We start from the raw sequence: 57671 nt of genomic DNA on the forward strand, positions 1-57671 counted from the left end.
AGACGTTGAGGATTTGAAGACGATCGCGTTGACGATTGCCGGTCACATGGCCGTTCTTGGCGGCTTTTATCCGACGTTCGATGAGGCGTACGTCGACCTCGACAAACGGATTGCGGATGGTCACGCTCTCGAGGTATTCCGTCAGTTCGTCGAAGCACAAGGCGGAGACGCTTCGCTCGTCGACGATGTGACGAAATTGCCGCAAGCGAAGTTCGAGACGACGTTCGTCGCGAAGCGAGCAGGTTATGTCGAATCGATTATTGCCGATGAAGTCGGTGTCGCTGCAATGCTCCTCGGTGCGGGTCGTGCGACGAAAGACGATACGATCGACTTTGCGGCCGGCATTACGCTCGAGAAGAAAGTCGGTGACCGTGTCGAGGAAGGCGACGTCATCGCTGTCTTGCGCGCGAATATCGAAGACATGTCTTCGGCGCTCGAACGGATGGATCACGCTTACACGATCGGTGAGGCGAAGCCTGAGGCGCGTCCACTCATTCACGCGGTCATTCAGTAAGTCAGAACGCCTGTTTCCACAAAATAGTGGAGACAGGCGTCTTTTTTTGATAGAATGGGCAATGTGAGTGAAGATAACTATATGAACATAAAGGGGTTTTTGTACATGAAAAAAGGATCAATGAAACTTGAAAACGGTGAAATGATCGAGTTCGACTTGTTCCACGACGCAGCACCAATCACGGTTGAAAACTTCGAAAAACTTGCCAACAGTGGCTTTTACAATGGCTTGACGTTCCACCGTGTCATCCCGGGCTTCGTGAGCCAAGGCGGATGCCCACAAGGGACAGGTATGGGTGGCGCAGGCTACACGATTCCTTGCGAGACGTCGACGTCATTCCCGTACAAGCACGAGGCGGGTTCACTCTCGATGGCACACGCTGGGCGCAACACAGGTTCGTCACAGTTCTTTATCGTTCATGAGCCACAACCGCATTTGGACGGTGTGCACACGGTATTCGGGAAAGTCACGTCTGGCCTTGAGCATGCCGTCAAGCTCCGTCAAGGTACGAAGATGGCGGAAGTCAAGGTGTGGGACGAAAATTGATTTTTGCATGACCGTTATGGCACAATGAACCATGTCTCTCACGTGTTCACTTCGTGAAACTTGAATGACTAAAGGTGGTGAAACCAGCAATGCTGGTGAAATATAAACAATCGTACGAAAAGACAGCGATGGGCCTCTTGGCGTTCTCATGTAACGACAAATCTCCGCTCGCGCTGTTAGAGCTCGTCCGATCTTACGAAGAAGACCCTGCTCGTTTCTTATATCTATGGAAAGTCGGGGAAGACTTTGTCGGGATTATCGGGATGGAACAACAAGATACGACGATGCACATTTTGCATATCGCCTTGTCGCCATCGTTCCGGGGCGAGAAACGTTCTTATGAACTGCTCGACGAGACACGCAATTTATTGCCGCTTGACTTGACGCTAACGGGTCAAGGCAAGACAGGCGAACTGCTTGATAAATGGAATCAAGTGGCCATATAAAAAAGCTAGGCAACTTCCCTAGCTCATCGACTGCAGACCATGTTGTCTGCAGTTTTTTATGTCGTTTTTTTCGCCTTGTTACGTGCTTTGAGCGCCCGTAGTCGTTCTGCGACGACCGGGTTCCGATCACGATACATGTGTTTATGCACAAGTTCCTCAAACGAGAGGGTGGTTGGCTCGAACGCTTGTTTCAATCGTTCTGTACGTGCCCGGGTCGGTTCATCGAGCGGGAGTACGGTCGACAAGGGCCATACGTTTAAATCACGCTTGAACTGTGAGACGTCGACGCCGAGTGATTGGAGTTCCTCTGAAGCGAAATCGAGCTTCCGCTTCAACGCGGCGATACTCTTTTTAGCACCGATCTCATTGCCACGTCGTGCATGGTAATGGGCGACCGCATATTGGATGAGCACCGCATAGCCAAGAGACGCTCGATTTTCAGCTTGCCATGCTTCCTCGAGCACTTCATGGCATTCAAAATAATCGGCATGGCATTCGAATAAGAGCGTATACTGGGTAAAAGGGGTAGTCAAATCAAATTTCTCCTTTCGTGGTCGCAGTCCTATAAAACATGTTATACTAAAGCGCAAAAATGTAAAATGGCAGGTGTCTCTATGGAAGCGTATAACGTCAAAATTGATACGTTCGAAGGGCCGCTCGACTTGTTGCTCCATTTGATTGGGAAGATGGAGCTTGACATCGTCGATATTTCTGTTGCGGAAGTTACGGACCAGTATGTCGCCTTCATCCGTACAATGCAAAAGTTTGAACTCGATATCGCGAGCGAATATTTGGTTATGGCGGCGACGCTCCTCCAATTGAAGAGCAAGCAACTGTTGCCTCCTGTGCCCGTCGAAGAAGACGACATCCCTGACTTTTCGGATGAACCGACACGTGAAGGGTTGATTCGTCAATTGATTGAATATAAAGCCTATAAGGAAGCGGTCGTCTTCATGCGTGAACAGGAAGAGCAACGGCTTGAACTGTATAGCCGCCCTGGTGATGATTTATCCCGCTATATGGCGGAGCATGTCCAACCGTACGACGGACCGCTCAATTTCTCGGATTTGCTGCATGCCTATTCAAAGATGGTGGAGCGAAAACGTTGGAAAGAGCGGCGTAAAAAGACGATTACCCGTGAGACGCGTTCCCTTGAAGAACAGATGACGCGTCTACATGATCACGTCGCCTCGAAGCAGAAGACGTCCTTTTTCGCTTTCTTCGAGGAAACGCCAGATGTGTCTGACCTTGTCGTCACGTTTATGGCGCTTCTCGAACTGATTAAGTTACGCGTCGTGACGACTGCACAAGTCGAACGAGATATCGAAATCTCGTTCATCGAAACGTCAAAGGAAAGGGATGAAGCCGTTGCTGTCTTATGAAACTATCATTGAAAGTTTATTGTTCGTCGTCGGCGATGAAGGGATGGAAGTCCGCGCGCTCGCAGATACACTTGATATCTCTGAAGCTGCCGCACGCGAACAGCTCACAAAACTCGAGATGTCGTTCAAAGACTCGGGCCGTCCGTTCCAATTGATTGAGTCGGCCGGTGTGTATAAACTCGTCACGATTCCGGACGTATCGCCATATATTCAACGATACGTCGGAACGATGGCGGAACAAGCGCTATCTCGAGCAGCGATGGAGACGCTCGTCATCATCGCGTATAAACAACCGGTGACGCGGGCAGACATCGAGGAAGTGCGCGGTGTGAAAGTAGAGCGCGTCATTCATACGTTGCTCTCAAAGGGGCTCATCGAATCAGCTGGACGGACGAAGACGCTCGGACGGGCGAAACTTTACCGCACGACCGAGCATTTTCTTGACCACTTCGGGTTTAACTCGCTCGACGAGTTGCCACCATTAACATTTGAAGACGAGCTCTCGGACGAAGGCGATTTGTTCTTCGCTGAGCCGGCCCGTCATTCGCAAGACAGATTGGAGAAGGATTAATTCATGGAACGTTTACAAAAAGTAATTGCCCAAGCAGGGATCGCTTCACGACGAAAAGCAGAAGAAATGATTTTAGACGGACGGGTGCGTGTCAACGGCAAAGTTGTCCGCGAACTCGGTACGAAAGTCGGGCCGAAATCAGAAGTGGAAGTCGATGGCGTCAAAATCGAACAAGAAGAGCATGTCTATTATGTGCTCTATAAACCGAGCGGCTACGTGTCGACGGTTGATGACGATAAAGGACGTAAAGTCGTGACAGACCTCGTGCCACCTGGCGCCCGTGTCTTTCCGGTCGGTCGTCTCGACTACAATACGACCGGTTTGATTCTGATGACAAACGACGGCGAATTCTCGAACTTGATGACGCATCCAAAGTTCAAAATTCCAAAGCGTTATGTCGCAAAAGTGAAAAATATCCCGTCATACATCGCCATCAAAGAGCTCGAGTCGGGCGTCAAGCTTGACGACGGCTTTAAAACGGGTGGTGCGAAAGTTCGGATGAAGTCAGTCGATCATAAGAAAAACACGGCAATCGTCGAACTCGTCATCTCGGAAGGGCATAATCGCCAAGTACGTCGCATGTTCGAAGCGGTCGGTTCTGAAGTGATTAAACTAAAACGGGAACAGTTCGGTTTCTTGACGCTTGATGGGTTGACGACGGGCGAATGGCGCGAACTCTCGCGCAAAGAAGTGTCTAAACTTCGTGAGCTTGCGAACCCGACCGTGCCGACTGAAAAACGAGGCAAGAAAAAAAAGAAATGACAATAAAAAAATCGTCCTTTGTAGGATGATTTTTTTGATTGTGGATATTGTGTGACAAAACAATGAAAAAAGTCTGTTAATGTGCGTTTTTATTGTTTTTTCAGTACAATAGCAACTGAAGGAAGGTGTGATCAATCATGAAGAAAGAGAAGACGGGTGACCGCATGCAACAAGCGATGGCCCACAAGAAGAAACGGTCGTTCTGGCGACTCATGGTCATGACCATGGTGCTGTTCGCAGGTGCGGTCGTCGTCATGCAACTGATTGAACAAGCTGGAAACGACGGGCGGGTGGAAGCCGGAGATGCTGCTCCAAATTTCAAACTCGTGAGCCTCGATGGGGCGACGATGCTCGAACGTGAAAACTATGAAGGCAAAGGATTATTGTTAAACTTCTGGGGCACGTTCTGTGAGCCGTGTAAGAAAGAGATGCCAGTCGTCCAAGAAAACTACGCGACGCTACAAGACATGGGCGTCGATTTTTGGGCGGTGAACGTCGGCGAAACGCCACTACGCGTCGACAATTTTGTAAACGGTCTCGGCGTTGAGCTCGACTATCCGATTTTGATGGACACGCGAAGTGAAGTTGAAAAGGCGTACGGGATTTATAACTTACCGGTCACGTTCGTCATCGACGAGGATGGGAACGTGATTGAGAAATACGAAGGTGAACTCACAAAAGAGAAATTGATGGAGTTGGCCGAGAAGTCATTGTAAGGGAACGGGGGGCGCACACATGTTAGATATGAAATATGACGGCGCTGATTTGCGGTCAAAACGACGTCCGAGATCATGGGTTGACCGTGTCTGGAGCTTCTTTGCATCGGTAAAAGTCGGGCTCTGGTTGATCGCATTGATTATCGCCGGTTCTGCGGTCGGTACGATTTTCCCGCAGGAAATGTACATTCCGCAACAACTGCCGGCGAGCCAATATTATACGCAAGAGTACGGTTCGGCCGGGACACTCTACTACACGCTCGGCTTCCATAATCTTTATACGTCATGGTGGTACATCGGGCTCATCGTCATGTTGACGCTATCGCTCATCGTCGTATCGATCGATCGGTTCTTCCCGCTGTATAAGGCGTTGAAAAACCAGCCGGTCCGCCGCACCGATCGCTTCATGCGTGGGCAACGTTTAACGGGCGAGGGCAAAGGCTCAGACGAACAAATCGATGCGCTCGGCGAAGCGTTAAAAGCGAAACGCTATCAAGTGAAGCGTGACGGCGACGCGCTGCTCGCCGAGAAACATCGCTTCGGGCGCTGGGGTCCTTACGTCAACCACATCGGTCTCGTCATCTTCTTCGTCGGGGCGATGCTCCGCGTCTTCCCGGCCTTCTATACGGATACCCTCGAATGGGTGCGAGAAGGGGACACGGTCGCCCTCGAGGCGACAGAAGACGAGTATTACTTGCGTAACGACCAATTCATTCTCGAGATGTACGATCCTGAGAACAATGAGGAAGATGCCAAGTTCGCCGAGGCGATCGAGAAAGCGGGAGCGGTCCCGAAAAACTATGAGACCGAATTGACGCTCTTCAAGAAAACAGGGACGAACGATGACGGGTCACCTGTACTCGAAGAAGTAGAGGCCGGCTCGACGAAAGTGAACCATCCGTTCAAGTTTGATAAATATGAAGTGTATCAAGAACAATACTCGAGTCGCCCCGAGTTCTTATCGATGTCGTTTAGCATCGGTGACAAAGAGACGGGCGAACTGTACGGTCCGTTCACGGTCGATTTGGACAACCCAGAGACGACCTATGCGCTCGGAGAGGTGACGGTCTCGTTGAAAGACTTATACCCTGACTTTGAAGTGCGTAACGGTGTCCCGGATACGAAATCGCCTCGTGCGTTGAACCCGGCATTCTTCTTCACGGTCGACACACCCGAAGGCACGAGCGAGACGAACTTGATTGGGATCCGGATGAACGTGGCGGACGATGAGAATCGGTATGCCGTCCAATTCGCCGGCACCGAGATGGCGAGCACGAGCGGTCTTCGCGTGAAGAGTGACTCGACGTACCCGATTTTGATTCTCGGGGGAACGATTTTCATGATTGGGATTGTGATGGGCATGTATTGGCCACATCGCCGTGTGTGGGTCCGTCGTCACGGAGAGACGGACGTCCTCGTCGCGGGCTTCACGAACAAAAACCCGTCGTCGCTTCGCCGTGAAGTGTCGCCGCTTCTTGAGAAGGCAGGACTGCCGATTTGGGAAGACCAGGCGATGTTTGAAAAACAGAAAGACGCCAACTCAACAACTGAAAGAGGGGAATCTTAATGGAATGGATTCAATGGAGCAGTCGTCTGCTCCTCATCGCGTTCATTTTATATGCCATCGCGACCGTGTTGTTCACCATCGCGGTCAGCGGAATGCGCAGAGACCGTAACGTCAACCGCGTCCCATATGGCAAGATCGCGTTCATCTTGGCTGTGATCGGGTTTATCGCCCAAATCGGCTACTTTATTATGCGCTGGGCCGGTGTCGGCTACGCGCCGGTATCGAACTTGTACGAATATACGACGTTCTTTGGAATGATGATGGTGCTCGGATTCCTCGTCGTCTATGGGATTTATAAAAATGATGTGCTCGGCTTGTTCGCGATGCCGGTGGCGCTCCTCGTCATCGCTTTCGCGTCGATGTTCTCAAGCGACGTGGCTCCACTCATCCCGGCACTCAACAGTGTCTGGTTGAAGATTCACGTAACGACGGCCGCCCTTGGCCAGGGGATTCTCGCAATCAGTTTCGCGTCAGGACTCATCTTCTTGTTAAATGAGACATCGATGCGCGAACAGTCGAAGTCGCGCACGTGGCTCGAAGTGACGATGTTCGTCCTCATCTGTACGCTCGGCTTTATCCTCATTTCGATGCTCTTTAAAGGGATGGGTGCCGGTGGTGTCGTCGAGTTCACGAACGACCGTGGCGGTCAAGAGACGTATGAATACTTCATGCCAATCTTGTTCGCACCAGAAGGGGCACAACTCCTCTCTGGCGCGAGCGGCTTGTCACTCGAGCTTCCGAACTTTATCAACACGTTGAAGTTGAACACGCTCGTCTGGTCGGTCATCGCTGGACTCGTGCTTTACGTCTTGCTTCGTTTCGTCATTCTTCGCAAACGGATTGCTGAGGCGTTGCAACCGCTCGCGAAGAAAGTCAGCCTCGACCTCGCTGATGAGATCAGCTATCGGTCGGTCGCGATCGGACTTCCTGTCTTCATCCTCGGTGGCCTCATCTTCGCCATGATTTGGGCACAGATTGCATGGAACCGATTCTGGGGCTGGGACCCGAAAGAAGTGTGGGCCCTCATTACGATGCTCATCTATATCTATTATCTCCATATGCGAATTCAGCGCGGATGGACTGGAACGAAAGCAGCTTGGTTGTGTGTGGGCGGTTTCGCTGTCATCATGTTCAACCTCGTCTTCGTCAACCTCGTCATCGCAGGATTGCATTCTTATGCATAATGAAAGAAGTCACTTCGGTGGCTTCTTTTTTCGTAAGGGCATACAACTCACCGTTGTGAAGCCAAATAATAGAGTGGTATAGTTATGAAAGAGAGCGGAATGTTCACAATTGTGCAACAAGCGCTACATCTTGCAATGGATCTCTAGGAGGTTTTAGTGGATGGCTGATAAAACGAGAATTCTTGTGGTCGACGATGAAGAAAGAATTCGTCGCCTGTTAAAAATGTATCTTGAGCGTGAACAGTACGTCATTGAAGAAGCCACGAACGGAGAAGAGGCGCTTCAGCTCGCACTCGAACGCGACTATGACGTCATCTTACTCGATTTGATGATGCCGAAGATGGACGGGGTCGAGGTGTGTACGGAACTCCGCAAGTCAAAAGCGACGCCGGTCATCATGTTGACGGCAAAAGGGGAAGAGATCGACCGCGTGCAAGGGTTCGAAGTCGGGGCAGACGATTACATCGTCAAGCCGTTCAGCCCGCGTGAAGTCGTCCTACGGGTGAAAGCCTTACTCCGCCGTTCAGGATCGACGAAGTTCCTACGGACGTCTGAGAAATCAAAAGACTTGATCGTGTACCCGCATTTAACGATTGATAATGACGCTCACCGCGTCACTGTCGATGGCGAAGAGATCGCGCTCACACCAAAAGAGTACGAGTTGTTGTTCTTCTTGGCCAAACAAGTCGATAAAGTATTTTCGCGCGAACAGTTGTTAAAAGAAGTGTGGAACTATGAATTCTTTGGAGATCTTCGAACGGTCGATACACACGTGAAACGACTTCGCGAGAAGTTGAACCGTGTCTCACCAGACGCCGCCCAAATGATTACGACGGTATGGGGTGTCGGCTACAAGTTTGAAGCCGTCAGTGAGTGATGGTTCGTCGTAACAGCATCGTCACGAAGCTTTGGTTGACGATTCTCGTCTTAGTGAGTCTTGTCTTGTTCATCGTCTCGGTTCTCATGCTCGAGTTCTTCAACTCGTTTCATATCGACCAAGAACGAGGCCACCTCGCGAAGCTCGGGGGGCAAGTGCAGTCGGTGTTGCTCCAAGAAGGGGACACGTCACGTACTGTCGACCAAATCATCGAGGTGTATGGGGCCAATTATATATTAGAGAACGGCTCGGTCCGTTCGAACTTCGGGACGGAAGTGGACGAACTCATGACGGAGCTTGGTCGCCAAGCTTGGGAGCCGTATCAACAAGTCGGCGAGACGGCGATTGGAAACTTTTCTTCCTTCGACGATCAGGCGGCTTTGGCGTACCGGACGACGTTCCCGCTTGAGACGGGTGATTATACACTCTACCTACTCGAGCCGCTCGATGCGATTTCAAGTGCCAATGAAGGGGCGCGCACGATCATCTTTTGGACCGTCGCTTCCGCGATTATCGCGACGACCGTGTTCGCGTTCTTCTTATCGACTCGTATCACAGCGCCGCTTCGGGAGATGCGTGACGCCGTCAACCGGACGGCCGAAGGTCAATTCGACCTGCGCCTCGAACAACGGACGCATGACGAGATTGGCCAGCTTGCCGGCTCGTTCAACGCAATGAGCAGTCAGCTCGCGACGTACGTCAACGCGCTTGACCGGGAGCGGTTGCAACTCGCTTCGATTCTACGTTCGATGGCGGACGGCGTTATCACGCTCGATCGGCATGCGAATGTCATCGTGACGAACCCGCAAGCCGATCCGTTGTTGATTGATGGGCAACCGCACGACGTCGTTCTCTCACTTTATGAAGAAGTCGTCGACGGAGCCCCGGAGAAGACGATTGAAGTAAAACAAAACGAGCATTACTATACGCTCACGGTCACACCGCTCATCGGAGAAGAGGACTTTGAAGGTGCCGTCGTCGTCATACGTGATACGACCGAGAGCCATCGTCTCGACAAGATGCGCACCGATTTCGTGGCCAACATCAGCCATGAGCTGAGAACCCCGCTCGTGACGTTACAAGGCTATTCGGAAGCCATTATCGATGGGATGACGGAAAGTGATGATGCGACGAAAGAATTCGCTTCGATCATCTATGATGAGTCGCTCCGACTCGCGAGGCTCGTCAATGATTTACTCGACCTCGCCCGAATCGAGTCGGGGAAAGAGACGATGCAGTTCGCCTCGCTCGACATCGGGGATTTCTTGCCACGCGTCATGCGTAAATTCAAACAGATGGCTAAAGAAAAAGGGATTGAACTGTATGCGAGTGCACCGAGCCGGTTAATCGAAGCGGACGGCGACCGTCTCGAGCAAGTGTTCACGAACTTAATCGGCAACGCGATTGCCCATACGGACAGTGGCTCGATTCATCTAGATGCGGTCGAGGAGGCCGACGGGTTCTTGATTCGGCTCGTCGACACCGGCACCGGTATTCCGAAAGAAGACTTGCCATTTGTATTCGAACGGTTTTATAAGGCCGATAAGGCGCGAACGAGTGGAGGTAAGACGGGGACCGGGATTGGACTAGCTATCGTCAAAAACGTCATCGATGCCCATCACGGTTCGGTCGACGTTTCGAGCGTGCTCGGAGAAGGGACGACGTTCACGATTCGTCTTCCCTACGTCCAGCTAAATTCATAACGACAATGGTGACTCGTATGGGTCACCATTTGTGGCATAAAGGAGGAAATGACATGAAGCTGTACACACGAGGTGGCGACAAAGGCGAGACATCGCTGATTGGGGGTCGTGTCTTAAAGGGGCACCCGCAAATTCAGGCGATGGGGTTGTTAGATGAGCTGAATAGTCAGATTGGGTTGGCGCTCGCCCATCAGACCGATGAGACGCTCCGGACGCAGCTGACCGCGATTCAACACGACTTGTTCGACCTCGGATCTGAACTCATGTATCGCGAGACCCCGACGAAACTCGTCGATTTGGCGATTGTCACCGAGCTCGAGACGTGGATTGATGAGCTCGAGCCGAAATGCCCGGAACTAAGACGATTCATCTTACCGGGCGGGAGTGTCAGTGCGGCGAGCCTACATGTGGCGCGCACTGTCTGCCGCCGTGTCGAGCGCGAACTCGTCAACGTCGACGCAGCCACTCGCCAACTTCCTTATTACAACCGGTTGAGCGATTACTTGTTCACTGCGGCCCGTTACGCGAACGTCGTCGCCGGCGTGCCCGACCAAGAATACGCTCGCGGTGCGGACGTGTTCAAAACGAAAAAGAAAAAGGAGTAGATCCAGTTATGAAAGGAATCGAACAATTCCAGCAACGGTTGCACTATTCGGTCTACCCGACCAATAAGTTTAAAACGACGACATGTCTCGTCTCGTTCTCGGCACCGCTCTCGAAAGAGACGATTGCCGATCGAGCGTTGTTACCTTATATCATGGAGAAATCGACAGCGAAATACCCGTCGATTGAAGCGTTCCATACACCGTTAGAAGAGCTGTATGACGCTGCGCTCTATGCCGGCGCCTCGAAAATCGGGGCCGAACATGTCATTCAGTTCCAACTTGAAGTTGTGAACGATCAACTCGTCGAAGAAGCCGTACTCGCGAAGGCAATCAACCTGTTAGAGGAAGTGTTACTGCGACCTAACGCGTTCGATAGCGCGTTCCAGCCGTTAATTGTCGAGCAGGAATTGCGTCTACAACGGCAACGAATCGAATCCGTCTATGATGACAAGATGCGTTTCGCCCAACAGCGCTTGCAAGAGATGCTCGGCGGCGAGCTCGCCATCCCGTCACTCGGGACGCTCGATCAATTGGCGGACGTGACGCCGCGTTCGTTATACGAAGCGTATCAGGCGATGATTCAACATGATCGAATCGACGTCTACGTCGTCGGTCATGTCGACCGTGAACAAGTGAAAGCGGCGTTTGCTCCGCTCGAGACGCTCGGCGGGACACTCGTACGCCGCTACCCGGAACCGCGTGTGCGCGAATTTCAACGTCTTGAAGAAACGCAAACGATTAAACAGAGTAAACTCCACCTCGGCTATGCCGTCGACGTCGATCCGACGAGCGAGGATGCGATTCGGATGCAAGTCGTCAACGGGTTGTTCGGAGGGTTTCCGCATTCGAAGCTATTCATGAACGTGCGAGAAAAAGAGAGCCTCGCCTATTACGCGGCCTCTCAATACAGTTCACTTAGCCGAATGCTGTTTGTGTATGCTGGCATCGATGGGGCAAATCAAGCTAAGACTGAACAGATTGTCGCCGATCAGCTCGTCGACTTACAGGCAGGTACGTTCGAGGATGAGACACTCGAGCAGACGAAAGAAATGCTTTACCATCAACGTCGTCAGCTTGGCGACAATCCAAGACAATTGATTGCTTGGATGAGCGGGTCAGATATCCGTCCATTCTCACTCGAAGAAGAGATGACAATTATCGAGCGGACATCGCGGGACGATGTGGCCAAGCTCGCGCAACGAATCGATTTGAAAGCCGTGTATTGTTTAAAGGGGGAGACGACATGAGAGTAGAGTTTCCACACGTTGGCGAGACGCTTCATCACACCGTGCTCGATAACGGGTTGACTGTCTATTTGTTGAAAAAAGTCGGCTATGAGAAGACGTATGCCACGTTCACGACAAAATATGGGTCGATTGACCGTCGTTTCAAAACGGAAGAGTGGACGGAAGTACCGGACGGGATTGCCCACTTCCTAGAGCATAAGATGTTTGAAAAAGAAGACGGGGACGTGTTTCAGAAGTTCGGTCGATTCGGCGCCTCGGCGAATGCGTTCACCTCGTTTACTCGGACGGCTTACTTGTTCGGTGCGACCTCGAACGTCGAAGCGAACTTGACGACGCTGATGGACTTCGTTCAAACACCTTATTTCACGGAGGCTTCGGTCGAGAAAGAGAAAGGCATTATCGGCCAGGAGATTCAGATGTATCAAGACAACCCGGGATGGCGCCTTTATTTCGGATTGATTGAGGCGATATATGCGACACATCCGGTAAACATCGATATCGCCGGTACGATTGAATCGATTGGGAAGATCACGGCAGACGACCTTTATACTTGCCATCGCGCCTTCTATCACCCGAGCAACATGGTGTTATTCGTCGTCGGCAACATTGACCCGGACGATGTGCTTGCGCAAATCAAAACGAACCAAGGCGCGAAGACGTTCGACCCGCCTCTGTTGACGGCGCGCGAACCGATTGAAGAGCCGGAAACGGTCCATCAAGCCGAACGCGTCATCGAGATGGACGTCTCCGTTCCGAAAGTGATGATCGGCTATAAAGATACGCCACAAGCGGGAGCGGCGGGCATGAAACAGGAACTCATCGTTGAGTTGCTCATGCACAGTCTGTTCGATACGACGGCTCCGCTTTACGCTGAATTGTATGCGGAAGGATTGATTGACGATGCGTTCTCGTTCGATTATACATCCGAGGATACGTTCGCATTCGCCGCTCTTTCGATGGAGACGCCTCATGTCGACACGTTCGTGTCGCGCATCACGTCTGCGCTCGAACGTCCGCTTCACGTCGATGATGCGACGCTCACTCGCAAGAAACGCATGATGAAAGGGCAGTTTTTGAAGGCGCTCAACTCGCCGGAGTTTATCGCCAATCAGTTCTCGCGCTATGCCTTGAACGGCGGCAACATGTTCGAGATGCCGGACGTGCTCGATGGTATCACGCTCGATGAACTTTACGAAGCATACGACCGACTGTTCCAAGCCGACAAACGTTCCGTCTGCATCGTCAAAAAGCCGTGAGAACACTCATCACGGGGGCGAGCGGAGCGATTGGAAGAGCGGTCGCAAAAGCGTTTCGGGACGACGTGCTCATCTTGCAGGCGAACCGTCAGCACGCCGCGCTCGAAACGTTCGTATACGAGGAACGTCTCGATGCCCGTGTGGACGTGTGCGACCTCGAAGCGGAGGACGCACTCGATGCGTGGATGACGACAATCGGTCAAATTGATCGCCTCGTCTTTGTCGCAGGAAATCACGTCCACGGGCTTATCGTCGACCAGCCGATTGAAGACCTCGATCGCTTATATCGCGTCCATGTCCGTGCGCTGGCACGCGTCGTTCAGTCTGTCGTGCAAGCAAAGCCCTATGACGCACCACTCGACATCGTCGTCGTCTCAAGCGTCTGGGGCGAGGTCGGGGCCGCCGGTGAAGTATTCTATTCGACGGTGAAAGCTGCGCAACTCGGGTTCGTCAAAGCGTTCGCTCGTGAAAGCGGTCCGTTTCGTGTACGCATCAACGCGGTCACACCGGGCTGGATAGATACGCCGATGAATGATACGGTAGAAGAGACGAAAGAGGAGGCGATTGCAGCGATTCCGCTCGGGCGCTTGGGGCATGTCGAGGAAGTGGCCCGAACGATTCGTTTCCTCTGTTCTAAAGAGGCTGGATATATGACCGGGGCCATTCTCCGAATCGATGGGGGTTGGCAGTGACGACTTCGTGAAATAAAAAACGAGTTCTTTTCAATTCTTCTAAAATAATTTAGAATGGACAAGGTAGCGAACGTGTATCGGAAAGGGTGGATCGGATGGACCATAAGTTCGAAGAATGGTATCTCGAGTATGAACTGTGCCAAAATCGACCTGGTATTCTCGGTGACATCGCGTCACTCATGGGAATGCTCCAAATCTCAATCGTGACGATTAACGGGGTCGACTTGCAGCGCCGCGGGATGCTCCTGAAAGCACCGGCCGCCGATCACGTCCACCGGCTCGAACATATCCTCCGTAAGATGGAAGCGATTGCCGTCATCAAACTGCGCCGTCCGAAACTACGGGACCGGATCGCCATTCGGCACGGGCGATACATCGAACACGATAACGACGATAAGAAGACGTTCCGTTTCGTGCGTGGGGACTTAGGCGTTCTCGTTGACTTTGTCGCCGAATTGATGAAAGAAGAACGTCATCTTTTGATTGGCGTCCGCGGTAATCCGCGTGTCGGCAAGACGGAATCAATCGTTGCGGCCAGCGTATGTGCCAATAAGCGATGGCTCTTCCTTTCGTCGACGCTCATGAAGCAGACGGTCCGGACATCACTGTTTGAAGAAGAACGGGAAGGCGATCACGTCTACATAATCGACGGCGCCGTCTCAACACGGACGATGGACGAACGACATCGTCAATTGATTCGAGAAGTCATGCGGCTGCCGGCCGTCAAAGTGATTGAACATCCTGACCTATACGTCCGAAACACGGACTGCGTGTTCGAGGATTTTGACTATATTATCGAGTTGCGCAACAATCAAGATGAAGTCATCGTCATCCCGCAAGAAACGCATCGCGAAGCAGAATGGTTTGAATAATTATTTGAATGGAAGGTGTGGACCCCTGTGACAGAACTAGGGACTTTTTTGAAACAAAGGCGTGAAGCGAGCGGCTTGACGCTCGATCAAATCCAGCAAACGACGAAGATTCAAAAGCGCTATATCATCGCGATCGAGGAAGGTGATTATAAAAATCTCCCTGGTTCGTTCTATGCACGGGCGTTCATCAAGACGTATGCCGAGTCACTCGGTCTAGACGTTGATGAGCTGTACGAGACGTACGCGAAAGACTTGCCGAAGATCGAACCGCAACCGACGGCACAGTTATCACGGAAACAGACGTACTCGAAGGCGTCTGAAACGTCGAGCCGCGTCTCGCGCTGGGTGCCGAAAGTGATGCTCGTCCTTGTCGCGTTCTTGCTCATGACGGCCGTGTGGTACGTGGTCCGAAGCCTCGATTTCGGCGGCCAGGACGCTTCACCGAATGAGGCGCCGAGCTCTGGCGTGTCAATCAATCAAAATGAAGAAGTGCCGGAAGAAGAGCCGGCTGATGAAGAAGCACCGGTCGAGGAAGAACCAGTCGAAGAAGAGCCAGCTGAAGAGACAGGCCCCATCGCGGTGACCGAGACGAATGGAGCCGATTTGACGTATGAGATTGCGACGGATGAGCGATTGACGACCGAGATTCATGTGAAGGACTCGCCGGCAACATATGTAGGCGTGCGTGATACGTCGCTTGAAGGACCGTTCCTCGCACCTGAATATCCGAACCAATCGAAGCAAAACCCGATTGTGATTGAAGACGCTGAGACCGACACACTTCGCATTCGGATCGGGTTGATTGGTGGCGTCGAGAAAATTGTCGTCAACGGACGCGAACTCGAACTTGCCGATTCACCGGTCACACAAAATATCTTTGTAAAGAGAGTCGACGCTGAATAAGCCGATACTCAACTAGAGGAGGAATTCTCGATGAATCTACCTAACCGCTTGACGATGTTACGGGTCGTGCTAATCCCCGTATTCGTCGTCTTGCTCGCTGTAGACTTTGAGTGGGGAGACATCGCTTTCCTCGGAGCGGAAGTCCCGCTCCATCAATTTTTAGCCGCCGTCGTCTTCACGGTCGCGGCCATCACCGATTGGCTCGACGGCCATTTGGCGAGAAAGCACAATCTCGTGACGAACTTTGGGAAGTTCATGGATCCGCTCGCGGACAAACTGCTCGTCACCGCTGCGCTCGTCTTGCTCGTTGAGATGGATCTCGTCGCGGCCTGGGTCGTCGTCGTCATCTTGTCTCGTGAGTTTGCCGTGACAGGACTGCGACTCGTTGCGGCCGATGAAGGCATCGTCGTCGCGGCTGGAAAGTCAGGCAAGGCGAAGACATGGGTCCAGCTGTTTGCCATCATCTTCTTGTTGTTCGGGAACCCGATTTTCAGTTACATCGGCATCCCGTTCGGCGAATGGGCGATGTGGCTTGCTCTCGCCTTAACGATTTATTCGGGAGCCGAATACTTCGCTCAAAACTATAAAATTATTGTAAAATCGATGTGAATCGAGAAGACGAGTTGTGGTTGCAACTCGTCTTTTTTTGAATCGTGAGGAGGAAAATCAGTGCAACGGACCGAAATCATTGCGGTAGGTTCTGAATTACTGTTAGGGGAAATCACAAACACGAACGCCCGCTACATCTCACTTCAATTGTCGAAGTACGGGATCCCTGTGCTGTATCATGTAGTCGTCGGGGATAACGTCTCGCGCCTGAAAGAGACGTTCGCGAAAGCGAAGGAACGGAGTGACTTCGTCATCGTCACCGGCGGGCTCGGTCCGACGAAGGATGACATCACGAAGACGATTCTCGCCGACTTGCTTGACCGCCGAATCCTCCGGGATGAAGCTTCGCTCGGTACGATCGAGCAGTTCGTCCGGTCACGGGGACGGGAGTTGAACGAGGGAGATCGTCGACAAGCCGACGTACTTGAAGGATGTGAGGTGCTCGACAACCCGGTCGGTCTCGCTCCCGGGATGTGGCTTGACGATGGGGAGACGACATGGTTACTCATGCCAGGTGTCCCGCGGGAGATGAAAGCGATCGTCGAAGCGACGTTCCCTCAAAAGTTCTCCGGAGCGACGCTCGTCTCTGAATCGCTTCGCTTCTACGAGATTGGAGAGTCCGCGCTCGATGACGCCTTATCCGACTTGATGGATGGCTCCAATCCGACCGTCGCCCCGTATGCGGAGTCCGGGGAGGCGCGGCTACGCATCAGTGCGAAGGCAAAAACGGAGATAGAGGCGATCGAGATGATCGCCGCTGTGAAACGAGATGTATTGAATCGGGTCGGTGCCTATTACTTCGGTTCTGACGAGGACACGCTCGCTTCGGCATTGATTCGTGAACTCGCACGAGATTCGGCGACATTATCGGTCGCCGAGTCGTTGACGGGCGGCCGCGTCCAAGCGATGCTCACGAACGTGCCCGGTGCTTCTGCCGTATTCACGGGCGGCGTCGTCACATACTCCGACGAGCTAAAAAATAGGTGTTTGGGCGTCTCTCTTGCTACAATAGAGTCTCGAACGGTCGTCTCAAAAGAAGTTGCTTCGGAAATGATTCAAGGCTTGATTCAACTGACGTCGACCGATTACGGATTGGCTTATACAGGAGAAGCAGGCCCCGTTTCTGGTTCCGGCCGGCCTGTCGGGACGGTATTTATCGGGCTGAAGACGAGACAAGGAATCGAAGTCATCGAACGTCACTATCCGCATCAAGAACGACATGTGATTCAAGAGCGGGCCGCGAAAGATGGATTATGGGCACTGTTACAACGAGTGAAAAAAGGCGAATAAACGTTCGCAAAAAACTTGTGTATCGGATGTCGTTAGCTTATAATAAGAGTATCAATTAAAGGAGGCTCATTAATCTATGAGTGATCGTAAACAAGCGTTAGACATGGCGTTACGCCAAATCGAGAAACAGTTCGGCAAAGGCTCAATCATGCGCCTTGGTGAAAATACAGATCAACAAGTATCGGTCACACCTTCAGGGTCGATCGCCCTCGACATCGCCCTCGGTGCCGGTGGCTATCCACGTGGACGTGTCATCGAAGTGTACGGGCCAGAATCTTCAGGTAAGACGACCGTGGCGCTCCACGCGATTGCGGAAGTACAAAAACGTGGCGGACAAGCAGCGTTCGTCGATGCCGAGCACGCGCTCGATCCAAAATACGCCAAGAACCTCGGCGTCAACATTGATGAGCTCCTCTTGTCACAGCCTGACACAGGTGAGCAAGCGCTTGAAATCGCAGAAGCACTCGTCCGCTCTGGTGCGGTCGATATTCTCGTCGTCGACTCGGTTGCGGCACTTGTTCCGAAAGCCGAGATTGAAGGGGAGATGGGTGACTCGCACGTCGGTCTTCAAGCTCGTCTCATGAGCCAAGCGCTCCGTAAATTGTCAGGTGCGACGAACAAGTCGAAGACGATTGTCATCTTCATCAACCAGATTCGTGAGAAGATTGGGATTATGTTCGGTAACCCGGAAACGACACCAGGTGGACGTGCCCTCAAGTTTTACTCGTCTGTTCGTCTTGAAGTACGTCGTGCGGAAACGCTTAAACAAGGACAAGACATGGTCGGAAACCGGACGAAGATTAAAGTCGTCAAAAACAAGATCGCACCACCGTTCAAAACGGCCGAAGTCGACATCATGTACGGGGAAGGTATCTCACGTGAAGGCGAGCTCATCGACATCGGGGCTGACCTCGATATCGTTCAGAAGAGCGGTGCGTGGTATTCGTACAATGAAGAACGTCTCGGTCAAGGCCGGGAGAACGCGAAGCAGTTCATGAAAGAAAACCCGCATGTCGCGGCAGCTGTCGAAGAACAGATTCGCGATCATTACGGGTTAAACGGCGAGAAAACCGTGACCGTCGCTGCAGAAGAGGATGACGTGCTCTCACTTCTCGATGATGAATAATGGACACCTCTCACTCAGATGATTCTGAGTGAGATTTTTTTAGTATAATTTTTTCGTGAATTGGTAGTTCTATCCTGTCCGCGCATTGCATTCTCCTATGTAAATAAGTACAATAAAGCTATACGCGGGCTCGCTCGCGTATTCATTCATGAAAAAATAAAATAAACCTTGCGAAAGGGAGGTGAACATGATGGAATGGCTATTAGAGCTTATTCTGATCCTCCTTTTGCCGATAGCTTTTGTTGCAGGTTTTTTTGTGCGTAAATCGATCGCCGAAGCGAAGATTCAAGGTGCTGAGACGGAAGCGACCAAGATTGTAGAGCAAGCGAGACAACAATCGGAAGCGATGCAAAAAGAAGCACGGCTTGAAGTAAAAGAAGAGATGATTCAACTTCGCAACGAGACGGAGCAAGAATTGCGCGAACGTCGCGAAGAGCAAAAGGTGAAAGAGAATCGCCTCGTTCAAAAAGAAGAGGTTCTTGACCGCAAAGCAGACATGCTTGAGCGGAAAGAAGATTCACTTGACGAACGGGAAGCCACACTCGCGAAACGAAAACGCGAAGCCGAAACGCTTGAGAGCAAAGTGGAGGAGTTGTACGAGGAGGCACGCCAAGAACTAGTGCGCGTCGCAGCCTTGTCGAAAGAAGAAGCACGGACCATCATCATGGACGAAGCGAAGCAGGAAGCGCTTCACGATGCTGCTCTCCTTCAAAAAGAAATCGAGCAAAAAGCAAAATTTGAAGCTGATAAAAAAGCGAAACACCTCTTATCGCTTACGATGCAACGTTATGCTGCCGAACACGTGGCGGAGACGACGGTTTCGGTCGTCAACTTGCCGAGCGATGAGATGAAAGGACGCATCATCGGGCGCGAAGGACGTAACATCCGGACGCTCGAGACGCTCACGGGCATCGACCTCATCATCGATGACACACCGGAAGCGGTCATCCTATCTGGATTCGACCCGGTCCGTCGTGAAATCGCCAAGATGACACTCGAAAAGTTGGTTCAAGACGGTCGGATTCACCCGGCCCGAATCGAAGAGATGGTCGAGAAGTCACGCCGTGAAGTCGATGAACGGATCCGTGAATACGGAGAAGAAGCGACGTTTGCGGCCGGAATCCACGGCGTGCATCCAGACCTCGTCAAAACGCTCGGTCGTATGCGTTACCGGACGAGCTACGGACAAAACGTACTTTCCCACTCGGTCGAAGTGGCCCATCTTGCCGGCATGATGGCCGCCGAACTCGGAGAAGACGTGACGCTCGCGAAGCGGGCCGGACTTCTCCATGACATCGGGAAAGCGATTGACCATGAAGTCGAAGGGAGTCACGTCGAGATTGGGGTCGAGCTGGCCACGAAGTACAAAGAACACCCGGTCGTCATCAACTCTATCGCCTCGCACCACGGGGACGTGGAAGCGACGTCGACGATCGCCGTGCTCGTCGCTGCGGCCGACGCCTTGTCAGCGGCACGGCCAGGCGCTCGCCAAGAGACGCTCGAAAGCTACATTCGCCGCTTAGAGCGCCTCGAATCGATTTGTGAATCGTTCGAAGGCGTCGAGAAATCTTACGCGATTCAAGCAGGTCGTGAAGTGCGCATCATCGTACGTCCGGACGTCGTCGACGACGTCGTGGCGAGTAAGATGGCACGCGACATTTGTAAGCGGATTGAAGATGAACTCGATTATCCAGGACAAATTAAAGTGACGGTCATCCGTGAAACACGGTCCGTCGATTATGCGAAGTAAAAAAGCGGAGGCCTTCTCCGCTTTTTCTATTGATGAAGGAGGACCCTCATGAAAATTCTATTTATCGGTGACGTTGTCGGGAAACCGGGACGTGACATCTTGGCCGCTCAAATCGGTCGTTTGAAAGACAAGTACAACCCGACGTTCATGCTCGTCAACGGTGAGAACGCAGCGAACGGGCGCGGCATCACGAAGAAGATTTACCAACAATTTTTAGAGCTCGGTTTCCATGGCGTGACGATGGGCAACCATACGTGGGACAACCGTGACATCTTCGACTGGATCGATGACGCTGACCGCATCGTCCGCCCGGCAAACTATCCGGACGGGACACCGGGTGTCGGGATGATGGTGTTGAAGCAGCGCGGGAAAAAACTCGCCGTCATCAATGCGATGGGAACGGTCTTCTTACCATCGCTCAATTGTCCGTTCCGGACGGTCGACGCGTTAATTGACGAGTTGAAAGATGACGTCGACGCCATCTTCGTCGACATGCACGCCGAGGCGACGAGCGAGAAGATTGCGATGGGTTACCATTTAGACGGTCGGGTCCAAGCGGTCGTCGGCACGCACACGCACGTGCAGACGGCCGATGAGCGCGTGCTCACGGGTGGTACGGCTTACATTACAGACGTCGGTATGACAGGACCGCTCGACGGCGTGCTCGGGATGGATGCGGACGTCGTATTGAAAAAATTCTTGACACAGCTCCCGGTCCGGTTTGAAGTTGCCGAGGGACGGGAACAACTTAATGGAGTTTTAATCACAATCGATGACCAATCGAAACGAGCTACAAAAATCGAACGCATACACCTAGACGATCAGACCGTTTGGTTTGACTGAACAACCTACCCGAGGGGGAAACAAGAATGGACGTACTCAAAGTTTCGGCAAAATCGAATCCCAACTCCGTTGCGGGTGCACTCGCTGGCGTACTTCGTGAAAAAGGAACGTGTGAAATTCAAGCAATCGGCGCCGGGGCGCTCAATCAATCGATTAAGGCGGTCGCCATCGCGCGCGGTTTCGTTGCGCCGAGCGGCCTCGATTTGATTTGCATTCCGGCGTTCACGGATATTTTAATCGACGGGGAAGAACGAACTGCGATCAAGCTCATCATCGAACCACGATGAGCTTGCGGTCGGGACATAGGTCCTATTCTTGTAAAGAGAAGCCATCGGCGCGGATGGCTTCTCTTTTTTGTGTGAAAATCCAACGTTTCATCTTCTCAGGTTCGTCATTTTATGACAAGATGAAAGAGAACGTGAAGTTCGATTAAGAGATGAAGAGGGGGACGTTTTCAATGGAACAGCTCGTGTCAACGACAGAGAAGGAAGTAACGACACCTGTTATGAAAGCGATTCAAAAACACACGGCCGGGTTCGGGGCAAAATTGGTCGAAGTACCGATTCCGACACCGGGTCCGGGTGAAGTGTTAATCAAAGTGACGGCGACATCGATTTGTGGGACCGATGTCCATATTTACGAGTGGGATGATTGGGCGAAGAGCCGCGTCAAACCGCCGTACGTGTTCGGTCACGAGTTCTCGGGAGAAGTCGTGGCGCTTGGGGAAGGGGCGAAACGCATCAAGGTCGGTCAAGCCGTTTCGGCCGAGACGCACATCGTCTGCCATCAGTGCAAACAGTGTTTGCGCGGACAGTATCACATCTGTAAAAATACGAAAATTATCGGTGTCGACACGCAAGGGTGCTTCGCCGAATACGTCGTCATGCCAGAAGAGAACTTATGGGTGAACCCGGAGTCGATGCCGGCGAAGCTTGCCTCGATTCAAGAACCGCTCGGCAACGCCGTCCATACGGTGCTCGCGAGCGACGTGTCGGCCAAATCGGTCGCCATCGTCGGATGCGGTCCGATTGGACTTATGGCCGTCGGGGTCGCCAAGGCAGCCGGGGCGAGCCGTGTGTATGCGATCGACGTCAATCCGTATCGGTTGAAGCTCGCCGCGGAGATGGGGGCAGACGTCGTCATCAATAGCTTAGAAGAGAATCCGCTCGAGTTGATTATGGCTGAGACGGACGGAGACGGCATCGATGTCGTCTGTGAGATGAGTGGGCATCCCGTTGCGATTGATCAAGCGTTCAAGATGGTGACGGCGGGGGGCGATGTCAACGTGTTGTCCCTTCCGGCAAAACCGGTTGCCATCGACTTGACGCGCGACGTCGTCTTTAAAGGGGTCCGGGTTCAAGGAATCACCGGGCGCAAAATGTATGAGACGTGGGGCCAAGTGTCAACGTTACTCGCGACCGGGCAATTGAACGTCGAACCGATCATCACCCACGTGTTCAAGCTCGAGGAGTTCGAGCAAGGTTTCGAGCTCATGCGGGCCGGGAAATGTGGAAAGGTCGTCTTACTACCATAAACAGGGGGAATCGATATGGCATTTGAACATATTACAGAAGCAGTCAATGAAATGAAGCAAGCGGGCACGTTCCGCTCGCTCGTGCCGCTCGAGTCGGCGCAAGGGAACGAGGTCACGATCAATGGGAAGTCGCTCGTACAATTGTCATCAAATAACTATCTCGGACTCGCCAACCATCCACGTCTAAAGCAAGCGGCGATTGAAGCGGTCGAACAGTTCGGGGCGGGCACGGGCTCGGTCCGGACGATCGCTGGTACGTTCGAGATGCACGAGGCGTTCGAGCGCGAACTCGCCGAGTTCAAACATACGGAAGCCGCGCTCGTGTTCCAGTCGGGCTTCGCGACGAACCTTGGTGTTTTATCGGCCCTTCTCGGCCCGGAAGACGTCGTCATCAGCGACGCGCTCAACCACGCCTCAATCATCGACGGCATCCGTTTGACGAAAGCGGCACGTCGCATCTATAAGCACGTCGACCTCGAAGACTTAGAGGCGGCGTTGAAAGAGACGCAAGACTACCGGACGCGTCTCATCGTCACGGACGGCGTCTTCTCGATGGATGGGAACATCGCGCCACTCCCTGAAATCGTCGAACTCGCGGAAAAGTACGACGCAGCGGTCATGGTCGACGACGCGCACGCGTCAGGTGTCCTCGGTCAGAACGGCCGCGGGACGGTCAACCACTTCGGACTCGATGGGCGGGTCGCGCTCCAAGTCGGGACGCTCTCAAAAGCCATCGGTGTCCTCGGCGGCTACGTCGCCTGCTCGAACGACGTCCGCGACTTCTTAATTCAAAAAGGGCGCCCGTTCCTCTTCTCGACGTCACACCCGCCAGCAGTCGTCGCAGCGAACCAGGAAGCGATTCGCGTCATGAAGGAAGAGGAAGACCTGTTCGACAAGCTTTGGGCGAACACGGAGTTCTTCAAGACAGGCCTGCGTGACCTCGGTTTCGACATCGGTCACGCGACAACGCCGATCACGCCGGTCATGCTCGGTGAAGAGACGCTCGCGCATACGTTCTCGGACAAATTGAAAGACCACGGTGTGTTCGCACAGAGCATCGCCTTCCCGACGGTCGAGAAAGGCAAGGCGCGGATTCGGACGATCGTGACGGCAGAACATACACGTGACGACCTCGAACGCGCACTCGCTGCCTTCAAAGTGGTCGCTGAAGAATTGAACGTGACGCTCCACGCGTAAGGTTGAGACTGCAGACAAATCGTCTGCAGTTTTTTAATGCAACGAAAGGCGAGGCATTCGACTCTAATGTATGACAAACAAAAGGAGAGTGACCAGATGGAACAACGAAGACGTCTCGTCAAGCGGGCGCAAAAAGGGGATGAAGAAGCGTTCATCGCACTGATGCGCCAATATGAATCGGTGCTTTACGCAGGAGCAAGTCGAATGTTACGACACGAAGCTGACGTGGCCGATGTCATGCAAGAGACGGTACTGATTGCCTATACAAAACTTCATACGTTACGCGATGCGACGTTCATCCATACATGGTTATATAAAATCATGTTGAATGAATGTCATCGACTCATGAGAAAGCGAGAACGTGAAGGAAACGGAAATGCAGTAAAGCAAGAAGCAAGGACGAACGATACCTACACAGTCGAACTTGAAGAAGCGATTCTCGCACTCTCCCCGGCATATCGGGAGGTCGTCACGTTACGTTATGTGATGGAATTGACGACGCGTGAGATTGCGGACGTTCTCGAGATACCAGAAGGAACCATCAAAGCAAGACTTTCACGGGCGAGACAACAGTTGAAAGATACATATTATCGAGAGGAGCGTGAATCGGGATGAAGGAAGAGCTAGACGAACGATTAAGCAAAATGAATCATGAAGCGACTGTGTCGAAGCTTGCGCAGCAAGCCTTTGATTCCTCTTATGAGCATATTAGATATGAAGCTAGATTAAAAAGGAAAAGCCGGAATAAGCCGATGCGAACGCTCTTAATGATGGCAGCGACGTTCCTGCTCATTATCATGCTCTCTGTCGAAGGGACAGCACTTGCCGCTTTTAACCGTCTTTTTCAATTCCAAGACCGTGGTATCGAGCAAGTCGCCATGACGTCAGAGGAAAACGTACGAGCCGCGTCAGTGACTGATCAGAACGTCACCGTTACATTAGAACAGATGATCGCTGGCCAGCATAAACTGGCGCTTCGTTTCGCGGTCGAGGGGGAGAAGATTCAACTCGGGGACGAAACAGCGTTCCATCTCGAGTATCGGATTCAAGCAAAAGACGGAACGTACCTTGATGAGTTCATCTCTGACACGAAACCGTTGAAAGGAGAAGGCGATTTGATTGGCCATCGCTTTAACACGTACATCGATTCAGAGGAAGGCGTAACCATCCACGAAATATTGGCTGAATCGAAGAATCGCGTCATCCCATCTCTTGACGGTGCAAAGGTGCATATTGAGACGCTACATTGGACACGGGATGGTCGTAGTGAAACGGTAAATGGAGATTGGACGTTGCCGCTCCAAACGACTTTACCGGGTGATGTCATACAGTATGAAATGTCTCGTTCTGAAGGGGGAATCGAGGTGATCCGTGTGGCCACGGACATGACGTCTACGCATGTCGTTTTACGTGTGGATGGCGAAAGATACGACGAAAACTTTTTTGTCGATAACGTATATTTAAATGACGGAAATGGTACGACGTATCGAATTGAAACAGGTTATCGAACGGAAGTGACTGAGGGGAAGACGACGCTAACGTTCCATTTGCCCTATACAACCATGGATGCGACTCATGAAATCGATTTAGGAATCAAAGGAATTGGTGAAGTGAAGATGACGGGTCCGGTGAAATAATTCATGAAACGCGTACTGCATGAAAGTACGCGTTTTTCTTTTGAAAAAATTGGTAGACTTATTCTAGTTTATCCACTAAAATTTTAAAAGATCTATAGAAATATGCTGTTTTCTATAAGGGGACAGTAAATGAAAAGGTAGACAACGATGAATAAAATACGGAAGTTATTACTTGGTGTTTTGGGACTTTGTGCCCTCTGTTGGATCACTTTCGATTATTTTGATCAAAACTCGGACGCCGAGTCGCTCCCTATCCTATCGACGGACGTGACGAGTGTATCCTTCTCGTCTCATGAAGGGAGTCTGTTTTTGCTTTATCCAGACCGTTACGTCAAATCGGGAACAGAGGCAAACAATACGTATTTAGTCGAAATAGGGCGGGACGGTAAAATTTTAAATGAGCAGATCATCCAAGACCCGGACTTAGGATCAATCGCATTAGACCAAAAAATAGAGAAACCAAATCTCCTCTATGGGACATTGGATCAGGCTCAATGCGCAGATCATTTTTACACGTTCGACCTGCATACCAAACGATTTAAGAAAGAAGTGGTCACCTACTTCGACTATGACGTGACAATCGATTCGGTGAGCCATCAAGGCACCGACACTTGGTTCAAGACGCTCACGTCGCATAAAACGGGAAAACAAACGTACATCAAAGGCAAAGGCATTCCGGCCACGATATCCAATTACGAGCGGCAGGCGAAGTATGAGACCCCCCCTGAACTCGAGCCGAAATCGCAAAAGATTTTAGAGACGGAACGTCACATCGCCTATGTGACCTCGCTCGCAGTGTCTGACAAGCGAGACCCGGGTGGGATGGTCTTTCTGGACAAGGTGACCGGTAAAGCGACCGTCTTCCAAGGGGAAGAGCAACCGTATGAATACACCACGCTCTACTCGGATGGCACGAGCGCCTATTTCGCCGACAGTCTAGGGAACATGTATCGGATTCGTGACGGTGGGGAGATGACGACGAAAGCGATCCCGCTCTTGGTGAATGCTTACTACGATGCGGATCCGATTCGGATGACGAGCGAGGAGTCAGGATATCAAATCGTCTCAAAATACGATCTGTTCACAGAAACTGATGAACTGATCGTCGTAAAGTGGACGTTCGGTGATAAGTTCACGGTCGAGCAGGTAGAGCGTCCTTACTGGGACAACAACAACCTTTATCGCTACCTTTATTACAACCCGCTGTTGAAGCGGTCGTATATCGTGGAACGTGATTTCGAATCGGGACAGGACGATGAGGTTGAGACTGGGAGGCTCTTGATCGTGGACGAACAGATGAACCTGATTGAATCGATTCAAGTCGATTTTCCGTGGGGACTGGATTTCGTGATTGAGTAATTTGGGGTAAGAAATTTTATTTCAAATACCGAATTTAAATTTTAAAGTTTGGAGATATGTAATGATGATTGATCTTATTTTAATTGCAAGCATTAGTATACTTTTTTCGACATTAGGCATTTATTTACTGGTGAAACCTAAACAAGCAATCTCGGATGGCTCTGGGACGGTAGACAGCATCATCGCAACGATTGTGATTCATGTGCTGCTTCTCTTCATGACGACGAAACATCTCGGTGCAATCTTGTTACTTGTCGGCATCGGGCTAGGCATTATGCTGTACGTCGAATTATATGACACACTGCTCCCACACGTAAAAGCGATGAGGATCCGATGATAGGCCAACTTTCAAATGTAGTAGCCGGATCATTCATGACAGCGGAAGAATTTTCGATTCTGACGATTTCTCCGCTGTTTATTATTAACGTTGTGATTGGGATTGGAATTTTAATCGTCATTTGTATCATCGACGTGGAGTCGTGGAAAGAATTTTTCATATTTTTATGGATGACGATTTGGGCATCGATATTCGTATCAGTTTATGCAATGGCGTGGTACGTACGCATCAAATATGATACGTCGCCGGATTTCACGGCATCGTTCGGGATCGATTCATTCCCTGGATGGGGAGCTTTCTTTAGTCAAATGCTACATGGTTCAAACGTCACACAGAATGCGCTAATTCATGCCATCATTCTGTTCTGGATGCGTAAAAACAATGCCTGGTACATGTGGTTGCTAAAAGTACCCTCGCTCTTTTTCGTAAGCCTCTTCTTTATCAAATACATCCCGGTCGTCTTTCAGTGGCTATTCACGTGAAAGAGCAAGGTGCATGGACTTGCTCAAATCTTGAACATCCCCCGGAATCCTCGGGCCGCGTAATACGAATCGGCACCGTTGTGATAAACAAAGGTGTGGTCATAGCGGCGGTCGCAGAACAAGGCGCCGCCTTTTTGACGAATCGTCTCGGGCGTTACAATCCAACTCGACGTCTTCAAGTCGAATGTATCGAGCGTCTGCAAATGGCGATACGTCGCTTCGTCAAGTAGATCAAGCCCCATCTGTTCAGCTAAGGCAACGGCACTCCCGTCCGGCTTGTTCTTCTTCCGCGCCGCTAGCGCCTTCTCATCGTAACAAAGACTTCGGCGTCCGCTCGGACTTTCTGGTGAGCAGTCACAAAAGGCGAGGTCACCGTTTGGAAGTCGAATCACATCCGGTTCGCCGCCGGTCCGTTCCATTTCAGAGAGTGTGAGGAGCTTGTCCGAATTTGTCTCAAGCTTCGTTACCACGTCTGACCAGACGACATCCGGATGTCGCGCCATATGGGTGTCAAAGCGCGATTCGATGATCGCGAATAACTTGTTTTTGTCTTCAGTTGAGAGGTTGGTCACGATGCTTCACTCCGTTTCAGTAGTTTCTATCAGTATAAGATATTTTTTCGCCATCCATTCATAATTCATTGAGCGAAAGGGGAATGTACGTTGAACTTTGATGAAGTGAATGTCCAGCAGCTACACGAGCAGACGTTCCAGAATATTGATTTGTTTCAACTCAAAACGATTTGGTCTGATTGTCTGCCGGATGCGTCTTACCGCGTGACCGACTTTTCAGAGCTGAACTTACATGTGACGAAGCCACAATTGCTTCAGCTTCGATGGATTGATTTGACGTTACCGTTCGGCATCTATTTGAATAAAAATCTCGTATTTTTGTATAATCCGTATGTTCGCACGTTACATACGCAAGTAAAGATTTTGCTCGAGCAACCCCCACAAGACTTGTCGATTATTGATTTTTTGATTGCCCAAAGTCAAACGTTTCATGACCCCGATTCGTATTCTCTGAAAATGGAGGATGCATACGATCTTTCACCGAACAGCCAATGGAGAGAGTTCGGGTTACCGAAAGTGAAAGACCCTGCAGTATTCATGACGGACTTATTCATCACTCTCGGTGTCACCTCATTTCAGGTCGTGACATGTAAAAGTAAATGTTTAATCGATCACGAGTCTTGGGCGAAGCGGACGGGAATTCATTATACCGTTAAATCTAGTGGAAAATGGTTGGGGTCGAAAACGTATACAGTGACTTATGATGTTTTGAAACAATCGGAACAAGCGATCCATCCACTTGTGTCAATCCTGGAACATTACGAAGAGTGGGAAGGGGCCCGCTTCTTCATCGCAACCGAAACCGGAATTGTCTCATTGTTTGTCGGAGGAGATTTGAGAGAAGGATATGGGTTTGGAGTATTTCAGTATGAACAGCCTGGAAAGGCAATTCCCAATGAAAGTTGAAGAGTTGTTTCGTTATTCCGGGATGCACGTGTTTGCTTTCAATTATGACATCGGTCTGAAACGCCTGACGTTCCAGCTGCAACTTCTCGACTATCGGAAGAAACAGAACGCCTCTTTTCGCGAGCGACTCGAGACGAATGGGGTTCATCCGCAAAGCGAGATGGTGAACGTGAAACTCCGTTTTGAAGACATCATCTACATGGAAGTCATTGATGAATCGTATGCCGATGGTGTGGTGGTCACGCCTCACGATCAATTTGAAGGAAATCAAATCGTTCGTTATACAAAGTCAGGTTATCTCGACCATTTACAAAAGACGCGATTTCAGTTGTGGGAGTTCATCAAACCGGATGATGCCATGTTGTATCACTATCGGATTTACGGTTTGGACACGGTACTTGAGATTATCACGCTGTCGGATCCGACTGTCGAGACGGCGATTGGGTTAACTTGTATCCGACGCGGAAGTCCGAGTTTTTACTTTGATTGGTAAACTTATTTGAAGTACGCATGACAGTAAAGAGGCGCCTTCTCAGTGAGAGAGGGCGCCTGTTTGTTAAGTCGAATGCACGACATTGTGCGTTTGATCGATTTGTCGACCAATCCAGACGAGCGGAACGGTCAACGCTGCGCCCATCAAATAGACGACGGCAATCGGCAATCCGTCCGCCAGCATTCCGAACGTTAAGCTACCGATGCTGAAGGCAAAGGTGTAGGCCGTCTGTTGGACACTATAGACGTATGGCAGTCGTGCGGCTGGTGTCGTTTCTTGGAGTACCGTATTCGTCTGGATGATCCGGAGCTGTGTGGCGTATCCTTGAATCGCAAGCGCGATGAGGGCGAACACGATGTGAGACGTCACACCAAACAACAAGGCGGTCCCGACCGAAAGCATGGAGCTGATCCCAAGCGAACTGGTCCGTTGTGACCGATATAGGTATGCACTGGCCAGAATCATACTGACCAAGAAACTCGCGTTCATCGTGCCCCGCCAGCCGGTATCGATGTGGAGGTGTCGTTCCAAATAGACGAGCAATAGTGCCGAAATCCAGAGTGTGCTGACGAACGATTCGAACGTGACGAACACTGTAAGAGTGCGAACGAAAGGTGTTGTTCGTACGAAGTCGAGGCTTTCCTTAAAGGACACGTCTAATTCATCACCCTCTACCGTCACGTCAACGTCGAGCGAACGGACAAACTGAAACGTGACGAACGTCGACAGTGCGAACAACATCAACGCGACGGTTAAAGCTAGATTGCTCGTAAACGAAGTGACCACAATCGTGCCAAGCGGCCACATCGCCAGCTGGATGAACTGGTTCGAGCCTTGGACGAGACTGTTCGCTCGTTGACGATTCGTTGTCAATCGGGGGATGAACGACGCTTGGACCGGGCGGGCGAACCCGTCCAAAAACGCGATGAGTACGACGAGACCAAGGACGAGAATCGACTCCGACCACAGTACGGCCAAGAGCAAGACTGTTTTCAACAGTTGCGTGACGAGTAACGTTTGCCCAAGCGTAAATCGAGACAAGACACGGGCGAAGAACAGACCGCTCACGGTCATGCCGACTGTAACGGTAATCGGGAAACTGGCTGCGGCAAGAGCGGAACCGGTCTGTTGATACAACAAAGCAATCAAGGCGACGATATAAAGCACGTCACCGATATTGGCCAGCCATTGACTGACCAAGAGTGTGTAAAATGACTTCATCACAAATTTCCTCCAAGCCTATTCAATTTTGGATGAGATGGATGAAGCCAGCTTACATATTTTCACCACTTTCAAATTATTTACAAATAGTTTACGATATAACAACGAAGAACACAATAACTGGGAGTGGATGGAGGAAACGCCATGTTACGATATGACATTAGTGAGGAACTTTCGCTACGCATGTTCACCGTCGATGACGCGGACGCGTTGTTCGAATTGACGATGGCGTCTAAGCCATACCTAAGGGAATGGCTCGGTTGGCTCGATTATATCGAGACGGTCGACGACTCAAAACGAAATATCGAAGGGCGCATCAACGGATTGATCGAGACAGGCGGCTATCCGAAGTCGTTTGCGATTGTATATAAGGGCGAACTTGCCGGGACGGTCGGCTATAACGAGATCGACCGAGGTGTTCAGTGCGGGACGATCGGCTACTGGCTCGGCGAAGCGTTTCAAGGGAAAGGCATTATGAGCCAAGCGCTCGAGGCGCTCATCGAATACGGGTTCCGCGAACTGAAGTTGAATAAAATCGAGATTCGGGTCGCGACGGGGAATGTGAAGAGTCGGGCGTTACCAGAACGACTCGGCTTTAAAGAAGAAGGGGTATTGCGGGAGGCAGAATGGCTATACGACCATTACGTCGACCACATCGTCTACGGGTTATTAAGAAACGAGTGGGCTCAGTAAGGGGAGGGTTTCATCCTTCATTGACTAGGAAATAGCAAAGTATGTCGAGGAATTTTTAGTCAAGGAGGGATTGACAGATGAAGAAGAGTACTTCCACGAACCGGGCACTTCCGGTCACGTCGACCAAATCTGGAACGACACAACTGGTCGCCGATCACGTCTATTGTTACACGAACCAAATCGTGAACGCCTATTTCGTTCAAACCGATACAGCTTTAAATGAATGGGTGTTGGTCGATGCGGGCATGCCGGCTTCAGGGGTTAAATTGCTGCAAGTGGCGGAGCAACTGTTCGGCGTGGATCATCAGTTGAAGGCCATTCTGCTGACACATGGCCACTTCGACCATGTCGGTGGAATCGTCAGCATTTTAGAACGGTTCCCTGTTCCGGTATACGCGCACCGCTTAGAGATGCCGTATTTGACTGGGCAACAGCATTATCCGGAACCGGATGCGAGTGTCGAAGGTGGCGTGCTCGCAAAAGTATCGTCCATCTATCCGGTCGAAGCCATTGATATATCAGAACATCTTCATCCGCTTCCGGCAGATGGGACGGTCCCGATTCTCTCGGAGTGGCAATGGCTCCATACGCCCGGCCACTCACCGGGACACGTCTCTTTCTATCGGAAACGTGATCGAGTTCTTCTCGCGGGAGATGCGTTCGTGACCGTTAAACAAGATTCTTTGTATCGCGTTCTGACCCAACATGAAAGTGTGGAAGGGCCCCCGGTCTACTTGACGACCGATTGGGAGGAGGCAGAGCGCTCGGTTCAACTCTTAGCGGCGTTACATCCTCAGATTGCGGCGGCCGGGCACGGGCAACCGCTGTCTGGGGAGGCGTTGACGACTGGTTTGAGTAAACTGGCTGAGCAGTTCCAAGAACGCGCTGTCCCGTCCCACGGTCGATATGTCGATGAAGCAGACGAGTGACCACTATCATAACGTTGCACTTAAAATACGTTGAAGCAAACGATCGACTGCAAAAAAGAGCGTCGCACTGACGAGGCCGATTACCGAGGCGAAATTCAAGACGCCCATCTCAAAAATGGACGGGTCGAATAGGAGACCATATGGTACGACGAACAGCCATCCGCCGATCAAGTGATAGAACAAGGACGTCATCCGTTTCGAACGGAATGGCGTCTTTTTACTGAGGTATTCCGATAATAGCGACATCGTCGTTCCGTACAAAAACACAACGGGTACGGCGAATAGGGCATAGACGAGGACGCTCTGCCAATACGACAATTCGAATGCATCCGGGAGCACGAGCGGTATCACGAACGGAATGATGAATAAGCTGAACAATGCGGATTGAATCTTTTGGAACAACACGGCTTCTCCTCCTGACTATTTAATAGGAAACGAACGAGCCGACATCTGTCCATGCCGGCTCGTTAGAGAATCGTTTTGGATGCATAGAGCGTCTCACCGAACTCGACATACGCCTGCTCATAGCGACGAAGCGACGACTCTTTATGCATACATGTGAGATTCATGCGCTCGAGTGGTGTCATGTCTACCGCATACGTCTTTAGAACGTGGGCGTTCCGGAGCATCGACGGGGTGACCGAGCGGGCGAGGCCGCTCCGTTCGTTCAACTGTCTCATCATCTTCGTGATCATGACGATCGTCAGCTGTTTCGGTTGATTCTTCGCATAAACCCAGCGGAACGTCATTCGAGCGAAATCGAACGAGACGAAGACGGGATCATCGGAATACCAACGTGGGCGGACCGGGGTCGGGATGTCCGCGAGGTAATTCATGAGGAGCGACTGGTCTGCTTGGCTAAGTTTTAACGTAAAGCGGTTGCCGAGACGGTCATAGACGTCGAATTCATGGCTCGCAAGATGTAAATCGTTCATCCGCAGCCGAATGATGTGGTGGACGCGGAGTCCATATTTATAGAAGAGTGTCACAATCAGTTCGTTCCGATTGACGAGGTAAGGATGGGCTTGGAGCTGATTCTCACTCAACCCTTTCGTCGACCGGATCGTTCTGACGAGCTGATCGAACTCCGTCTCGAGTGCGATTTGGTCGACAGTGAGCGTATGTGCCGGTTGTGCATAGTGGAGCATCTTTTTACGGAGCGGGTTCAAAAACGTCGTCAAGCTATTGATGACCGTGACGATTCTAGCGACCGTCGCTTGCTGGTAGAGCTTTTCTTCAATTAGGAAATCGTTGACGAACGTTTTCCACGATTCGAGCGGGACGGCGAGCCAGTCCTTAGGTGTGTCGAGTTCGACGTTATGGTCGCGGAAGTATTTATGGACGTCAATCAAGTCGTAGCGATAGCGTTTCAGCGTCGACGGTTGCCGTCCGCTCGCCCCGAGATGATACAAGTACGTCTCGATATACTCCGGGAGTGGGTAATCTTTCGTTCGTTTCGTCATCGTCGTTCCTCCTTCTATTCTTATCGTACCACAAACGGACGTTCTCCATTCCTTGATTCATGGTAAGATGGGGGATGAGATCTAAATAGGAATGAGGAATGAATATGGAACGAGAGAAAGTAATCATCGTCGGCTGTCAGCTACCGACAGTCGATGATTGGACATATGAACAATCGATGGGTGAACTCGTCGAACTCGTCGACACCGCCAAAGGGGAAGTCGTCGCCAGACTCGATCAAAAGCGACAGCAAGTCGACCGCCGTACGTTCATCGGAAAGGGGAAAATCGAAGAGCTCGCCATGCTCGTCGAACAGTTCGAACCGGATATCGTCATCTTTAACGCCGAGCTGTCTCCAGCCCAGTCGAAGAACATTCGGATTTCGTTGAACGACCCGGATGAGATGAAGTTGATTGACCGGACGCAACTCATCCTCGATATTTTCGCGGGACGGGCCCAGTCAAAGGAAGGGAAGCTCCAAGTCGAGCTCGCGCAAATGAACTATCTATTGCCACGTCTGATCGGGCAAGGAACCCAGTTGTCACGTCTTGGTGGTGGCATCGGGACGCGTGGACCGGGTGAGACGAAACTCGAATCGGACCGTCGTCATATCAAACGTCGAATCGATGAAATCACGAAACAGCTCGAAGGGACGGTCGCACACCGTGACCGTTATCGGGAACGCCGGAAAGAGAATCGTGTCTTCCAAATCGCCCTCGTCGGCTACACGAACGCCGGGAAGTCGACAATCTTTAACCGCTTGACTGAAGGGGACACGTATGAGCAAGACGAACTGTTCGCGACGCTCGATCCGCTCACGCGTGAGCTCGAATTGCCGCGGGGCGGAAAAGTGCTCATCACCGACACGGTCGGATTTATCCGCGACTTGCCGACCAAACTCGTCGCGGCGTTCCGGTCGACACTTGAAGAAGTCGTCGGGGCCGATTTGGTGCTACACGTCATCGACGCGTCGAACCCGCACTATTTGAACCAAATCGACACGACGAACGCTGTCCTTTCAGAACTCGGGGCGAGCGAAGTGCCGCAACTCGAGGTGTACAACAAGAAAGACCGGTTGACTGAGGACTTCCTCGGGGGACCGCTCCTCATCTCGGCGATTGACCCGAGTGACATCGAGACGCTCATCGGGGCAGTCGAAGATAAAATCTGTGACGTGTTGACGCGCGTCCACGTCGTCTTGCCGGTTAGCTCGTTCGAGCACTATCATCCGGCAAAAGAGGCGATGTATCGGCTTGAAGAAGCGTTTCAAGACGACGGTTCGGTCGAACTCGTCGGGTATATGAGAGAAGACACGCGTCTATATGCGACGCTGAAACAATTTGAGGTGTGATATATGTGGCAAGACAAGATAGAACATTATGAAGAGATCGCGCCGTTCGTGAAAGCGGCGGAAGCGCGCATTAAACCATTCGTGGAACGAATCGAGGAGACGGCGGAGTTCAACCAGTTCCGCGTCCTCGAGTCGTTCAAAAAACATAAAGTGTCGGACTTCCATTTCAATCCGACGACGGGCTACGGCTATGACGACATCGGTCGGGATACGCTCGAATCGATTTATGCGGACGTGTTCGGGGCGGAGCTCGCCCTCTGTCGACCGCAAATCATCTCGGGAACACACGCCATCGGGATCGCCTTGTTTGGTGTGTTGTTGCCTGGCGACGAATTGCTCTACATTACCGGGAAACCGTACGACACGCTCGAAGAGATCGTCGGGATTCGAGGCGATGGGCGTGGTTCACTGAAAGAGCTCGGCGTCACGTATGACAAAGTCGAACTGAAAGACGATCGCATCGACGTCGAGACCGTCATCGCGCGTGTTCGTCCCGAGACGAAGCTCGTCGGCATCCAGCGTTCGAAAGGCTACGCTAACCGACGCAGCATTCCGGTCGAGGAAATTGGTGAGGCGATTGCAAAAATCAAGGCGGCTCATCCGCATGTACTCGTCTTCGTCGACAACTGTTATGGTGAATTCGTCGAGACAATCGAACCGACGCACGTCGGGGCCGACTTGATGGCCGGTTCCCTCATTAAGAACCCGGGAGGCGGTCTCGCGAAGACAGGTGGCTATATCGCCGGGACGCGTGAACTCGTGGAACGTTGTTCGTTCCGTATGACGACACCGGGAATCGGTAGCGAGGCCGGCCCGTCGCTCTATTCGCTCCAAGAGATGTACCAAGGTTTTTACATGGCCTCTCATACGGTTGCCCAGGCGCTCAAAGGGGCACACCTGACCGCAAGCCTGCTCGCGTTGCTCGGTTTTGAGACGACGCCGCACCATACCGAGCGTCGAACGGACTTGATTCAATCGGTGACGTTCCGGGACCGGGATAAAATGATCGCTTTCTGCCAAAGCATCCAGATGGCCTCGCCAGTGAATGCACATGCGCTCCCCGTGCCGGCGTATATGCCAGGCTATGAGGATGACGTCATCATGGCAGCCGGGACGTTTATTCAAGGCTCGTCCATCGAATTATCCGCTGACGGACCGCTTCGCGCGCCGTATACGGCTTACGTCCAAGGGGGCTTGACCTACGCCCACGTGAAGGTCGCACTAATGCTCGCCTTGAGCCAATTACGTACGAAAGGACTCGTCACGTTTGACCATACTAAACTCACATCTGCATTGTAACCGAAATGTCATGTTAACTTTCTTAACATCTCTTGACAGGAAAAGTGTCATGTATTATTCTCACAGTGTAAGACAGCAAAGGAGGGGTAAGGGATGGCCGATCAATTTCGTCGCTCCAACCCGTTGTTTCCGATTGGAATCGTCCAAGATTTAACGCAACTGACAGGTAGGCAGATTCGGTATTACGAAGAACAGGGTCTGATTTCGCCTAGTCGGACGGAATCGAAACGACGACTTTATTCCTTCAATGATGTCGAACGTCTACTCGCGATCAAGGACTTCATCGACCAAGGGTTCAACTTGGCGGCGATTCGCCACATGTTGGACAATGAGCAGCCGAAAGAGGCGGATGCCTCCGCCACGCCGGCACCGGTCAGTGACACGCCGAAAATCTCGGAGAAAGAATTGCATCAACTGTTAAAGACACAACTGCAAGAAGCCGGACGCTTCAATAAAACGTCGCTCATCCAAGGTGAGCTTTCACGTTTTTATCGCTGACGGCAACACATCAACCATTACACAATGTGAGAGGGGACATTTCACCATGGCCAGAAAAACGTTCACGAAAGAAGACATTAAACGGATCGCACAAGAAGAGGACGTACGCTTTATTCGTCTTCAATTCACAGACATCCTCGGAACAATCAAAAACGTCGAAGTGCCAATCAGTCAATTGGACAAAGCGCTCGACAACAAGATGATGTTCGACGGTTCTTCAATCGAAGGGTTCGTTCGCATCGAGGAGTCAGATATGTACCTTTATCCAGACCTTAACACGTGGGTTGTCTTCCCGTGGACTGATGGCAGCGGAAAAGTCGCTCGCTTGATTTGTGATATTTATAACCCGGACGGTACACCGTTCAGTGGTGACCCGCGCGGTACGCTCAAGCGGAACCTTGAGCACATGCAAAAGCTCGGCTTCACGGCATTCAACGTCGGGCCAGAGCCAGAGTTCTTCCTCTTCAAGAAAGACTTGAACGGCAAACCGACGCTTGAACTGAACGACCAAGGCGGTTACTTCGACTTGGCGCCAGTCGACCTCGGCGAGAACTGCCGTAAAGAGATCGTCATCGAACTCGAAAACATGGGCTTTGAAATCGAAGCGTCGCACCACGAAGTTGCACCAGGCCAACACGAGATCGACTTCAAATATGCGGATGCGGTGACGACAGCCGACAACATCCAAACGTTCAAACTCGTCGTGAAGACGATTGCGGCGAAATATGGTCTTCACGCGACGTTCATGCCGAAACCACTTTTCGGTGTCAACGGTTCTGGGATGCACGCGAACATGTCGCTCTTCAAAGGGGACACGAACGTCTTCTACGACCCGAACGGCGACATGGAACTCTCGGATACGGCACGCGCTTTCACTGCTGGAATCCTTGAGCATGCTCGTGCATTCACGGCTGTCTGTAACCCGACAGTCAACTCGTACAAGCGACTCGTTCCTGGTTACGAAGCACCTTGCTACGTAGCGTGGAGCGCGCGCAACCGTTCACCGCTCGTGCGTGTACCGGCGGCCCGTGGCCTCTCGACACGTATCGAAGTCCGTTCGGTTGACCCGGCGGCGAACCCGTACCTTGCCCTCTCGGCGCTCTTGGCTTCAGGCCTTGACGGGATTGAAAAAGACATGGCTGCACCAAAGCCAATTGACAGCAACATCTACGTGATGGACAAGCCTGAGCGTGTCGCGAACGGAATCGACGATCTCCCAGCGACGCTCTTCGATGCACTCGAAGTGCTCCGTGCCGACAAAGTTGTCATGGACTCACTCGGCGAGCATATCGGCGAACACTTCCTCGAGTTGAAAGAAATCGAGTGGGACATGTTCCGTATGCAAGTGACAGAGTGGGAGCGCGATCAGTACATGACGCTTTACTAATTTAACTAAAAAAGCGCTCGTGCCTTCTTCGGAAAGCACGAGCGCTTTTTTGCGTGTTAAAAAGAACGTCTCCATTTGGAGACGTCCTCATTAGAACGCACGTTTGAAAAACGTGGATGTATAATCGAGCGTCGTATGGAGCGTCGTCGCAAACGTTAGGCCGAGGAAGAACGATAGACCGAACTCGTCGAGCCAAGCGATTGCCGCCGCCTCATATGACGTAAACGTAAGGAGGATGACGATTGGAAAACCGAGATAGATGACGCGAATCATGTCGCTCAGTACCGGTAAATGCGAAAACAACGACCGGTGCGGCATGAGTTTTACGTAAGGCAACCAAAAGCCACGAAGCGGCCCCCAGCGGAAATAGGCGTCTGATTTCAAGTCGAGGTCCGGGGAGAGCCAGAGCGTCCCGATGATGGCGCCTAAGAGTAGCGCGAACGGGACATCGAGTTCAATAAAAGGCGTGGCAATCGCTAAAGCACCGATTGCCACGAAATTCGTACGCGTATGCGTCTTACCACTCGCCATTAATGAATCGTCCGGTATACACCGATGACCTTCCCTAAAATCGACACGTTATCAAAATACATCGCCTCAAGCTCATCGTTCTCAGGTTGGAGTCTGATTTTCGAAGCTTCTTTGTAGATCCGTTTGACGGTCGCTTCGCCTTCGTCGGTCATCGCGACGACAATCTCTCCATTGTCGGCCGTGCTCTGTTGACGTACGAGTACCCGGTCTCCATCTAAGATTCCGGCGTTCACCATCGAATCTCCCGATACCGAGAGCATGTAGACGTTATCGGCGCCGACCATGTGTGTCGGGAGCGGGAAATGCTCTTCCACGTTCTCGATTGCAGTGATCGGTGTACCAGCCGTGACTTTCCCGATGACCGGGACGTACGTGACGGCCTCATGGTCTTCGATGACGACCGCATCCTCACTTAAAATTTCGATCGCACGTGGTTTCGTCTTGTCGCGACGAATTAACCCGCGCTTTTCAAGACGGTCCAAATGACCGTGCACCGTCGAGCTCGATGCCAAACCGACGGCTTCGCCGATTTCACGAACAGAAGGCGGATAACCTTTGGCACGTACCTCGCCTTTTATGAAATCAAGTATCTGTTGTTGTCTTGCTGACATTTTTTTCATGGAAGTCACCTCGATTATGTCGAATATCCTGCGAACGCATCCTATTCTTTATGATCTAAGTTTAACATAGAACACATGAGCGCACAAACATTCGTTCGTTATTTTTATCTTGACCGAACAGAAGTTCTTGTTTTATGATGAGAACAGATAAACGAACAAACGTTCTTGGGAACGTGTATTCCTATGATGCGGAGGCGAAATTTAATGAAAGATACAGTTAACGGAATCATTTTAGTCGGATTGTTGGTAGTAGGGATGTTCGCATTTTTTATGGTCGGAGAAATGAGACAAGTGGACGTGGCGGCGCCGGTCGTCGAAGATACGCGTAGCATCGAGGCGGAAGTTGCCAAGACGGAAGCGGAGACGCTCGAAGCGCGCATCATCGCTGAGCGAGCTGAAAAGCAAGAGCGCAAGACGACTTGGTTCGCTTCAGAATAATCGTTTCTCATTGCGAAACGCCCCCGTTCCTGTGTATCGTAGATAGGGAATGGAAAGAAAGGAAGTGACGAGATGCGAGTCGTCATTTATTGTCGCGTATCGACGAACAAGGCGGCGCAAGAGACGTCTCTCGATCGCCAAGTCGAAGAATTGACGCGGATGGCGCGTCGGCTTGACGCCGACGTCGTCGATGTGATTACCGAACAAGAGAGCGGGTATGAAGTGAATCGAGGCGGCCTTCTCGATTTGCTTGAACACGTATCTGCCTCAAACCTTGACGCCGTCCTCGTGACCGATGACAGCCGTCTCGGACGAGGGAACGCTAAAATCGCGATTTTGCATACGCTTATGAAGCATGACGTTCGGCTCTTGACGATGCAGTCGCCGGATGAATACATCGTATCCGATGCGGAGAAGATGGTGCTCGAAATTGTGAGCGTCGTCGAGGAGTATCAGCGGAAGATTCATAACGCCAAAATCTCCCGCGGGATGCGACGGGCCGTCGCGAACGGATTTAATCCACAACGAAACATCCAACACCACGACCAAGGCGGCAGGAGCCGCATCGAGGTGCCGATTGAAGAGATCGTCCAGTTGCGTGAACGTGGCTTGACGTTCGCTGAAATCGCAGCTACGTTGCGTGGGTTTGGATATGAAGTGTCAAAGGCAACCGTGAACCGACGTTACCTCGAACACGTCGCAGGGTTGAAAACTTGATTCCTCGGCGCTGATTTTGTACAGTAGAAGGACAAATTCAGTAGAGAGGGGGCGAGCCTGATGCTAGCACCTGAACAGTTGGAGCGAATCAATTTCCTCGCCAACAAAGCAAAGACAGACGGATTGTCACAACAAGAGATGGATGAGCAACAAGCGCTTCGTCAGCAATATTTACAAGCGTTTCGTCAATCGTTTAAGTCCCAAATGATGGGCATGAAAGTAGTCGATCCGGAAGGGAACGACGTGACACCGCAAAAACTAAAAGAAGAGCAAGATCGACAACGCTCTGAGTGACTTCGAATGCACATCCTATTTGCCATAGGATGTGCATGTTTGTTATACGCGAACTCGGATAAGGTTCGACGATTGACCGCGAAACAAAGCGAAGGAAGTAAACGATTTCAGTAAATGTGTTATACTAATTAATTAGTTGTGACACACGAATGAGTGTGCTAAAATATGACGGGTAGAAACTTTGTAACAACAGAGAGGATGAAATTAGTGGAAACAACTACTAAAGAATTATTAGCGATTAACTCGATTCGGACGCTCTCGATTGATGCGGTCCAAAAAGCGAACTCTGGTCACCCGGGGATGCCGATGGGTGCGGCTCCGATGGCGTTCACACTTTGGACAGACAAGATGCGTCACAACCCGAAAAACCCGAACTGGTTCAACCGTGACCGGTTCGTCCTTTCAGCGGGACACGGTTCGATGCTCTTGTACTCGCTTCTTCACTTATCTGGTTACGACCTTTCACTCGACGATCTCAAATCGTTCCGTCAAATGGATTCAAAGACGCCTGGACATCCAGAGTATCGTCACACGGCTGGTGTCGACGCAACGACTGGACCGCTCGGCCAAGGGATTGCCATGGCTGTCGGGATGGCGATGGCGGAGAAACATTTGGAAGCAACGTACAACCGTGATGAGTTCAAAGTGGTTGATCACTTCACATACGGGATTTGTGGAGACGGTGACTTGATGGAAGGCGTGTCGGCAGAAGCTGCCTCACTCGCTGGTCACTTGAAGCTCGGCAAGCTCGTCGTCCTTTATGATTCAAACGACATCTCACTCGATGGCGACCTTCACAAATCGTTCTCAGAAAGCGTCGAAGATCGTTTCAACGCTTACGGATGGCAAGTGATCCGCGTTGAAGACGGTACGGATATCGATACGATTGCGAAAGCCATCGACGAAGCGAAAGCGGAAACGTCGAAACCGACCCTCATCGAAGTGAAGACGGTCATCGGTTTCGGTTCACCGAACAAGTCAGGGAAATCGGCCTCACACGGCGCGCCACTCGGCGAAGCTGAAATCGAGCTCACGAAGCAGTTTTACAAGTGGGAAGGCGAGAACTTCTACGTTCCAACTGAAGTGTATGACTTGTTCAACGAGAAAGTCGTTGAGCCAGGCGCGAAGTATGAGTCGGACTGGAACGAACTCGTCGAGGCGTACAAATCAGCTCATCCAGAACTCGGTGCCCAATTCGAGCGCGCAATGAACAACGAACTCCCAGAAGGTTGGGACAGTGAATTGCCGACGTTTGAAGTCGGATCGAAGAAGGCGACACGCCAGACGAGCGGGGAAGTATTGAACGCGCTCGCGAAAACAGTCCCGACACTCTTCGGTGGATCGGCTGATCTTGCCGGCTCGAACAACTCGATGATTAAAGGGGCGGCGGACTTCGACGAAGATCCGGCTGGCCGTAACATCTGGTTCGGTGTCCGTGAGTTCGCGATGGCGGCTGCCGTAAACGGAATGGCCCTCCACGGCGGAGTCCTTCCTTACGGTGCAACGTTCTTCGTGTTCTCGGACTATCTCCGTCCGGCGGTCCGTTTAGCTGCCCTCATGGGGATTCCATCGACGTTCATCTTGACGCACGATTCGATTGCGGTCGGTGAAGATGGTCCGACGCATGAACCGGTCGAGCATTTGATGAGCTTCCGTGCGATGCCGAACGTTTCAGTTCTCCGCCCAGCGGATGGGAAAGAAACGATCGCAGCTTGGAAACAAGCGGTGACGACGACTTCGGCGCCATCACTTCTCGTCTTGACGCGTCAAGCGCTTCCTGAGCTTGAAGGAACGTCAGTCGAGCAAGCGGCTAAAGGTGCATACGTCGTCGCGGGCGATTCGAACGGCGCGGACGTACTTCTCCTCGGTACGGGCTCTGAAGTTCATGTGCTCGTCGAAGCGCGCGAACAACTCGCTTCTGAAGGCGTGAACGCAGCTGTCGTATCAATGCCTTCGTGGGAACTGTTCGAAGCACAGTCGACGGAATACAAAGAGTCTGTCCTTCCATCTTCTGTGACGAAGCGCGTCTCGCTCGAAGCGGGCTCGACACTCGGATGGTACAAATACGTCGGCTTCGGCGGTAAAGTACTCGGAATCGACAAGTTCGGGGCTTCAGCTCCTGGGGACCTACTCATGAAAGAGTACGGCATGTCGGTCGAGAACGTCATCGACGCTGTCAAATCGCTTTAAATCAAGAATTATCGTGATGTCGTCCGTCTCCGGAGGGCATCACGATTTTTTTTCTGACGACTAGCGAATTAGCGTAATATAGTGTATAGTAAAAAACGATGTTTCATATGGTAGAGGAGGTAAAAACCTTGAGTACATTGTTCTGGATTCTTATCGTCGTAGCAGCACTCATCGGAGGTATCGCGATCGGTTTCTTCATCGCTCGTAAATACATGATGAACTACCTCGAACAAAACCCGCCAATCAATGAAGATATGATTCGTACGTTGATGATGCAAATGGGTCAAAAACCGTCACAGAAGAAAGTCAACCAAGTGATGCGTGCCATGAACGTTCAAATGAAGAACGAAAAGAAATCATAATGTATGTGTTTTGGACACTCCGCCGTGGCGGGGTGTTTTTTTGTACCCATATTTTGTTAGACAATCGAACAAACTTTCGCTACCATAAATGAATAGTCTTATTTCAAGATAAGGGGGCGATTCACATTCGTGTATTTAAACAATTATCGTGGTTTTTCAAGCTTGAATGGCGAACGTATGCGCTCGGAATCGTGCTGCTCATGTTTGTCGCCGCACTCGAACTCGTACCACCGCGTATCATCGGCCGCATCGTCGATGAGATGAACGAGGGATCGCTTGAGCAGAATTTATTATGGCTCCTTCTCGGCGGACTCGCAGCCGTTGGGATTGGCAATTATGTCGCTCGCTTCTTTTGGCGCTATTTCATCTTCGGTGCCTCGATTCGGCTCGGGCGATTGCTCCGGAGCCAACTCTATCGACACTTCACCGACTTGGATCAACGGTTTTACAAAAAGTCTCGTGTCGGCGATTTGATGGCCCACGCGACGAACGACGTACAAGCCGTCTCGATGACGGCCGGCGCCGGGATTTTGACGCTTGTCGACAGTGTGACGATGGGAACGTTCGTCATCATCACGATGGTGACGACGATCAGTTGGAAGTTGACGGTCGTCGCGCTCTTACCGTTACCGGTGATGGTCGCCTTGACGACGCGTTACGGAAAGTTATTACATAGCCGCTTCGGCGTCGCTCAGGCGGCGTTCTCGGAGCTAAACGATAAAGTTCAAGAGAGCGTCAGTGGCGTCCGTGTCTTGAAGTCGACCGGGGAAGTCGGACGTGACGTCGATTCGTTTGAGAATCTCTCGGACGAGGTCATGGCAAAAAACGTCCGCGTCGCGAAAATCGACGCCCTTTACGACCCGACCATCTTTGGAATCGTGGGATTATCGTACATCCTATCCATCGGATACGGAGCATATCTCATTGAACAAGGGGAGTTGACGATTGGACAAATCGTCAGTTTTACCGCATACCTTAGTTTACTCACGTGGCCGATGCTTGCCTTCGGCTGGTTATTTAATATCGTCGAACGAGGGCGCGCTTCTTATGACCGAATCGAGCGCATGCTCGCCGTCAAACCGGAGATTCAAGACGATCCGGTCGCGGCGACGAAGCTCGCACATTCGGAAATCGAAGCCGACATCCATTCGTTCGCCTATGACGAACACACTGTTCTTCAAGACGTCACGTTCCGGCTTGAGCGAGGGGAGACGCTCGGCGTGGTCGGTCGGACCGGTTCTGGGAAGACGACACTCGTCCGCCTATTGACCCGCGAGTACGATGTGAGCGAAGGGAAAGTCAAAATCGGGGGTATCAATATCCGACAAGTGCAAAAATCGGTCCTCCTCGAGCGGGTCGCGCTCGTCCCGCAAGACCACTTCTTATTCTCGGACTCGATTGCAAGCAACATCGCATTCGGTCGCCCGGACGCAAAAATGGATGAAATTATGGAGGCGGCGAAAATCGCAGAAGTCCATGATGACATCATGCGTTTGCCGGACGGGTATGCGACGCTTGTCGGGGAACGTGGCGTCACGCTGTCTGGGGGACAGAAGCAACGAATCTCGATTGCGCGGGCGCTCATGGTGGAGGCGGATGTACTCATCCTCGATGATGCGTTGTCTGCCGTCGATGCGAAGACGGAGGAAGCAATCATCGACCATTTCCGAACTGGCAATCCAGATCAGTCATGTCTCATCGTGGCGCATCGCCTTTCCGCCGTCGAGCATGCGGATGAGATTCTCGTTCTTGAAGACGGTCGCGTGATCCAGCGCGGCAGCCATGCCGAATTGATTCGACAAGCGGGCTGGTACAAAGACACGTATGATCGCCAACAGCTCGAGGCGATTGTGGAAGGAGGGGGCCATCATGAAGCATGATATTCAAGAATGGGCGGTCATCAAACGACTGCTCGGCTATGCGACACGTTATGGTCGCTCGCTCAGCATCGCATTCGTGTTTTTATTACTCGCGACAGGGGCAAAGCTCGCCGGCCCGTTTTTAATCAAAGTGTTCATCGATGAATTCGTCACGCCAGGTGTCTATCCGACGAACTGGGTCGTCACGCTTTTCGTCGTCTATATGGTGCTCCATGTCTCAGCGATTGTATTCGATTATTTACAGTCGATCTCGTTTCAAAAGATTGCGTTAAAAATCGTCCAAAACATTCGAATCGACATTTTCAAACACGTGATGGGGATGCGACTCGCCTACTTCGACCGAACCCCGGCCGGCGTGCTCGTCTCCCGAATCACGAACGATACGGAAGCCGTGAAAGAGCTCTATGTTGGGGTCATGAGTACGTTCGTCCAATCAGGCGTCCAATTGCTTGGGACGTATATCTTCCTCTACATCCTCGAGCCGACGCTCGCGACGATGGGACTTGTACTCGTCCCACTCTTTTGGCTCATCATTTGGGCGTACCGTCGTTATTCGACGAAGTATTTCGCCCAAGTGCGCGATTTATTATCCCAATTGAACGCCCAATTGAACGAGTCGATTAACGGGATGGGCATCGTGCAACAGTTCCGTCAAGAAGAGCGGTTGATTCGCCAGTTTGAAGAGACGAACGAAGCGCATCAAGAGGCACGTTACCGCAACTTGAAGCTCGACAGCATGTTGCTGCGCCCGATCATCGAACTGCTCCTCGCCTTCTCGATTATCGGTCTTCTCGGTTACTACGGTGTCTTGTCGACGACCGAACAAGTCCAAGTCGGGGTTGTGTATGCGTTTATCAGCTATATCGAACGCATCTTCCGGCCCGTGCTTGATATTATGCAACGATTGAGCGAGTTCCAACAGGCCGTCGTCTCGGCCGACCGCGTCTTTAAAATACTCGATACGGACGAGCCCGCCCCTGGGAAGAACCTCTCAGGTGAGGCGGACGTCGTGGCAGGAGAGGTCCGGTTCGACGACGTCACGTTCAGTTACGACGGAGAAGTCGACGTGCTGAAGAACATCTCGTTTGTCGCAAAGCCAGGCGAAACCGTCGCCCTCGTCGGCCACACCGGCAGTGGGAAGAGCTCGATCATCAACTTGCTGACGCGGTTCTATCCGTATCAATCTGGTCAAATCACGATTGACGGGCAACCGATTGAACAGTTTGAAGAGGCGGAACTACGCGACAAGGTCGGCCTCGTCCTTCAAGACCCGTTCTTGTTCACGGGAACGATTGAAGACAACTTGAAGCTGTTCAATCCGTCGATTGATTCGGATCGGGTGCGTGAGGCAGCTGAGTTTGTCCAAGCGCATACGTTTATCGAAAAATTAGATGCCGGCTACGGCCATCAAGTCGGAGAACGCGGTGCGACGTTCTCGAGTGGGGAGCGGCAGTTGCTCGCGTTCGCGCGTACCGTCGCCCGCGATCCGAAAATCCTGATTCTCGATGAAGCGACGAGCTCGATTGATACCGAGACGGAAGAACGCGTCCAGCTTGCGCTCGACCGGATGCGGCGCGGCCGCACGACGATCGCCATCGCGCACCGGCTTTCGACCATCCAGGATGCGGATTTGATTCTCGTCCTGCATCGCGGCGAAATTGTCGAGCGCGGGAATCATCAGGCGCTACTTCGTCAAGACGGTCTTTATAAGAAGATGTATGAATTACAGTCGGGTCAACGTCTGATGTCATAATTTTGAAAGATTGGCGTAAACAAATCGGAATTACCAAAAAAAGCTCGCCACGAGATGTGGCGAGCTTTACTATTTAGGACGTCAATTGTTCGTCTGGATGTTTCAAGAGAACGTGACGCGTGATTAATTTGTCTAGCTCCTGGCTGATGTGAATCACTTCAGGAGAGGTCCAACTATACTGTGACGCGACTTTGTACAGCTCATCGCGCTTTCGTTCAATGGCATGGTGTAAGGTTTCAGCTGTGATGACCGCCACGGTGTTTCCCCCATCGTTGTAAAATAGAAACTGACGTACTTGAATATCCAAATGTTAGCATCTAACTTTACATATGACAAGTTTCATTTCCATGTCAAACATTACAAAAAAGTGTGACGCTTCCAACAAACAAAAGATGCGAGCATTTTGAAAAGGTTTTCGCTATAATGGGGCTGAAAGGTGGAAGATCGCATGGAAGTCACACTTTGGCTCGCTTTTGGGGCGGGCGTCTTATCATTTTTATCTCCGTGTACACTCCCGCTCTATCCTGTCTTCTTGTCATATATTACAGGGGTTTCGGTCTCGGACTTGAAGAACGAGGGATTGCGGCAACGGAAAGCTTGGTTTCATACATTTGCATTTTTGTTCGGGTTCTCGATTGTCTTTCTCGTTCTCGGGTTGTCGACCTCACTGATCGCCGACGTGTTCATCCAATATAAAGATAGCTTGCGCATGTTCGGTGCCATTCTCATCTTCGTCTTCGGTGTTTTCCTGGCGGGAATTTGGCAACCGAGTTTCATGATGCGGGAGAAGAAACTATCGCTTGGGGAACGGAAGAGCGGCTATTTCGGTACGGTCCTGATTGGGATTGGATTCGCTGCAGGGTGGACGCCGTGCACGGGACCGATTCTTGCCGGGGTCATCGCGCTCGCGGCCTCGAACCCGAGTCAAGGGATGGGTTATATGCTCGCTTACGTCATCGGGTTTGCGATTCCGTTTCTTGTAATGGCGAGCTTTGTCGGAAAGATTAAATATTTGGCAAGAAACAGCGCGCAAGTCGCCAAGTTCGGCGGTTATTTGATGATGGCGTTCGGTGTCTTGCTCTACTTTGATGGGATGAACCGATTCGCTGCATGGATGAGCGACCTCGTCGGCTTCACCGGATTTTAAAAGGGGTTGACCATATGTCGATATTTTGGGGATCGACCATCGTCGCAGTGTTGATGGGAGTTGTCGCAAGTTTTGTACGCGTGAAAGCCTCAGCCCATCCGACCAATGCGAAGAAGATATTACTACCGCCTTTGGCGATGTCGACCGGAATGCTGCAGTTTCTTGTCCCTGCGTTTCGCCTCACGTGGCTCGAGGTCGGGGAAGCCCTCCTCGTCGGTTTGATTTTCAGCATTTTTTTAATCAAGACGTCAAACTTTGAGAAGCGGGATGGGGAAGTGTATCTGTCCCGCTCGAAAGCCTTTTTTATCGTCGTTTTCGTCCTTCTCGCTATCCGGACCGCAATGAAGGCGTTTATCGGAGGAGAAGTGAACGTCTTTGCGACGGGCGGATTGTTCTACTTAATCGCCTGGGGCATGATTGTGCCGTGGCGAATCGCGATGTATCAAAAGTACAAACAGATCATGGCCACATGAAAAGCGTACCTGATAAACAAATCAGGTACGCTTTCTTTTAGTCTACTCTCGAGGCGGCAGCTTCTGTCTCGGCATCGATGCCGGTGTTGGCTTTTACGAGAATCCGTTCATAGTTCCCAATCGCTTCGTCTGACTTGGTTACATACGTCCCGACGATAGCGGCGAGGAAACCGAGCGGAATCGACACGATCCCTGGATTCGTGAGTGGGAAGAGCGCTTCACCGATGAAGATGGCAGACCCGTCCGGCGCCCAAATGTTCGGGCTGATGGCGACGAGGAACAAGGAAGAAAATAGACCGACGACCATCCCGAAGATGGCGCCACCTGTGTTGAAGCGTCGCCAGAAAATCGTGAAGAGGATGACCGGCAAGTTCGCACTCGCCGCGACGGCGAACGCGAGCGATACGAGGAACGCCACGTTCATCGACTGGGCGAAGAAAGCGAGTCCCATCGAGACGACAGCCACGGCCACAGAGGCGATGCGAGCTGCAAGCACTTGTTCTTTCTCGGTCGCTTCCCCTTTCCGGATGATGTGACCGTAGAAATCGTGTGCGAACGCGGACGCGGCCGACAAGACGAGACCGGCGACGACGGCGAGAATCGTCGCGAAAGCGATGGCAGCGACGAAGGCGAACAAGAGGTCCCCACCGAGCACTTGAGCAAGGAGCGGCGCGGCCATGTTTCCGGCCGGGTTGGCTGCGATGATGGCGTCTGAGCCGACGAAGGCGGCCGCACCAAAACCGAGGAAGATGGTCAATATGTAAAACGCACCGATGACCCACGTCGCATAGACGACGGATTGACGCGCAGTCGGCGCATCTTTGACCGTAAAGAAACGAATCAAAATATGTGGAAGACCGGCCGTCCCGAGCACGAGTGCCAAGTTGAGGGAAATCGTATCGAGCGGCAGTTTGAACTTGTTGCCCGGATTCAAGAAACTCTCACCGAGCGGAGTCGCGTTGCTCACTTCCGAGAACATTTTGAAAACCGAGAAGTCAAACTTTGCGAAGACGAGGAACGAGATGATGGCCGTCCCGATCATCAAGAGCACCGCCTTCGTGATTTGCACCCACGACGTGGCCGTCATCCCGCCAAAGACGACGTACACCGTCATCAAGATCCCGACGACGACGACGCTTGTCGTGTAAGGAATGCCGAGCAATAGCTCGATGAGTGCGCCGGCACCGACGAGTTGGGCGATCATGTAGAAGATGGAGATGACGATGGCATTCATCGCGGCGACGCCCCGGACGCGCGGTTTATTGAAGCGAGCGGCAATCATGTCCGCCATTGTGTATTTGCCGAGGTTTCGGAGCGGCTCGGCGACGAGATATAACACGACTAAGTAAGCAACGAGAAATCCGATTGAATAGAAGAATCCATCGAAGCCGGCGAGGGCAATCATTCCGGCAATCCCGAGGAACGAGGCGGCGGACATATAGTCCCCGGCGATCGCGAGACCGTTTTGGAAACCGGTCAATCCACCGTCGGCCGTATAAAAATCACTGGCCGTCTTCGTTTTGCGGGCAGCGAAAAACGTAATGACGAGCGTCAATCCGACAATTGCGAGAAACAAGAGCACAGCGGTCAAATTCATCGTGTTTCCTCCTGCTTGATTTTTTCGACGAGCTCATCGAACCGACGGGCGCGTCGGCTGTAGAGGACGCAGAACGTCCATGTCATGAAGAATTGGGCAAATGCGAGCACCCACGCCCACGTGATATTGCCAGCCACTTGATTGTTCAAAAAAGTGAAATAGCTTGTCGAGACAGGCAACGTAAAATAGAAAATGAGTGAAAAGATAATGGACGGAACGATGAAGCGGTTTTTCTCGCGCATGAGCTGGATGAACGTCGGGCTTTCGACAATCGACTCGGCAGAACGATTACTTTCGGTCGTGGTCACTTGTGTAACGTCATGCATACATATACCTCCTTGGCGTTCAAGATACGTACATTATAGAAACGTCAAGAAAGGAAAAGCTATCCATTTTTTATATGTCAAAATCCAATCATTATACTAATATTGGTCATACCAATTTACTGTAAGCGTTTTCAATATTGTCTAAATGTTGAACGTTATTCAGGGATAATTAAAAGACGAAAAAATAGATCTTTGGACCTACTAGTCGTATGGCACAATTCATTCATGATGCCATACAAAAAGTCCTCGAAGTCGAGGACTATTGTTGAAAATAGTGTTTGTATCGTGTCCAGTCGATTTGTTCTTGCTCGAGTGCTTTCTTCAAAAACTTATGATCGCGTTTTGGCGTTGCTGCGATATACCCTTTCACGACGAGTTCGGTCGTCATCTCGTTCGCACGGGATTCAAGTGCGAATTGCCCGATTTTACCGGCGATCTTTCGAATTGCGACGTCACGGAACAGTTCCGGCACCGGTGTGACCAATCGGTCCAAAAGCGTGCGCGTTTCTGGCGTCCACATATGTCGGGTACGGTCAATATAATCGTCTTCGATATCGAGCAGTGACAACCCGTCCTCTTTTGGCATCCGTTTTAAAAATTTGCGGAACATGAAAAATCCACCGATCGACATTAGACCGATCATCACGAAACCCCAAAAGACAATGAAATACATGACCAGACTCTCTGGCATCGTCTTTCCCCCGTTCTATTTACAGTCATTCAAACTTAGTATACAAAAAACAATCCGATTACAAAAGTATCCGCTTTGACTCAGGATGGACGAACGGGACACATTTCGTTAAAATAGATAGCGTTGCAAATTGAACGAATCAGGAACGTCTTGAAACAGAAAGGACCACATAAATGAGCCAATTGAAACACGAAGTAGAGAAACGTCGTATTTTCGGTATCATCTCTCACCCGGATGCCGGTAAGACGACTTTAACAGAAAAACTCCTCCTGCACGGTGGCGCCATCCGTGAAGCGGGGACCGTCAAGGCCCGCAAAAACTCAAAACACGCCAAATCTGACTGGATGGAAATCGAGAAGCAGCGTGGCATCTCGGTCACGTCGTCGGTTATGCAGTTCGTCTATCAAGACAAAGTCGTCTCAATCATGGATACGCCGGGACACAACGACTTCGGTGAGGACACGTATCGCGTCTTGACGTCTGTCGACAGCGCCGTCATGGTCATCGATGCCGCGAAGGGGATTGAGACGCAAACGAAGAAACTGTTCCAAGTTTGTCGCATGCGTGGAATCCCAATCTTCACGTTCATGAACAAACTCGACCGTCAGGCGAAAGATCCGCTCGAATTGATGGAAGAACTAGAAGAAGTACTCGGTATGCCTTCGGTCGCCGTCACTTGGCCGATCGGAAGCGGGATGCAGTTTGAAGGGGTATACGACCGTATCAAGAACGAAGTCCATTTATTCCGGGGTGACAAGTCGACGCTCACGTTGAACGAAGACGGCGTAAATGACCCGGTTCTTGCCGACTACTTGACGGAAGAGAACTTGACGAACTTACGTGACGAGATTGACCTGTTAGACGGTGCCGGCAACGAGATTGACGTCGACGCGATCCAACACGGGAAGTTGACGCCGGTCTTCTTCGGGACGGCACTCGTCGATTTCGGGGTCACGTCATTCCTTAACCACTATCTCGACATGTCACCAGCACCGGAAGCTCGGAAATCGAACGTCGGTCCAATCGACCCGACGTCAGAAGAGTTCAGTGGTTTCGTCTTCAAAATCCAGGCGAACATGAACCCGGCCCACCGCGACCGCATCGCCTTCGTACGCATCTGTTCAGGCGTGTTCGAGCGTGGTATGGATGTGACGCTTACGCGGACGGGTAAGAAAATCAAGCTCAGCCAATCGACACAGCTCATGGCGAACGATCGAGAGACGGTCGACAAAGCTTTCGCCGGAGACGTCATCGGGATTTATGATTCAGGCACGTACCAAATCGGGGACACGATCACGACGGCGAAGCAAAAGATTGCGTTCGAGGCGTTGCCGACGTTTCCGCCAGAATTGTTCATGCGCGTATCACCAATCAACTCCCTCAAATCGAAGCACTTCCATAAAGGGGTCGAGCAACTCGCGCAAGAAGGGGCAATCCAAGTATATCGTAACGAATACAATGAGATTTACCTCGGCGCGGTCGGACAGCTTCAGTTCGAGGTGTTCGAGTACCGCTTGAACAACGAGTACGGTGTCGACATCCGTATGGAGCCAGTCTCGTACAGTGTCGCCCGTTGGGTGAAGGACAAAGAGTTGAAGGCGCTCAAGCCGTTCCAGGACTCACGGAACATGCTCGTAACAGACCGCTGGGAACGTCCGGTATTCTTGTTCGCCAACGAATTTACGTTCGATCGCTTCAAAGAGCGTTACGAAGACGAACTGACGCTCGTCGACGCGCTTGATGTGAATGCAGAAATCGGCGTGGAATAAAATGAGATTGTCAAAGCGATTCCTTTTTGGAATCGCTTTTTTTTTTGCAATCAGTAGCTATAGCGGTTTTGATAAGTTTTACTTATGACTAATTTGTGACGGAATGTATTTTACGTCACGCGGTCGTTGTATTATGATAAACATGTGATAAGTAAGCGATTACGGCAATTGCCTGCGTCGCCGCTTTCAAAAAGGGGGAAATCGTATGGAACAAACGAACGTGTTAGACGCTTTTTCATCGCGGACGAAGTTCGAGGTGAACGGTCAAGCATATGACTATTATCGACTTAGAAAACTTGAAGAAGATGGAGTGACTGAACTCAGTCGTCTCCCGTACTCGATTCGCGTCTTGCTCGAATCGGTGCTCCGCCAACAAGATGGCCGGGGGATCACGAAAGAGCACGTCGAGAACTTGGCTAAATGGGGTACAGCCGAGGTATCAAAAGATATCGACGTCCCGTTCAAACCGGCCCGCGTCGTCTTACAAGACTTCACAGGCGTCCCGACGGTCGTCGATCTTGCCTCGCTTCGAAAAGCGATGGCGGACCTTGGGGGAGACCCGAATAAAATCAACCCGGAAATCCCGGTTGACCTCGTCGTCGACCACTCGGTTCAAGTCGATGCATACGGCTTTGCCGGCGCACTCATGAAGAACATGGACATCGAGTTCGAGCGGAACGAGGAGCGTTACAAGTTCTTGCGCTGGGCACAAACGGCGTTTGACAACTATCGTGCCGTCCCGCCAGCCACTGGGATCGTCCACCAAGTCAACCTCGAGTATTTGGCTTCTGTCGTCCTCGAGAAACAAGATGGCACAGGCAACGTCGCGTATCCGGATTCACTCGTCGGAACGGATTCGCACACGACAATGATTAACGGTCTCGGTGTCCTCGGCTGGGGCGTCGGTGGGATTGAAGCCGAAGCGAGCATGCTCGGTCAACCGTCTTACTTCCCAGTACCGGACGTCGTCGGCGTCAAAATTATTGGAGAAGTCAACCCAGGTGTTACGGCGACAGACGTTGCTCTCGTCGTCACAGAAATGCTCCGGAACGAGAAAGTCGTCGGCAAGTTCGTCGAATTCTTCGGTCCATCGCTTCACACGATGCCACTCTCAGACCGTGCGACGATTGCCAACATGGCGCCTGAATACGGTGCGACGTGTGGATTCTTCCCGGTCGACACAGAGACGCTCAACTACATGCGCACAACAGGTCGTTCAGAAGAGTTGATCGACCTCGTCGAAGCGTACTCAAAAGCGAACGACTTGTTCTACACACCAGATCAAGCCGACCCGGCGTTCACGAAAGTGCTCACGCTCGACTTGTCGAAAGTTGAACCGTCGCTTGCAGGACCGAAACGTCCGCAAGACCGAATCAACCTTTCAGACGTACAGACGTCATTCGTCGACAGCTTGAGCGCGCCAAACGGGAATAGCGGTTTCGGTCTCGATCGTAGCGAACTTGAGAAGTCAGCGACTGTGAACTACACAGACGGTGCCGTCGACATGCGCACGGGTGACGTTGCCATTGCAGCGATCACGAGCTGTACGAACACGTCGAACCCGTACGTTATGGTCGGTGCAGGTCTCGTCGCGAAGAAAGCGATTGAACGCGGACTTACAGTACCAAAATACGTGAAGACGTCACTCGCACCAGGTTCAAAAGTCGTTACGGACTATCTTGACAAAGCGGGACTCACACCGTATCTCGATCAACTCGGATTCAATACGGTCGGTTATGGTTGTACGACATGTATCGGGAACTCGGGTCCACTCGACCGCGAAGTCGAAGATGCCATTACGTCGAACGATTTGCTCGTCTCGTCGGTGCTATCAGGGAACCGTAACTTCGAAGGTCGCGTCCATCCGCTCGTCAAAGCGAACTTCTTGGCATCACCACCGCTCGTCGTTGCGTACGCGCTCGCCGGGTCGGTCAACTTCGACATCATGAACGAATCGTTCGGGACGGACAATGAAGGAAACGAAGTGTTCTTCAAAGACATCTGGCCGTCAAACGACGAGATTAAGATGGTCGTTCAAGACGTCGTCTCACCGGAAGCGTTCCGTAAAGAATACGAAACGGTGTTCACAGGGAACGAACGTTGGAACGCGTTGTCAGTTCCAGAAGGTAACTTGTATGACTTCTCGGATGAGTCGACATACATCCAAAACCCGCCGTTCTTCGAAAACCTCGAGCCAGAAGCAGGAGAAGTTCACGCGTTGAACGGTCTTCGCGTCATCGGGAAGTTTGGGGACTCGGTCACGACCGACCACATTTCACCAGCCGGTGCGTTCTCGAAAACGACACCAGCCGGTCAGTATTTGCAATCAAAAGGCGTAGAGCCAATCGACTTTAACTCATACGGTTCGCGTCGTGGGAACCATGAAGTGATGATGCGTGGAACGTTCGCCAACATCCGGATTCGTAACCAAGTCGCACCAGGGACTGAAGGTGGCTTCACGACGTACTGGCCGACTGGTGAAATCATGCCAATGTATGATGCGGCGATGAAGTACAAAGAACAAGGCACAGGTCTTATCGTGCTCGCCGGCAACGATTACGGAATGGGCTCATCACGTGACTGGGCAGCAAAAGGGACGAACCTTCTCGGCATCCGTGCCGTCATCGCCCAAAGCTTTGAGCGGATTCACCGTTCAAACCTCGTCATGATGGGTGTGCTTCCACTCCAATTCATGGAAGGCGAATCAGCAGAATCACTCGGTCTTACGGGTGAGGAAGCGCTCGACATTCAAGTCGACGAGTCGGTCCGCCCACGCGACATCTTAGACGTGAAAGCGACGCATGAGAACGGTACGGTGACAGAATTCAAAGTCATCGCCCGCTTCGACTCTGAAATCGAAATTGACTACTACCGTCACGGCGGGATCCTTCAAATGGTCCTTCGTGATAAATTGAAGTAAACATGTTCACCTTCCTTTGAAAAAAGGAAGGTTTTTTTGCGAATGTGCGGAATTGAGGTGAGAGGCACCTCGATATCGGGAACAGAATGGGGAGAGGGGGGGAGTGTATGGAACGACAGACGAAATCAGGAAAGAACTGGTGGCAACGATTGCTCCAAAAAGAAGAGGTCGTGGAACACGACGTCGATATCACGCTACCGGAACTGAGGCGAGCGATTCATGAGTATGAACAGACGCTGCCAAAGGGAGTGAACCGGACCGTTTTACTAGATGACACGCAAGAGATCGACTTGTCACGGTTGAAACGACATCTTCCGGGAAAACCGAGACAGCGCTTCTTCATGTCAAAAGAGACGTTTCATATCGTCTCCGAAGAAGAGCGAGAGATCATTTATGAAATGGATCAAGTGCAGCGGGCACTCGATTTATTCATGGAACAAGAGCAAAAGTTACCACTTCGTAAATTCCAACAGACGATGCAACTTGATCTGACACGATTACGAGAAGGTGGCTATTTGAAAACGCTTCCGAAACGTCCGTATTATGTCGTCGACGAGACGCTTATCGTTTCGCTCGAACCGAAAACACCTGAGTGACGTCACGGCTTCGTCACTCTTTTTCGATTCACAAAAGACAGGTTGAGCGGTTGTGAATGGTTTATAAAGTATGTTACGGTGGAAAACGTATATGAAAATAAGAAAACTTAATAGGAGTGAATCGTATGAAAAGGAAAAGCCAAGTGACGACCGTGTTTACCGTTTCAGCTATCATTACGGTCTTGTTTACCATTTGGGGAATCTTCTCTGAAGAATTGCTCGGTAGGGCAAGTCTTCTTAATGTCACGACAAAAGTGCAAGGGTGGCTCTCGAACGGCATGGGATGGTTTTATTTATTCAGTGCGACCGGGATCTTGCTCGTTGCCGTCTTTTTAATTTTTTCGCGCTTCGGCTCGATTCGACTCGGAAAAGATTCCGATCGTCCCGACTTTGGGTATTTGACATGGTTCGCCATGCTCTTCAGTGCCGGGATGGGAATCGGTCTCATCTTCTGGGGTGCAGCCGAACCGCTCCTCCATTTCCACAGCCCTCCCTTTGAGTCTCCTACACCAGAAGGCGATGCCCGGACAGCTATGCGCTACGCATTCTT

At 51.5% G+C, this 57671-nt stretch carries 62 protein-coding genes (2 of these 62 only partly in view); 51 read left to right on the top strand and 11 right to left on the bottom strand.

All coding sequences use genetic code 11. The features are described 5' to 3' along the window. The 3 genes from KNP92_RS05555 to KNP92_RS05565 form a co-directional block, all read left to right on the top strand. Positions 1-514, top strand: partial view of a pyrimidine-nucleoside phosphorylase gene (locus tag KNP92_RS05555; protein WP_214838389.1) — the final stretch only. 788 nt of this gene lie to the left of the window's left edge; the window shows 514 of its 1302 coding nt (coding positions 789-1302); its start codon lies off the left edge, out of view; the stop codon is at positions 512-514. Between the two features lie 105 nt (positions 515-619). Continuing rightward, positions 620-1060, top strand: a complete 441-nt coding sequence (locus KNP92_RS05560) for a peptidylprolyl isomerase (RefSeq protein ID WP_034805093.1) — start codon at positions 620-622, stop codon at positions 1058-1060. A gap of 89 nt (positions 1061-1149) precedes the next feature. After that, entirely contained in the window at positions 1150-1506 is a 357-nt protein-coding gene (locus KNP92_RS05565) for a GNAT family N-acetyltransferase (RefSeq protein WP_214838391.1), read from the top strand. Positions 1507-1562: 56 nt separating this feature from the next. Here KNP92_RS05565 and KNP92_RS05570 read toward each other — a convergent pair whose 3' ends face one another. Beyond that, positions 1563-2039, bottom strand: a complete 477-nt coding sequence (locus KNP92_RS05570) for a DUF309 domain-containing protein (protein WP_214838393.1) — start codon at positions 2037-2039, stop codon at positions 1563-1565. An 81-nt stretch (positions 2040-2120) separates the two neighbouring features. Between KNP92_RS05570 and KNP92_RS05575 the strand changes: the two genes are divergently transcribed. The 27 genes from KNP92_RS05575 to KNP92_RS05705 all read left to right on the top strand — a co-directional run bounded on the left by KNP92_RS05575 (position 2121) and on the right by KNP92_RS05705 (position 28007). Then, positions 2121-2888, top strand: a complete 768-nt coding sequence (locus KNP92_RS05575; protein WP_214838401.1) for a segregation and condensation protein A — start codon at positions 2121-2123, stop codon at positions 2886-2888. After that, positions 2866-3459: an SMC-Scp complex subunit ScpB gene (gene scpB / locus KNP92_RS05580; protein ID WP_214838403.1), complete on the top strand. Its 594-nt coding sequence runs from the start codon at positions 2866-2868 to the stop codon at positions 3457-3459. The genes KNP92_RS05575 and scpB overlap by 23 nt, the downstream gene beginning before the upstream one ends. 3 nt (positions 3460-3462) lie before the next feature. Next, complete coding sequence (locus KNP92_RS05585) at positions 3463-4221, top strand: pseudouridine synthase (protein WP_214838405.1); 759 nt, start codon at positions 3463-3465, stop codon at positions 4219-4221. 137 nt (positions 4222-4358) lie between these two features. Beyond that, positions 4359-4937, top strand: coding sequence for a redoxin domain-containing protein (locus KNP92_RS05590; RefSeq protein ID WP_214838407.1), 579 nt, complete (start codon positions 4359-4361; stop codon positions 4935-4937). A gap of 19 nt (positions 4938-4956) precedes the next feature. After that, positions 4957-6504 carry a cytochrome c biogenesis protein ResB gene (resB, locus tag KNP92_RS05595; protein ID WP_251136403.1) on the top strand — a complete coding sequence of 516 codons (1548 nt, stop codon included), beginning with the start codon at positions 4957-4959 and terminating at the stop codon, positions 6502-6504. After that, positions 6504-7688, top strand: a complete 1185-nt coding sequence (gene ccsB / locus KNP92_RS05600) for a c-type cytochrome biogenesis protein CcsB (RefSeq protein WP_214838409.1) — start codon at positions 6504-6506, stop codon at positions 7686-7688. The genes resB and ccsB overlap by 1 nt, the downstream gene beginning before the upstream one ends. Positions 7689-7848: 160 nt before the next feature. Then, complete coding sequence (locus KNP92_RS05605) at positions 7849-8565, top strand: response regulator transcription factor (protein WP_214838411.1); 717 nt, start codon at positions 7849-7851, stop codon at positions 8563-8565. Beyond that, the gene (locus KNP92_RS05610; RefSeq protein ID WP_214838414.1) at positions 8565-10268 is read left to right on the top strand and encodes a sensor histidine kinase; all 1704 of its coding nucleotides are present in this window, start codon (positions 8565-8567) and stop codon (positions 10266-10268) included. Before KNP92_RS05605 ends, KNP92_RS05610 begins: the two co-directional genes overlap by 1 nt. A 53-nt stretch (positions 10269-10321) precedes the next feature. Continuing rightward, positions 10322-10873, top strand: coding sequence for a cob(I)yrinic acid a,c-diamide adenosyltransferase (locus tag KNP92_RS05615; protein ID WP_214838416.1), 552 nt, complete (start codon positions 10322-10324; stop codon positions 10871-10873). Between the two features lie 8 nt (positions 10874-10881). Beyond that, complete coding sequence (yfmF, locus tag KNP92_RS05620; RefSeq protein WP_214838417.1) at positions 10882-12120, top strand: EF-P 5-aminopentanol modification-associated protein YfmF; 1239 nt, start codon at positions 10882-10884, stop codon at positions 12118-12120. Then, positions 12117-13376, top strand: a complete 1260-nt coding sequence (gene yfmH, locus KNP92_RS05625; RefSeq protein ID WP_214838419.1) for an EF-P 5-aminopentanol modification-associated protein YfmH — start codon at positions 12117-12119, stop codon at positions 13374-13376. The genes yfmF and yfmH overlap by 4 nt, the downstream gene beginning before the upstream one ends. Further along, the gene (locus KNP92_RS05630; RefSeq protein ID WP_214838421.1) at positions 13373-14068 is read left to right on the top strand and encodes an SDR family oxidoreductase; all 696 of its coding nucleotides are present in this window, start codon (positions 13373-13375) and stop codon (positions 14066-14068) included. The genes yfmH and KNP92_RS05630 overlap by 4 nt, the downstream gene beginning before the upstream one ends. A 95-nt stretch (positions 14069-14163) precedes the next feature. Further along, positions 14164-14940 carry a YmfK family protein gene (locus KNP92_RS05635; protein WP_214838423.1) on the top strand — a complete coding sequence of 259 codons (777 nt, stop codon included), beginning with the start codon at positions 14164-14166 and terminating at the stop codon, positions 14938-14940. A gap of 48 nt (positions 14941-14988) precedes the next feature. Further along, positions 14989-15843 carry a helix-turn-helix domain-containing protein gene (locus KNP92_RS05640; protein ID WP_251136404.1) on the top strand — a complete coding sequence of 285 codons (855 nt, stop codon included), beginning with the start codon at positions 14989-14991 and terminating at the stop codon, positions 15841-15843. A gap of 30 nt (positions 15844-15873) precedes the next feature. Continuing rightward, on the top strand, positions 15874-16452 hold the full coding sequence (pgsA, locus tag KNP92_RS05645; protein ID WP_214838427.1) for a CDP-diacylglycerol--glycerol-3-phosphate 3-phosphatidyltransferase: 579 nt from the start codon (positions 15874-15876) through the stop codon (positions 16450-16452). A gap of 60 nt (positions 16453-16512) precedes the next feature. Continuing rightward, on the top strand, positions 16513-17742 hold the full coding sequence (locus KNP92_RS05650; RefSeq protein WP_214838429.1) for a competence/damage-inducible protein A: 1230 nt from the start codon (positions 16513-16515) through the stop codon (positions 17740-17742). Between the two features lie 76 nt (positions 17743-17818). Beyond that, entirely contained in the window at positions 17819-18868 is a 1050-nt protein-coding gene (recA, locus tag KNP92_RS05655; RefSeq protein ID WP_214838431.1) for a recombinase RecA, read from the top strand. A 187-nt stretch (positions 18869-19055) separates the two neighbouring features. Continuing rightward, positions 19056-20618, top strand: coding sequence for a ribonuclease Y (gene rny, locus KNP92_RS05660; RefSeq protein WP_214838433.1), 1563 nt, complete (start codon positions 19056-19058; stop codon positions 20616-20618). A gap of 48 nt (positions 20619-20666) precedes the next feature. Then, a complete protein-coding gene (locus KNP92_RS05665) occupies positions 20667-21461 on the top strand; it encodes a TIGR00282 family metallophosphoesterase (protein ID WP_214838435.1) in 795 nt (264 codons plus the stop codon). A 26-nt stretch (positions 21462-21487) separates the two neighbouring features. After that, entirely contained in the window at positions 21488-21748 is a 261-nt protein-coding gene (locus tag KNP92_RS05670) for a stage V sporulation protein S (RefSeq protein WP_024371608.1), read from the top strand. A gap of 170 nt (positions 21749-21918) precedes the next feature. Beyond that, a complete protein-coding gene (gene tdh / locus KNP92_RS05675) occupies positions 21919-22995 on the top strand; it encodes an L-threonine 3-dehydrogenase (protein WP_214838436.1) in 1077 nt (358 codons plus the stop codon). 15 nt (positions 22996-23010) lie between these two features. Next, positions 23011-24192: a glycine C-acetyltransferase gene (locus KNP92_RS05680; protein WP_214838438.1), complete on the top strand. Its 1182-nt coding sequence runs from the start codon at positions 23011-23013 to the stop codon at positions 24190-24192. Positions 24193-24288: 96 nt separating this feature from the next. Next, positions 24289-24807 carry an RNA polymerase sigma factor gene (locus tag KNP92_RS05685; RefSeq protein ID WP_214838440.1) on the top strand — a complete coding sequence of 173 codons (519 nt, stop codon included), beginning with the start codon at positions 24289-24291 and terminating at the stop codon, positions 24805-24807. A 137-nt stretch (positions 24808-24944) separates the two neighbouring features. Next, entirely contained in the window at positions 24945-25829 is an 885-nt protein-coding gene (locus KNP92_RS05690) for a hypothetical protein (protein ID WP_214838442.1), read from the top strand. 147 nt (positions 25830-25976) lie between these two features. Then, positions 25977-27188 carry a hypothetical protein gene (locus KNP92_RS05695; protein WP_214838444.1) on the top strand — a complete coding sequence of 404 codons (1212 nt, stop codon included), beginning with the start codon at positions 25977-25979 and terminating at the stop codon, positions 27186-27188. A gap of 61 nt (positions 27189-27249) precedes the next feature. Next, the gene (locus tag KNP92_RS05700; RefSeq protein ID WP_214838446.1) at positions 27250-27525 is read left to right on the top strand and encodes a hypothetical protein; all 276 of its coding nucleotides are present in this window, start codon (positions 27250-27252) and stop codon (positions 27523-27525) included. Further along, positions 27522-28007 carry a hypothetical protein gene (locus tag KNP92_RS05705; protein WP_214838448.1) on the top strand — a complete coding sequence of 162 codons (486 nt, stop codon included), beginning with the start codon at positions 27522-27524 and terminating at the stop codon, positions 28005-28007. The genes KNP92_RS05700 and KNP92_RS05705 overlap by 4 nt, the downstream gene beginning before the upstream one ends. 23 nt (positions 28008-28030) lie before the next feature. On the opposite strand, the gene KNP92_RS05710 is transcribed toward KNP92_RS05705, so the two are convergent. Beyond that, entirely contained in the window at positions 28031-28579 is a 549-nt protein-coding gene (locus tag KNP92_RS05710; RefSeq protein WP_214838450.1) for a DUF4256 domain-containing protein, read from the bottom strand. Positions 28580-28669: 90 nt separating this feature from the next. Between KNP92_RS05710 and KNP92_RS05715 the strand changes: the two genes are divergently transcribed. Together KNP92_RS05715 and KNP92_RS05720 are read left to right on the top strand one after the other, a co-directional pair. Continuing rightward, positions 28670-29485, top strand: a complete 816-nt coding sequence (locus KNP92_RS05715; protein WP_214838453.1) for a hypothetical protein — start codon at positions 28670-28672, stop codon at positions 29483-29485. Beyond that, a complete protein-coding gene (locus KNP92_RS05720) occupies positions 29475-29978 on the top strand; it encodes a hypothetical protein (protein WP_214838454.1) in 504 nt (167 codons plus the stop codon). The genes KNP92_RS05715 and KNP92_RS05720 overlap by 11 nt, the downstream gene beginning before the upstream one ends. Before the next feature lie 63 nt (positions 29979-30041). Here the strand turns inward: KNP92_RS05720 and KNP92_RS05725 are convergent, their stop codons facing one another. Next, positions 30042-31199, bottom strand: a complete 1158-nt coding sequence (locus KNP92_RS05725; RefSeq protein ID WP_214838457.1) for an MFS transporter — start codon at positions 31197-31199, stop codon at positions 30042-30044. Positions 31200-31343: 144 nt separating this feature from the next. On the opposite strand from KNP92_RS05725, the gene KNP92_RS05730 reads away from it, so the two are divergent. Both KNP92_RS05730 and KNP92_RS05735 read left to right on the top strand, forming a co-directional pair. Continuing rightward, on the top strand, positions 31344-31892 hold the full coding sequence (locus KNP92_RS05730) for a GNAT family N-acetyltransferase (protein WP_214838459.1): 549 nt from the start codon (positions 31344-31346) through the stop codon (positions 31890-31892). A gap of 77 nt (positions 31893-31969) precedes the next feature. Continuing rightward, positions 31970-32821, top strand: a complete 852-nt coding sequence (locus KNP92_RS05735) for an MBL fold metallo-hydrolase (protein WP_214838461.1) — start codon at positions 31970-31972, stop codon at positions 32819-32821. A gap of 6 nt (positions 32822-32827) precedes the next feature. Here the strand turns inward: KNP92_RS05735 and KNP92_RS05740 are convergent, their stop codons facing one another. Together KNP92_RS05740 and KNP92_RS05745 are read right to left on the bottom strand one after the other, a co-directional pair. After that, a complete protein-coding gene (locus tag KNP92_RS05740; RefSeq protein ID WP_214838463.1) occupies positions 32828-33226 on the bottom strand; it encodes a hypothetical protein in 399 nt (132 codons plus the stop codon). Positions 33227-33288: 62 nt separating this feature from the next. Further along, positions 33289-34284 (bottom strand): site-specific integrase, encoded by a 996-nt coding sequence (locus KNP92_RS05745; RefSeq protein WP_214838465.1) that lies wholly within the window; start codon positions 34282-34284, stop codon positions 33289-33291. 98 nt (positions 34285-34382) lie between these two features. Here KNP92_RS05745 and hflX point away from each other — a divergent pair, with 98 nt between their 5' ends. The 4 genes from hflX (at position 34383) to glnA (ending at position 38817) form a co-directional block, all read left to right on the top strand. Continuing rightward, positions 34383-35633: a GTPase HflX gene (gene hflX, locus KNP92_RS05750; RefSeq protein WP_214838467.1), complete on the top strand. Its 1251-nt coding sequence runs from the start codon at positions 34383-34385 to the stop codon at positions 35631-35633. Positions 35634-35636: 3 nt separating this feature from the next. Next, positions 35637-36932, top strand: coding sequence for a methionine gamma-lyase family protein (locus KNP92_RS05755; RefSeq protein ID WP_214838469.1), 1296 nt, complete (start codon positions 35637-35639; stop codon positions 36930-36932). A gap of 93 nt (positions 36933-37025) precedes the next feature. After that, positions 37026-37430, top strand: a complete 405-nt coding sequence (locus KNP92_RS05760) for a MerR family transcriptional regulator (protein ID WP_214838471.1) — start codon at positions 37026-37028, stop codon at positions 37428-37430. A 46-nt stretch (positions 37431-37476) separates the two neighbouring features. Beyond that, on the top strand, positions 37477-38817 hold the full coding sequence (glnA, locus tag KNP92_RS05765) for a type I glutamate--ammonia ligase (protein ID WP_214838473.1): 1341 nt from the start codon (positions 37477-37479) through the stop codon (positions 38815-38817). Positions 38818-38907: 90 nt separating this feature from the next. Here glnA and KNP92_RS05770 read toward each other — a convergent pair whose 3' ends face one another. Both KNP92_RS05770 and lexA read right to left on the bottom strand, forming a co-directional pair. Beyond that, positions 38908-39348: a metal-binding protein gene (locus KNP92_RS05770; RefSeq protein WP_214838475.1), complete on the bottom strand. Its 441-nt coding sequence runs from the start codon at positions 39346-39348 to the stop codon at positions 38908-38910. Beyond that, positions 39348-39968, bottom strand: a complete 621-nt coding sequence (gene lexA, locus KNP92_RS05775) for a transcriptional repressor LexA (protein WP_214838477.1) — start codon at positions 39966-39968, stop codon at positions 39348-39350. Before lexA ends, KNP92_RS05770 begins: the two co-directional genes overlap by 1 nt. Before the next feature lie 204 nt (positions 39969-40172). On the opposite strand from lexA, the gene KNP92_RS05780 reads away from it, so the two are divergent. The 7 genes from KNP92_RS05780 (at position 40173) to KNP92_RS05810 (ending at position 47602) form a co-directional block, all read left to right on the top strand. Beyond that, entirely contained in the window at positions 40173-40406 is a 234-nt protein-coding gene (locus KNP92_RS05780; RefSeq protein WP_034818241.1) for a hypothetical protein, read from the top strand. Positions 40407-40478: 72 nt separating this feature from the next. Continuing rightward, positions 40479-41123, top strand: a complete 645-nt coding sequence (locus KNP92_RS05785; RefSeq protein ID WP_214838479.1) for a YneB family resolvase-like protein — start codon at positions 40479-40481, stop codon at positions 41121-41123. A gap of 60 nt (positions 41124-41183) precedes the next feature. Next, complete coding sequence (locus KNP92_RS05790) at positions 41184-41417, top strand: DUF896 domain-containing protein (RefSeq protein WP_214838481.1); 234 nt, start codon at positions 41184-41186, stop codon at positions 41415-41417. Between the two features lie 198 nt (positions 41418-41615). After that, complete coding sequence (tkt, locus tag KNP92_RS05795) at positions 41616-43607, top strand: transketolase (RefSeq protein WP_214838494.1); 1992 nt, start codon at positions 41616-41618, stop codon at positions 43605-43607. A 128-nt stretch (positions 43608-43735) separates the two neighbouring features. Further along, on the top strand, positions 43736-43969 hold the full coding sequence (locus tag KNP92_RS05800; protein ID WP_024372458.1) for a YneF family protein: 234 nt from the start codon (positions 43736-43738) through the stop codon (positions 43967-43969). Between the two features lie 125 nt (positions 43970-44094). After that, a complete protein-coding gene (locus tag KNP92_RS05805) occupies positions 44095-45849 on the top strand; it encodes an ABC transporter transmembrane domain-containing protein (protein WP_214840232.1) in 1755 nt (584 codons plus the stop codon). Beyond that, positions 45839-47602 (top strand): ABC transporter ATP-binding protein, encoded by a 1764-nt coding sequence (locus KNP92_RS05810; RefSeq protein ID WP_214838496.1) that lies wholly within the window; start codon positions 45839-45841, stop codon positions 47600-47602. The genes KNP92_RS05805 and KNP92_RS05810 overlap by 11 nt, the downstream gene beginning before the upstream one ends. Before the next feature lie 73 nt (positions 47603-47675). Here KNP92_RS05810 and KNP92_RS05815 read toward each other — a convergent pair whose 3' ends face one another. Continuing rightward, positions 47676-47909 (bottom strand): aspartyl-phosphate phosphatase Spo0E family protein, encoded by a 234-nt coding sequence (locus KNP92_RS05815; protein ID WP_251136405.1) that lies wholly within the window; start codon positions 47907-47909, stop codon positions 47676-47678. 141 nt (positions 47910-48050) lie between these two features. On the opposite strand from KNP92_RS05815, the gene KNP92_RS05820 reads away from it, so the two are divergent. Both KNP92_RS05820 and KNP92_RS05825 read left to right on the top strand, forming a co-directional pair. After that, complete coding sequence (locus KNP92_RS05820) at positions 48051-48749, top strand: cytochrome c biogenesis CcdA family protein (protein ID WP_214838498.1); 699 nt, start codon at positions 48051-48053, stop codon at positions 48747-48749. Between the two features lie 20 nt (positions 48750-48769). Then, on the top strand, positions 48770-49222 hold the full coding sequence (locus KNP92_RS05825; protein ID WP_214840239.1) for a CcdC family protein: 453 nt from the start codon (positions 48770-48772) through the stop codon (positions 49220-49222). A 37-nt stretch (positions 49223-49259) separates the two neighbouring features. Here the strand turns inward: KNP92_RS05825 and KNP92_RS05830 are convergent, their stop codons facing one another. The 3 genes from KNP92_RS05830 to KNP92_RS05840 all read right to left on the bottom strand — a co-directional run bounded on the left by KNP92_RS05830 (position 49260) and on the right by KNP92_RS05840 (position 51836). Beyond that, positions 49260-50819 (bottom strand): solute symporter family protein, encoded by a 1560-nt coding sequence (locus KNP92_RS05830; RefSeq protein ID WP_214838500.1) that lies wholly within the window; start codon positions 50817-50819, stop codon positions 49260-49262. Further along, entirely contained in the window at positions 50816-51145 is a 330-nt protein-coding gene (locus KNP92_RS05835; protein ID WP_214838502.1) for a DUF485 domain-containing protein, read from the bottom strand. The genes KNP92_RS05830 and KNP92_RS05835 overlap by 4 nt, the downstream gene beginning before the upstream one ends. A gap of 259 nt (positions 51146-51404) precedes the next feature. After that, a complete protein-coding gene (locus KNP92_RS05840; RefSeq protein ID WP_034804980.1) occupies positions 51405-51836 on the bottom strand; it encodes a DUF2621 family protein in 432 nt (143 codons plus the stop codon). Positions 51837-52009: 173 nt separating this feature from the next. Between KNP92_RS05840 and KNP92_RS05845 the strand changes: the two genes are divergently transcribed. The 4 genes from KNP92_RS05845 to KNP92_RS05860 all read left to right on the top strand — a co-directional run. Next, positions 52010-53605 (top strand): peptide chain release factor 3, encoded by a 1596-nt coding sequence (locus KNP92_RS05845; RefSeq protein WP_214838504.1) that lies wholly within the window; start codon positions 52010-52012, stop codon positions 53603-53605. Between the two features lie 205 nt (positions 53606-53810). Continuing rightward, complete coding sequence (acnA, locus tag KNP92_RS05850; RefSeq protein ID WP_214838506.1) at positions 53811-56525, top strand: aconitate hydratase AcnA; 2715 nt, start codon at positions 53811-53813, stop codon at positions 56523-56525. 107 nt (positions 56526-56632) lie between these two features. Then, entirely contained in the window at positions 56633-57121 is a 489-nt protein-coding gene (locus KNP92_RS05855) for a DUF3939 domain-containing protein (protein ID WP_214838508.1), read from the top strand. A 125-nt stretch (positions 57122-57246) separates the two neighbouring features. Further along, positions 57247-57671, top strand: the start of a protein-coding gene (locus tag KNP92_RS05860) for a BCCT family transporter (RefSeq protein WP_214838510.1). Its footprint extends 1141 nt past the window's final position; 425 of the gene's 1566 nt are visible here — the first part of the coding sequence; its start codon is at positions 57247-57249; its stop codon lies off the right edge, out of view.

The sequence above is a fragment of the Exiguobacterium sp. s122 genome (assembly GCF_018618475.1).
GTDB classification, from domain to species: domain Bacteria; phylum Bacillota; class Bacilli; order Exiguobacteriales; family Exiguobacteriaceae; genus Exiguobacterium; species Exiguobacterium himgiriensis.

Excerpts from the sequence above, each read along its gene's own strand:
- KNP92_RS05560 (WP_034805093.1), top strand. The coding sequence starts at position 620 with ATGAAAAAAGGATCAATGAAACTTGAAAACGGTGAAATGATCGAGTTC.
- KNP92_RS05565 (WP_214838391.1), top strand. The coding sequence starts at position 1,150 with ATGCTGGTGAAATATAAACAATCGTACGAAAAGACAGCGATGGGCCTC.
- KNP92_RS05575 (WP_214838401.1), top strand. The coding sequence starts at position 2,121 with ATGGAAGCGTATAACGTCAAAATTGATACGTTCGAAGGGCCGCTCGAC.
- scpB (WP_214838403.1), top strand. The coding sequence starts at position 2,866 with ATGAAGCCGTTGCTGTCTTATGAAACTATCATTGAAAGTTTATTGTTC.
- KNP92_RS05585 (WP_214838405.1), top strand. The coding sequence starts at position 3,463 with ATGGAACGTTTACAAAAAGTAATTGCCCAAGCAGGGATCGCTTCACGA.
- KNP92_RS05590 (WP_214838407.1), top strand. The coding sequence starts at position 4,359 with ATGAAGAAAGAGAAGACGGGTGACCGCATGCAACAAGCGATGGCCCAC.
- resB (WP_251136403.1), top strand. The coding sequence starts at position 4,957 with ATGTTAGATATGAAATATGACGGCGCTGATTTGCGGTCAAAACGACGT.
- ccsB (WP_214838409.1), top strand. The coding sequence starts at position 6,504 with ATGGAATGGATTCAATGGAGCAGTCGTCTGCTCCTCATCGCGTTCATT.
- KNP92_RS05605 (WP_214838411.1), top strand. The coding sequence starts at position 7,849 with ATGGCTGATAAAACGAGAATTCTTGTGGTCGACGATGAAGAAAGAATT.
- KNP92_RS05610 (WP_214838414.1), top strand. The coding sequence starts at position 8,565 with ATGGTTCGTCGTAACAGCATCGTCACGAAGCTTTGGTTGACGATTCTC.
- KNP92_RS05615 (WP_214838416.1), top strand. The coding sequence starts at position 10,322 with ATGAAGCTGTACACACGAGGTGGCGACAAAGGCGAGACATCGCTGATT.
- yfmF (WP_214838417.1), top strand. The coding sequence starts at position 10,882 with ATGAAAGGAATCGAACAATTCCAGCAACGGTTGCACTATTCGGTCTAC.
- yfmH (WP_214838419.1), top strand. The coding sequence starts at position 12,117 with ATGAGAGTAGAGTTTCCACACGTTGGCGAGACGCTTCATCACACCGTG.
- KNP92_RS05635 (WP_214838423.1), top strand. The coding sequence starts at position 14,164 with ATGGACCATAAGTTCGAAGAATGGTATCTCGAGTATGAACTGTGCCAA.
- pgsA (WP_214838427.1), top strand. The coding sequence starts at position 15,874 with ATGAATCTACCTAACCGCTTGACGATGTTACGGGTCGTGCTAATCCCC.
- recA (WP_214838431.1), top strand. The coding sequence starts at position 17,819 with ATGAGTGATCGTAAACAAGCGTTAGACATGGCGTTACGCCAAATCGAG.
- rny (WP_214838433.1), top strand. The coding sequence starts at position 19,056 with ATGATGGAATGGCTATTAGAGCTTATTCTGATCCTCCTTTTGCCGATA.
- KNP92_RS05665 (WP_214838435.1), top strand. The coding sequence starts at position 20,667 with ATGAAAATTCTATTTATCGGTGACGTTGTCGGGAAACCGGGACGTGAC.
- KNP92_RS05670 (WP_024371608.1), top strand. The coding sequence starts at position 21,488 with ATGGACGTACTCAAAGTTTCGGCAAAATCGAATCCCAACTCCGTTGCG.
- tdh (WP_214838436.1), top strand. The coding sequence starts at position 21,919 with ATGGAACAGCTCGTGTCAACGACAGAGAAGGAAGTAACGACACCTGTT.
- KNP92_RS05680 (WP_214838438.1), top strand. The coding sequence starts at position 23,011 with ATGGCATTTGAACATATTACAGAAGCAGTCAATGAAATGAAGCAAGCG.
- KNP92_RS05685 (WP_214838440.1), top strand. The coding sequence starts at position 24,289 with ATGGAACAACGAAGACGTCTCGTCAAGCGGGCGCAAAAAGGGGATGAA.
- KNP92_RS05690 (WP_214838442.1), top strand. The coding sequence starts at position 24,945 with ATGCGAACGCTCTTAATGATGGCAGCGACGTTCCTGCTCATTATCATG.
- KNP92_RS05695 (WP_214838444.1), top strand. The coding sequence starts at position 25,977 with ATGAATAAAATACGGAAGTTATTACTTGGTGTTTTGGGACTTTGTGCC.
- KNP92_RS05700 (WP_214838446.1), top strand. The coding sequence starts at position 27,250 with ATGATGATTGATCTTATTTTAATTGCAAGCATTAGTATACTTTTTTCG.
- KNP92_RS05705 (WP_214838448.1), top strand. The coding sequence starts at position 27,522 with ATGATAGGCCAACTTTCAAATGTAGTAGCCGGATCATTCATGACAGCG.
- KNP92_RS05720 (WP_214838454.1), top strand. The coding sequence starts at position 29,475 with ATGAAAGTTGAAGAGTTGTTTCGTTATTCCGGGATGCACGTGTTTGCT.
- KNP92_RS05725 (WP_214838457.1), bottom strand. The coding sequence starts at position 31,199 with ATGAAGTCATTTTACACACTCTTGGTCAGTCAATGGCTGGCCAATATC.
- KNP92_RS05730 (WP_214838459.1), top strand. The coding sequence starts at position 31,344 with ATGTTACGATATGACATTAGTGAGGAACTTTCGCTACGCATGTTCACC.
- KNP92_RS05735 (WP_214838461.1), top strand. The coding sequence starts at position 31,970 with ATGAAGAAGAGTACTTCCACGAACCGGGCACTTCCGGTCACGTCGACC.
- KNP92_RS05745 (WP_214838465.1), bottom strand. The coding sequence starts at position 34,284 with ATGACGAAACGAACGAAAGATTACCCACTCCCGGAGTATATCGAGACG.
- hflX (WP_214838467.1), top strand. The coding sequence starts at position 34,383 with ATGAATATGGAACGAGAGAAAGTAATCATCGTCGGCTGTCAGCTACCG.
- KNP92_RS05755 (WP_214838469.1), top strand. The coding sequence starts at position 35,637 with ATGTGGCAAGACAAGATAGAACATTATGAAGAGATCGCGCCGTTCGTG.
- KNP92_RS05760 (WP_214838471.1), top strand. The coding sequence starts at position 37,026 with ATGGCCGATCAATTTCGTCGCTCCAACCCGTTGTTTCCGATTGGAATC.
- glnA (WP_214838473.1), top strand. The coding sequence starts at position 37,477 with ATGGCCAGAAAAACGTTCACGAAAGAAGACATTAAACGGATCGCACAA.
- KNP92_RS05770 (WP_214838475.1), bottom strand. The coding sequence starts at position 39,348 with ATGGCGAGTGGTAAGACGCATACGCGTACGAATTTCGTGGCAATCGGT.
- lexA (WP_214838477.1), bottom strand. The coding sequence starts at position 39,968 with ATGAAAAAAATGTCAGCAAGACAACAACAGATACTTGATTTCATAAAA.
- KNP92_RS05780 (WP_034818241.1), top strand. The coding sequence starts at position 40,173 with ATGAAAGATACAGTTAACGGAATCATTTTAGTCGGATTGTTGGTAGTA.
- KNP92_RS05785 (WP_214838479.1), top strand. The coding sequence starts at position 40,479 with ATGCGAGTCGTCATTTATTGTCGCGTATCGACGAACAAGGCGGCGCAA.
- KNP92_RS05790 (WP_214838481.1), top strand. The coding sequence starts at position 41,184 with ATGCTAGCACCTGAACAGTTGGAGCGAATCAATTTCCTCGCCAACAAA.
- tkt (WP_214838494.1), top strand. The coding sequence starts at position 41,616 with ATGAAATTAGTGGAAACAACTACTAAAGAATTATTAGCGATTAACTCG.
- KNP92_RS05810 (WP_214838496.1), top strand. The coding sequence starts at position 45,839 with ATGAAGCATGATATTCAAGAATGGGCGGTCATCAAACGACTGCTCGGC.
- KNP92_RS05820 (WP_214838498.1), top strand. The coding sequence starts at position 48,051 with ATGGAAGTCACACTTTGGCTCGCTTTTGGGGCGGGCGTCTTATCATTT.
- KNP92_RS05830 (WP_214838500.1), bottom strand. The coding sequence starts at position 50,819 with ATGAATTTGACCGCTGTGCTCTTGTTTCTCGCAATTGTCGGATTGACG.
- KNP92_RS05835 (WP_214838502.1), bottom strand. The coding sequence starts at position 51,145 with ATGCATGACGTTACACAAGTGACCACGACCGAAAGTAATCGTTCTGCC.
- KNP92_RS05840 (WP_034804980.1), bottom strand. The coding sequence starts at position 51,836 with ATGCCAGAGAGTCTGGTCATGTATTTCATTGTCTTTTGGGGTTTCGTG.
- KNP92_RS05845 (WP_214838504.1), top strand. The coding sequence starts at position 52,010 with ATGAGCCAATTGAAACACGAAGTAGAGAAACGTCGTATTTTCGGTATC.
- acnA (WP_214838506.1), top strand. The coding sequence starts at position 53,811 with ATGGAACAAACGAACGTGTTAGACGCTTTTTCATCGCGGACGAAGTTC.
- KNP92_RS05855 (WP_214838508.1), top strand. The coding sequence starts at position 56,633 with ATGGAACGACAGACGAAATCAGGAAAGAACTGGTGGCAACGATTGCTC.